Origin of the sequence: Amycolatopsis sp. cmx-4-61 (assembly GCF_046548775.1) — a bacterium.
Taxonomy (GTDB): Bacteria; Actinomycetota; Actinomycetes; order Mycobacteriales; family Pseudonocardiaceae; genus Amycolatopsis.
On record NZ_JAEBEI010000006.1, the window covers coordinates 1 to 56,208 of the forward strand.

Below are 56,208 nucleotides of genomic sequence, written 5' to 3' on the forward strand. Positions count from 1 at the left end.
TGCGGCGCAGTTCGCGTGAGATCGTTCCCGGGTCGCGGCTGATGCGGCGGGCGATCTCGCGCACGCCGATGTCCTGTGCGCGCAGCAGCGCGATCTCCTCACGCTCGGCGAACGACAGGTACCGGCCTGCGGGCTCGTCCAGACTGATCGGCGGCATGCCTCCAGCGTGACGGAACCAGCGGACCCCGACCGGCCACGACACCCCCACAGCCTCCGCCGCCTCAGCCGTCGTTGCTCCCGACGCGATCTCCCGCCAAAAGTCCCGCTGCACCGCCCGAGACGGCTCCGGCCGGCCCGGTGAACGCATCGGCGGCCGCAACGCCCGATCCGCCGCCCACTGCCGCCGCGCACCCACCGGCGCCTCCGGCAACTGCTTCCTACCGTGCCCCATCCCACACCTCCATGATCGAGGTGTTGCGACGACCAGTTGAATCCGCCCTGGACACCGCGGTCGGAATGGAACACCGCGTCGGGCTGGATGAGGCCGCGGGCGGTCGCGAGGTCGATGGCCTGGCAGACCAGGTCGGTGCGCATGTGGTCGGCCATGGCGTGGCCGACGACTTCGCGGGTGTGCAGGTCGATGACGGTGGCCAGGTAGAGCCAGCCGTCAAAGGTGGGCAGGCAGGTGATGTCCCCGACCATGCGCAGGCCCGGTGCCGATGCGGTGAAGTCGCGGCGGATCAGATCACCGACCGGGGTGACCGGGCCGGTCGCAGGGCGGGTCAACGCCCGGCGTTTGCGGCGGGTGATCCCGGCCAGCCCGTGCTCGCGCATCAGCCGCTCGACCCGCTTGTGATTCACGCTGTGGCCGCGGCGGTGCAGTTCCGCGGTCACCCGTGGGACCCCATAGGCGCCCCGGTGCTCGGCATGAATCGAGGCGATCAACGCGACCAGCTCAGCCTCGGCCTGACCTCGGGCCCTCCGGGCTGCTTCGGCGGCGACCCACTCGTGGAAGCCCTGCCGGCGCAAGCCCAGGACCTGGCACAACCGCTGCACACCGAACTCGGTGCGGTGTTCGGAGATGAACCGGTAGCGGTAGATCATCGATCCATCTCGCGCGCAAAATAGGCGGCCGCTTTCCGCAGGATCTCCTTCTCCTTCTGCAGCTCAGCGACCTGTTTCCGCAACCGCTGCACTTCGTCGGTCACGGCAGGGTCTTCTGCCGGCGGCCCGGCTTCGGCGGCCTGCTTGGCGACGTTGACCCAGGAGCGCAGGGTCTCGTGATTGACCCCTAGCTCCCGGGCGATCTGCCGCAACGGCCGGTCACTCGAGTTGACCAGCTCGATCGCATCTTGCCGGAACTGCTCCGGGTACTTCGACCTGCGAGACACCAGGACATCCTCCCTCCAGACCACCGTCTGGAATCAAGGTGTCCGGCCCCACGGGGCAACTCCACGTGTCGACCCTCTGATCACGCGTGCCGGCTCCCTGATCACGCGTGCCGGCTCTTCCCGCACGCTCAGCCGGACTCGGGCAGCGAATCCCCGGTGTCGCGGGCGGCGAGGTCGCCGACCTCGCCGTCCTTCGCCGCCCGGCGGCCGAGCGTGAACACGTAGACCAGGAACGCGATTTCCACCGCGACGCCGATGCCCACGCGCACCCACGTCGGCCAGCCCGACGGCGTCACGAACGCCTCGATGACTCCGGACACGAACAGCACGCACGTCAGCCCGAGCGCCATCACCACCACCGACCGGCCCTGCTCGGCGAGCGCCGCCGTGCGGGAGCGGCGGCCCGGGTCGATCACCGTCCAGCCGAGCTTCAGGCCGGTGCCCGCCGCGACGAACACCGCCGTCAGCTCCAGGAGGCCGTGGGGCAGCAGGAGACCGATCATCACGTCGCCGCGGCCGGCCGCGCTCATCGCGCCGATGATCAACCCGGCGTTGAGCGAGTTCAGCCAGAGCGCGGCGAGCACCGGCAGGCCCAGCGCGATCCCGAGGAACAGGCAGGTCGCCGTCACCCACGCGTTGTTCGTCCAGACGTGCGCCGCGAACGACGCCGCCGGCCCGGTCGAGTAGTAGCTCTCCGCCTCGCCGCCCGGCTCGGTCAGCCGGCGCAGCTCGTCCGGTGTCCCGACCGACGCGCGCACCACCGGGTCGCGCGCGACCCAGACGGCGATCACCACCATCACCGCGATCGACACCAGCGCGGCCGGGATCCACCACCGCCGCGCCAGGTAGACCGCGGCGGGGAACCGGCGCGTGAAGAACAGGGCGACCTCGCGCCAGGCCGGGTTGTGCGACCCGGAGACCGCCGACCGGCCGCGGGCGACCAGATCGGACAGCCGGCCGAGCAGCGCCGGGTCCGGCGCGACCGACCGGACGATCGACAGGTGCGTCGCGGTCCGCTGGTAGAGCGTCACCAGCTCGTCGGCTTCCGGCCCGGTCAGCTTGCCGCCGCGCCGGGTCAGCTCGCCGAGCCGGTTCCACTCCGCCGCGTGCGCAGCGACGAAGACGTCCACATCCACGCCGACCACCCTATCCGTCGATACGCTGGACCTCGTGCACGAGGAATCGGAGCTGGTCACCGGCGAAGCGGTCGTCCTGGACCTGCGCGTGGCCAAGCTCGCCAGCCGCGCGCTGGCGATGGCGCTGGACCTGCTGGTGCAGTTCGCGCTGCTGCTCGGAGCGTTCACGGTGCTCACGTTCGCGGTGCCGTTCGACGACCAGTCGCTGTTCGTGGCGCTGCTGCTCGTGTTCGTCGTGCTGGTCGTGGTCGGCTACCCCGTCCTGTCCGAGACGCTCTCGCGCGGCCGCTCGCTGGGCAAGATGGCGGTGGGGCTGCGGGTGGTCCGCGTCGACGGCGGCCCGATCCGGTTCCGGCACGCGCTGGTGCGCGGGCTCGCCGGGTTCGTCGTGGACTTCTGGGCGCTCGGGCTGTTCGGCGCGGTCGCGGTGATCGTGTCGCTGTGCTCGTCGAACGGCCGCCGCGTCGGCGACTTCCTGGCCGGGACGCTGGTGATCCGCGAGCGGGTCCCGGACGGAGCGGCGTTCGCGGCGGTCGCGATGCCGCCGGGCCTCGAGGGCTGGGCGGCCCAGCTCGACCTGACGCGGCTGCCGGACGACCTCGCGCTGGCGAGCCGCCAGTTCCTGAGCCGGTACCGCGAGCTGCGGCCGGAGGCGTCGCACGCGCTGGGCTGGGGACTCGCGCAGCAGGTGGGGAACGCGCTGGGCACGCCGGTGCCGCCGGGTGTCCCCCCGTGGGCGTTCCTGGCGGCGGTGCTGGCGGAACGGCGCAACCGCGACCACGCGCGGGCGTTCCAGGCCTACGCGGCCAGGGCGAATCGGCCGGCCCAGCCCTTCCCGGCCCAGACCCTCCCGGCCCAGGCGCTCCCGGCACAGCCCTTCCCGGTTCCGCAGGCCGCGTGGCCGGGGCCGTCGGCGAGCGTCCAGCCGAGTCAGCCCGTTCCGGCACCGCAGGGTGCCTGGCCCGGGCCGTCCGCGAGCGTCCAGCCGGAGCCGCCGACTCCGCCGTCCGGCACGCCGGTGCCCGCGGAGAACCCCTTCACCCCGCCGAGCTGACGTTCACAGGCGTCCGGCGGCCTTCAACGCCAGGTAGCGGTCCGCCAGGGCCGGGGGCAGTTCCTCCGGGACCGCGTCCACCACGCTCACCCCGTGCCGCGTCAGGCGCTCGGTCATCCGCGCGCGCTCGGCCGTCGTGCGGGCGGCCGAGGCCGCGTCGTAGACGGCTTCCGCGTCGCCGCGGGCCGACAGCATCTCCGCCACCCGGGGGTCCGCCACCGACGCCACCACCAGCTCGTGCCGCCCGGTCAGCGAGGTCAGCACCGGGAACAGGCCCTCCTCCAGCGGCGCCGCGTCCAGTCCGGTGAGCAGCACTACCAGCGCCCGGCGGCGGGTCCGCTGCAGCACCTGGGCGATCATGCCCCGCGCGTCCGTCTCGACCAGCGACGGCTCGAGCGGCGCCATCGCGTTCACCAGGGACGTCAGCAACGACGCCCCCGACGAGCCCTGCACCGCCGCCCGCAGCCGCCGGTCGTAGGCGAGCAGGTCGACGCGGTCGCCGGCCCGGGTGGCCAGCGCGGCCAGCAACAGTGCCGCGTCCATCGCCGCGTCGAGGCGGGGTGCGTCGCCCACCCGGCCCGCCGAAACGCGGCCCGTGTCGAGGACCAGCACCACGTGCCGGTCGCGCTCGGGCCGCCAGGTCCGCACCATCACGTCGGCGGCCCGCGCGGTCGCCCGCCAGTCGATGGACCGGACGTCGTCGCCGATGACGTACTCGCGCAGCGAGTCGAATTCCGTGCCCTGGCCCCGGATCAGCACCGCGTTGCGGCCGTCGAGCTGCTGCAGCCGCGCCAGCCGCGACGGCAGGTGCTTGCGGCTGTGGAACGGCGGCAGCACCCGGACCGTCCACGGCACGGCGTGCGACCCCTGCCGGGCGGCCAGCCCCAAGGGCCCCACCGAGCGGACCGTCACGCGCACCGCCGTCCGGTCGCCCCGCCGCGACGGCCGCAGCGGGGTCACGAACGCACGCCGCTCCCCCGGCGGGACGCGCACCGCGTGCCGGTCGAGAGCGCCCGCCGAAGGCGGCCACGCGTCGCGCAGCTGCCCGCGCACGGTCCGGCCGCCGGGATTGGCGACCACCAGCGTCACCTCGCACGGCTCGCCGAGCCGGACCGAAGTGTCGCCGGATCGCGAGAACCGCAGCCCCCGCACGCTGCCCGCCAGCACGACGTCGACGGCGGCGAGCACCAGCAGCACCGCGCCGACGGCCAGCAGCCCGGTGACCGACGGCAGGAGCAGCCCGACCACCAGTGCGCCGAACAGCGCCAGCAGCCCGAGCCTTCCGGTGACGGCCATGTCAGCGCGGCACGGGCACGGACGCGAGCACGCGGTCCAGCACGCCGTCCGCGGTGACGCCCTCGAGCTCGGCCTCCGGCCGGACGTCGAGGCGGTGCCGCAGCGCCGGCCGGGCGAGGGCCTTGACGTCGTCGGGGGTCGCGTAGTCGCGCCCGGCGAGCCAGGCCCAGGCCCGGGTCACCGCGAGCAACGCCGTGGCACCACGCGGGGAAACACCGATCCGCACCGAGGGCAGGGACCGCGTCGCCCGGCACAGGTCGACGACGTACCCGATCACCTCCGGCCCGACGGTCACGCGCGCCACGGCCTCGCGGGCCGCGGCGAGTTCCGGGGCGCCGGCGACGGCCTTCAACCCCGCCGCGGCGAGGTTGCGCGGGTCGAAGCCCTGCGCGTGCCGCCAGAGGATGCCGATCTCGTCCTCGCGCGAGGGCGACGGCATGGTCAGCTTGAGCAGGAACCGGTCCAGCTGCGCTTCCGGCAGCGGGTAGGTGCCCTCGTACTCCACCGGGTTCTGGGTGGCGATCACGATGAAGGGGTCCGGCAGCGGCCGCGACTTGCCGTCGATCGAGACCTGCCGCTCCTCCATCGCCTCCAGCAGCGACGACTGCGTCTTCGGCGGCGTCCGGTTGATCTCGTCGGCGAGCAGCAGGTTCGTGAACACCGGCCCCTCGCGGAAGGAGAACTCGCCGCTGTGCGCGTCGTAGACGATCGACCCGGTGACGTCGCCGGGCATCAGGTCCGGCGTGAACTGCACGCGCGTGGTCTCCAGGTCCAGCGCCGCGGCCAACGCACGCACCAGCAGCGTCTTCGCCACACCCGGGACGCCTTCGAGCAGCACGTGCCCCCGGCAGAGCAGCGCCAGGATCAGCCCGGTGACCGCGGCTTCGTTGCCGACGACGGCCTTGCCGACCTCGGCGCGCAGCGCGATCAGCGCGTCACGGGCCCCGGTCGCGTTCTCGCTGGTCAAGTTCGCCCTGCCTCTCGTTCCACCCTGTCCAGTTCGCCGGCCAGCCGGACCAGCGCGGGATCGTCCGGCACCGGCGGCCCGTAGAGGACCGCGCCGACGTCGTTCGCCGGGCGGCCGGTCCGCGTGCTCACCGAGGCCACCAGCGCCTGCGCGTCCGCGTCGCGCGGCAGGCCCAGCGCGGTCCGCAGCCGGCCGCGGGCCGCTTCGCGCAGCGTCTCACCCGCGTGCCCGGCGGCCTTCGCCCGCCGGTACAGCCGGGCGCGGCCCTCGGCCGTTTCGGCCGCGCGGACGACGATCGGCAGCGGCTCGGTGACCACCGGGCCGAGCCGGCGGGCCCGCCACAACGCCAGCAGCGCCACGGCGACGAACGCCTGCGCGGCCCCGTAGTACCAGCCGTCCGGGATGAGGGCGAAGATCGACCGGCGGGAGCCGTCCAGCGCCGGGTCGGTCTCCGACGGCAGGTACCAGACGAGCTTCGGGTGCGCGCCCAGCAGGCGCAGCGCCAGCGCCGCGTTGCCCTCGTCGGCGAGCCGCGCGTTCGTCAGCGGCGCCGGGGAGCCGAGCAGCGTCGTCGTGCCGCGCCCGCCGGCGAGCTGCAGCAGCGTGCCGCCACCGTCTTCGCCGGGGTAGCACGAGCGCGCGCCCGGGGAGGCGTAGCCGATCCCGCCGAGCGTGGCCTCGCCCGCCGCGACCGCCGCGGCGACCGTGCACTGTGGCGGCAATGTCCCGACGCCGCTGAGGCCGGCCTGCTGCACGAGCGGCAGGGAATCGTGCAGCGTCCGCTCCCCCGGCGTCACCAGGACGACGTCGGCCGCACGCTCCCGCAGCGCGTCGAACTGCTTCGCCGGGGCGAGGTCCGGGGCGGTGACGAGCAACGTCGTCTCTTCGCCGACCTCGCTGTCCGCTTCGGCGGCCGTGCGCGCGGTCCGGACGTCGACCCCTTGGTCCTTCAGCAGTTTCACCAGGGCGTGCGCGCCGGCGGGCTCGTAGGAGCCGGGTTCGAGGGCGCCGTGAGCCTGCTCGCCGCGGCCGAGCAGGAGCAGGGCAGCGGCGACGAAGATCAGCGCGAGGAGCGCGAGCGGGACGCGGGCTCCGCGCCAGATCCGGCGCAGGTCCGGGGAAACCGACGTGGTCACGGGGCCGCCACGGCGACCGGTCGCGCACGGCGGCAGCGTTCGTCGAGTTCGGTCAGCGCGCGGTACGCCGCTTCGGTGCCTTCGCGGCCGCCGTAGTGGACGTCGTCGAAGAGCCGCGCGCCCCGTCGCAGCTCCTCGGCGACGTCCGGCAGCAGCAGCCCCGCCTCGGCGGCGGCTTCGTCCGCGGTCCGGCCGGAGCGGGTGTCGAGCAGCGCGCGTTCCTCCAGCGCCCGTACGACGGCCCGGAACTGCTCGCGCACGGCGTCGTCGAACCGGCCCCCGGCGGCGGCTTCCGCGGCCGACCGGCGGTGGTCGGCCGCGCTGCGGCGCTGCCCGCCGAAGACGAGCCGATCGGCCTTCGCCGCGCGGGCGACCTTGCCCGTGCGCAGCCGGATCACCACGACGAGCACGATCAGCAGCGCGACGACGAGCAGTACGCCGAAGATCCCGCCGGGGACGTCCGACGAAACGCTGTTCAGCAGCTTTTCCAGGTGTTCCCCCAGCCACTGCCCGATCTGCTGCAGGAAACCCGGCCGCGCGTCCCGGTACTTCGGGTCGGCCAGCTCGTCGGCGGCCGCGCGGCGGGCCGAGTCCCGGTCGATGTCGACCGGGACGTCGGTGCCCCAGCGCTGTCGGGGGATCCAGGGGAGCTTGCCCCCCGGCTCAGGTCTGGGGCTTGGCCCCAGCAGACACCGGAACGTCACCATGCCTGCGGCGGCTGCACCCCGGCGGCGCGGGCCAGCTCGATGTCCATGCCTTCGCGGCGCATCCGCTGGTCGAGGTAGACGATCACGGTGACCAGCGCGACGAACGGGATGGCGATGGTGCCGGCGATGATCTGCCCGGCCGACTGCAGCAGCAGGTCACCGGTGCTCGGCACGACCACCTTGCCCGGGTTGAACATCTGGCTGAACGCGCCGGAGCCGACGGAGAACGGCAGCGAAATGATGTTCTCGAAGAACCCTTCGATGATCCGGGCCAGCAGCAGCACGCCCAGCACCCGCCAGAAGGCGCCGCCGACCAGCTTGACCGACCGCGCGAACGCCTCGCGGAACGTGCCGCGCTCGAGCACGAGCGCCGGGGCGGCCAGCGCCCAGAACACCCAGGCGAGCACGCCCGGGATGATGCAGAGCATGACGCCGATGGTGCTGAGCAGCGCGTAGACGAAAGCCACGCCGAGCAGCGGCAGCAGCCGCGGCTGCACCTCGCTCCAGGCGATGCCGAAGGTGACTTCGCGGCCCAGCGCCGCCCGGCCCATCACCGCCGCCATCAGGCCGGTGGTCACGGTCAGCAGCAAGGTCGAGACCAGCGTCGAAGAGATCAGCACGAGGAAGAAGTCGCCGAAGGTGCCGAAGACGGCGTTGCGCAGTTCCTCGTCGGTCGCGGCGGGGCCGAGCTGGACCGTCTTGGCGAGGCCCTGCAGCTCGCCGAACGCGAACTTCGAGACGGCGAAGCCGATCGCGGCGGTGAGCACCGCGGCCACCGCGCCGATGCCCAGGATGAGCAGCGGGTGCCGGCGGATCGCGGTGATCGCGCCGTCGAGGATGTCGCCGATGTTGAGCGGCCGCAGCGCGATCACGCCGGGCTTGCCGAGCCCGTGCGGGTTCCAGCGCGGCTGCTGGTGCGGCTGGTACTGGGGCTGGTACTGGGGCTGTTGCGCGGTGAACGGCGGCAGCGCGTCCGGCCGGTGGCCGGGCCCGTGCTGCCAGCCCGGCGGCGGGGCCGGGGTGTCCGGCGCCTGCCAGCCCCGCGGCGGCGTGGCCGGTGACGCCGCGTGATCTTCGGGCCGGTTCGGTTCACCCGATCCGGGGGCGGGAGCCCGGGGCACGCCCTGGCTCGGAGTCGGCGTGTCGGCGCCATCGCCGCCGGTGTCTGTCATCGAAGCCCCTCGCCTGCAGTACCTGCTTGCCGACATGTTCTCAGAGCCGGTTGCACCCGGCCAGACCTGGGGTGACGTCGGTGCGCCGTGACCGCACGCGCACGGATGGGTGCGGGACGGCCCGTTCCCCCGATATGCTGAATGGCGGGATCGGGTACCCCCGGTCCGTACCGAGACCCTTCGGGACTGCCCAGTGACGCAACCGCCCCCCGGCCAGGTACCGCCGCCCCGCGGAACCGTCCAGCCGCCGCCGGTGCCGGGTGCGCAACCGGATCTCCCGTGGCTCGGCCACCCGCACACCGTCTCCGCACCGAGGCGCCGCTCGCCGGCGGCGGTGATCGGCGTGTGCCTCGGCGCGGTCGCCGTGCTGGTGCTCGGGCTGGTCGCGATCGTGGCCCTGAACCGCGACAGCACGCCACTGGCGACCCCGAACCTCCGTGACGTCCCGACGTCCGAGGACGTCCCCTCGCAGCTGCCGCCCGGCGGCGCGGGTGCGCCGGCGTCGGCGTCGACCCCGTCGACCGAGCTGTCGACGCCCAGCCCGACCGGCCCGCAGAAGGTCCTCAAGCTGGCCGACCACCCGATCCTGCAGGACCCGAACGCCGGCCTGCAGAACCGCGTCTGCACCCTCCCGCCGTGGCAGAGCACGCAGGACGGCGCGGAGGCGTTCTTCACCGCCGCCAGCAAGTGCCTCGACGCGGCGTGGGGCCCGTTCCTCGAGGCCTACCACCTGCCGTTCACGCCGCCGGCGCTGCACTTCCCGACCGGCGCGAGCTTCGAAACCGAGTGCGGCACGATCCAGGTCGGCATCGCGACGGCCGCGTACTACTGCGAAAACAACCTGTACGTCCCGTTCCGCGGGTTGCAGACCGACCAGTACGGCAACAACCCCGGCGTCTACCTGGCCCTGTTCGCCCACGAGTACGGCCACCACGTCCAGGAGGTCGCCGGGCTGATGGACGCGGCCTGGCAGAAGATCTACGAGGCCGGCCAGAACAGCCCCGCCGGGCTGGAGATGTCGCGGCGCAAGGAACTGCAGGCCCAGTGCTTCTCCGGGATGTTCCTCGGCGCGCACGTCGACCAGGGCGGCACGGTCACCCGCGACATGTACAACAAGGCCTGGAACGACCAGGAGACCCGCGGCGACAACACCTCCCGCAGTCACGACCACGGAACGAACGCGCACTACGCGTCGTGGTGGCGGGCGGGCGCGACGAGCAACCGGATCGCCGACTGCAACACCTTCGCGGCGCCGTCGTCCGAGGTCAGCTAGCCGTTCCGGGTCTGGGGCGCAGCGGGATGCTCAGCCAGCGGTAGACGAACATCCCGCCCGAGAAGCAGGCGAACACCAGCAGCGCCATGCCGAGCGGGCGGCGGCCGTCGGAGGCGCCCATCGACGTGTCCGCCAGGGTGACGGCGACCGCGCCCTGGTCCGGTACCGCCTCGGGCACGGCGACCTCGACGCGTTCGCCCCGGCCGTGCCCGCAGCCGTCGAGCGTGCCTTCGTGGGCCTTGCCGGCGACGGTGAACTTCACGGTTTCCTTCGCGTCCGCCTGTCCGCACGGCGCCGGGTTGGTGACCTCCGCCTGCACCGGCGCGCCGAGGACGCCGTTGTCGATGCCCAGCAGCCCGGGCCCGGCCAGCCAGGCGAGCAGCACGACGAGCACGCCCGCCGCGGCGGGGATCGCCACCGTGGGCCACGTGAGGGCGAGGGATCGCGGGGGCACCCGGCCATGGTTCCAGATTCCGCGGCCGAAACCCAGGCGCCCCGGTTACCGCTCGATCTTCTCCGCCTGGGTGACCTTCCGGACGTAAAGCAGCTTGTCGCCCGGTTCGATGGCGTCGGCCTGCGGGGCGTCCACGCGGTACAGAACGCCGTCGCGGACCAGGCCGAGGACGAGGTCGGCCAGGTGCCGCGGCGACCCGCCCTCCTCCGACGGCTCGACCGCCCGCTCGGCGATCGCCAGCCCCGATTCCGGCGTCAGCAGGTCCTCCATGATGTCCACGACCAGCGGCGTCGACGTCGCCATGCCGAGCAGCCGCCCGGCCGTCTCGCTGGAGACGACGACCTGGTTCGCCCCCGACTGCTTGAGCAGGTGGACGTTCTCCGCCTCCCGCACCGACGCGACGATGTGCGCCTTGGGCGCCAGCTCGCGGGCGGTGAGGGTGACGAGCACGGCCGTGTCGTCCCGGTTCGGGGCGACCACGACCGCCCGCGCGTGCTGCACGGCGGCGACCCGCAGGACGTCGGACCGGGTGGCCGAGCCGTGCACGGCGACGAGGCCGAGCGCGCTCGCCGCGTCGAGGGCCTGCTGGTCGGTGTCGACGACGACGATCTGGCCCGGGGCGACGTTCTCGTCGCCGAGCAGCGCGTTGACGGCGGACCGGCCCTTGGTGCCGAACCCGACGACGACCACGTGGTCGCGCACCTTCGTCCTCCACTTCTGGATCTTGAACGCCTGGCGGGAGCGCTCGGTGAGCACCTCGAGGGTGGTCCCGACCAGGACGATGAGGAAGAGCACCCGCAGCGGGGTGATCACCAGGACGTTCACCAGCCGGGCGGACGACGTGGCCGGCGCGATGTCGCCGTACCCGGTCGTCGACAGCGAGACGGTGGCGTAGTACAGGCTGTCGAGCAGGGACAGGCCGTCGCCGTTCGCGTCCCGGTAGCCGTCCCGGTCGAGGTAGACGAGGACGACCGTGGCCAGCAGCGCGAGCAGCGCCCCGATGATCCGCTTGACGATCGAGCGGAGCGGGCTGACCGTGAGCTCCGGCATCCGCAGGACGCCGACGAGCTCGTGGTCGGGCCGATCGGTGAGACTGCCCAGCGGCAGCCGTTTGAGGGCTTTCATGCTGGCTCGTGTCGAGCGTCACTCACGCCCGGAGGATAGCCGAACCGGACACCGCGCCGCCGCATGGAACGATGAGTTCATGGCAACCTCGCAACGACCCGCGCACGCGCTGGCCGGCGTGCTGGGCTTCATGGGCGTCCTGCACTTCGCGGTCCCGAAGCCGTTCGACGGCCTCATCCCGCGTTCGCTGCCGGGCTCGCGGCGCGCCTGGACGTACGGATCGGGAGTGGCGGAGCTGGCGGTCGCGGCCGCGGTGGCCGCCCCGCGCACCCGCCGTCTCGGTGGCCTGGCGGCGGCGCTGTTGTTCCTGGGGGTGTTCCCGGGGAACGTGAAGATGGCGCTGGACGCCGCTTCGGCCCCGGCCCCCCGCCGCGCGATCGCCTGGGCGCGGCTGCCGCTGCAGTGGCCGCTGATCGCGTGGGCGTTGAAGGTCCGCGACAACGCGTAACTCACGTGATCAGACGGTCAACTCGCGTGATTGGAGCGCCAACTCACGTGATTGAAGGGTCGACACGACGCTGAGCCCCGAGTTCCGCCGTGTCGTCCCTTCAATCACGCGTGTCGACTTCCCGATCACGCGTGCCGACCCTTCGATCACGCCTCGGGGATGTCTCGCAGCAGGCGGCGGAGGGCTTCCGGGTCCAGGAGGTCCGCCGGCCGGACCGTCCGGTTCGCGCGGACGTAGTGGAACGCCGCCCGGACCTGCTCCACCGGGACGTTCTTCAGCGCCGCCCACGCCATCCGGTACGCCGCCAGCTGGACCGACAACGCCGGGATGCGCGACTCCGGCGGGACCGCGCCCGTCTTCCAGTCCACCACCGTCCAGCCGCCGTCGGGGTCGGCGAAGACGGCGTCCATGCGGCCGCGCAACGTGATGCCCTCGACGTCCGCCGAGAACGTCACCTCCACCGCCACCGGGACGCGCGTGGCCCACTCGCTCTTCTCGAACTCCGTCTGCAGCTCCTCGAAGTCCGCGTCGGGGGCCTCGCCGAAGTCGGCCGCGCCCGGGAGGTCGTCGATCTCGATCAGCTGGTCGCCCGCGAACCGGCGCTCCAGCCAGCCGTGGAACTCGGTGCCGCGGCGGGCGAAGCTGTTGGGCTCCACCGGGAGCGGGCGGCGCAGGTCGCCGGCGAGCCGGGCGGCGTCGTCGGCCAGCGCGACCAGCTGGCTCACCGAAAGCCGCGAAGGCAGCGGGACCCGGTGCACGCGGTCGTCCTTGCGCGCCCACTCCTCCAGCAGGACGTCGGTGTCGGTCACCCAGCCGTCGGGATCGTCGTCCTCTTCTTCCGGAGAATCCGAAGTGGCCAGCGCCTCGGACACGAGCTCGACGCCGGTCTGCACGCCGGTCCGGCGGTCGCCCAGCGGGTCGACCGGCCAGCGCGCCGCGCGCGAATCCGAGACCAGCGGGTTTTCGTCGTCCTCGGTGGGCTCCGGCGCCCACTCCGCGAGCTGTCCGACACCGCTCTCGCGCAGGACGCCGGCGATCTCGGTGAGGAACTCCGACGGCCCCTTCGCCCGGCTGCTGCTTTCGTTCCACCAGTGCCCGGACACGATCAGCGCGTGCTCCGACCGCGTCAGCGCGACGTAGCAGAGCCGCCGTTCCTCCGCCTGTTCCCGTTCGACGAACCCGGCTTCGTGCAGCTCCAGTCCTTCTTGGACCTCCTTGCGGTCGTACCCCTCGGCGATGTTCAGCGACGGCAGGTCCTCGGCGTCACCGCGCAACACGGCCGGCAGCGAAGTCGCCGTCCGGAGCCACGACGACGACCGCCGCCGTCCGGGGAACACCTCGTGCACCAGGTGCGGCACCGCGACGACTTCCCACTCGAGGCCCTTCGCCGAGTGGACGGTCAGCACCTGCACCCGGTCCGGGACCACCTCCACCTCGCCCGGGGTGAGCCCGTCCTCGGCGTGCGCGGCGGTGTTCAGGTAGTCCACAAAGGACAACAGGGTTGCCGTGGGAGCCGTTTCGGCGTAGTCGGTGACGACTTCGGCGAACGCGTCCAGGTGCGCCCGGCCCGCGGAACCCGGCCGGGCCAGGGATTCGACGTCCAGCAGCATCGTGCGTTCGACGTCGGCGACGAGCTCCGGCAGCGACTGGTCGAGCCGGCGCCGCAGGGCGGCCAGTTCCCAGCCGATCCGCCGGATGCGTTTGTACCCCTCCTCGGAGTACCACTCCGGCGTGCCGGGCTCGTCGATGGCGTCGATCAGCCCGGCCTGCTCGACGCGCTCGACGACCAGCTCCGGCGCGTCCGCCTTCTCCGGGCTGGACAGTTCCCCGGCGCGGCGCCACAGCGCGGCGACGTCGGCAGCGGAGAGCCGCCAGCGGGCGCCGGTCAGCAGCCGGGCCGCCGCGCTGCCGGACAGCGGGTCGGCCAGGACCTTCAACGTCGACACGAGGTCCGCGACCTCGGGCTCGTCGAGCAGGCCGCCGAGCCCGACGACCTCGACCGGCAGCCCGCGCGCCCGCAGTTCGGCGGCGATCGGGGCCATGTCGGCGCGGCGCCGCACGAGCACCGCGGCGGTCGGCGGCTTGCCCGTCCGTTCCTGGTGGGCGTACCAGCGCCGGGCGAGGGCGTCGGCAACCCACGCGCGCTCGGCACGGATGTCCGGCAGCAGCGCGCACGCGATGTCCGCGGAGCCGGCGCCTTCGCGCGCCCGCAGGCGTTCGACACCGAGGCCGCGGGCGCGCAGCGGCTCGGCGATGGCGTTCGCGAGGTCCAGGATCTCCGGCGGGTTGCGGAAACTGGTCAGCAGCCCGGATTCGTGCGCGGGGACGAGCCGTTCGCCGTCGAAGCGCGGGAAGTCCGTGGTGAACCGGGGCAGGTTGGCCGCGCTGGCGCCGCGCCAGCCGTAGATGGCCTGCGCGGGGTCGCCGACCGCGGTGACCGGCATCGGCGGGTTCTCCACGCCGCCGAACAGCGCGCGCAGCAGCACGCGCTGGGCGTGCCCGGTGTCCTGGTACTCGTCGAGCAGCACGGCGCCGTAGCGCTCCCGCTCGCCGCGCACGACGGACGGGTACCCGCCGGCCAGCTGGGCGGCGAGGGACATCTGGTCGGCGAAGTCCAGCGCGCCTTCGTTGCGCTTGCGGCGGTGGTAGTCGTCGACGAGCGGCAGCAGCGCGAGCCGGAAGTGCTGCGCCGCCATGATTTCGGTGAGTTTCTGCGGCAGCGCGGCCCGCTGTCCCTTGGCGCGCGGGGCGTTCTCGATCACCCGGCACAGCCAGGTCGTGTACTCCGCGAGCTGTTCGGTCGAGACGAGGTGCTCGCCCAGCTCGCCGGCCAGCGCCAGGAGGTCGGCCGTCACGGTCGGCGGGACGCGGTCGGTGTCCAGTTCGTTGTCCCATGTGGACACCACGCGGTGGGCGATCTGCCACGACGACGTCTCGGACAGCAGCCGGACACCGGGCTGGACCGGCAGGCGCAGGCCGTGTTCGGACAGCAGGCGCCCGGCGTAGGCGTGGTAGGTGAGGACGGTGGGCTCACCGGCGACCACAGTGGACCGCAGGCCGCCGGTCGGGTCGAGGCGGTCGAGGAGGCCGGACCCGGCGAGGCGCCGGAGCCGGGCGCGGACGCGTTCGCCGAGCTGGCGCGCGGCTTTGCGGGTGAAGGTGAGGCCGAGGACGCGGTCGGGGCTGACGATCCCGTTGGCGACGAGCCAGACGACCCGCGCGGCCATGGTCTCGGTCTTCCCCGCCCCGGCCCCGGCGACGACGAGCGAAGGCTCGACGGGCGCGGCGATGACGGTGGCCTGCTCCGGCGTGGGCCGGTGCAGCCCGAGCGCGTCGGCGAGTTCGGCGGGCTCGACCGGGTTGGCGATGACGAGCGGGCTCACGCGCGCCCCCCGACGCGGCTCTGGGCGCGGCGCAGGGGGGTCATGGGCCCGGCACCTGACGGCCTTCGGGGCGCAGGGGGCAGCACCCCCGCGCCGGGCAGCGGTCGCAGTCCGGGTTCTCCTGCGCCTGGTAGTCCGGCCCGGCCGCCGAAGCCGCCGCCTTCTGGACCAGCTCCAGCCACTGCTTGCCGCCCACCTCGTCCATCGGCGGCTGCGACCGCTCGGTCGATCCCGTCTTGGTGTTCGCCTTCGCCACGTACACCAGCCGCGCGCCGCCGGCCTCGGTCCGGCCTTCGATCGCCCCCAGCAGCACCGCCAGCTGGTACGCCGCCAGCTGCGGGTGCGCCTCGGCCTCCGCCCCCGACACCGGGACCTTGCCGGTCTTGATGTCGACGATCACCGGCCGTCCCTCGGAATCGAGCTCCACCCGGTCGACCCGCCCGCGCAGCAGCACCCGGACCTCGTCGTCGCTCCCGGCCGGCAGCTCGACCTCGATGTCCTGCTCGACGCCCGCTTCCTTGAGCTCCGCCCGGCTCCGCTCCAGCCACGTCGTGAAGTTCCGCAGCATCTGCTCGACGCGGCGGCGCTCCCGCCGCGAGAACCACGGCGCCCCCGCGTCGACGCGCACCCAGGCCTCGTCCAGCGCCGCCTGCAGTTCGGCGTCCGTGCTGCCGGACGCCACCGCCTGCGCGAGCCCGTGCACCAGCGTCCCGGTGACCGCCGCCAGCTGGGCCGGGTCGCTGCCGCCGTGGCGCTCGATCATCCAGCGCAGCGGGCACTTCGTCAGGATTTCCACGGTGGACGGCGAAATCCGGATGAGGTCGCCCGGCGGGTGCACCGGCTCGTCGCTGGACGCCGGGAGCAGGCCGTACCACGTCGACGGGTGCGCGCCCGGCACCTTCGCCTCGGCCAGGCGGGCCAGCTGCTTCGCCGCCCGGCGCCGCCGCGCCGGGTCCGCCTTGTCGTCGCAGACGACCTCACGCAGCTCGCCCACCAGCTCGGCGAGCACCAGCGACCGGCCCGGCGGCTTCATCCGCGAGTCGAGGCCGCCGTCGTCGGCGCCGTTCTCCTCCAGGTCGTCGAGGAACCGGGACGGCTGCTCATCCTCGCCCGAAACCGCCGTGACCAGCAGCGTCTGCCTCGCCCGGCTCATCGCGAGGTAGAACAGGCGCCGCTCCTCGGCGAGGATCGGCGCGGTCTGGGAGACGGCGTCGTCGTCGACCCCGGCCATCAGGTCCTTGAGCCGTTCCACGCCCAGCACGGATCCCCGCAGCCGCAGGTCCGGCCACGCGCCCTCCTGGACGCCCGCGACGGCGACGACCGTCCACTCGCGACCGGCGGCGGCGTGCGCGGTCAGCAGCGAGACGCCGTCGGACGGGACGGCCGCCGGCGCCAGCGTGTCACCCGCGATCCGTTGCGCCCCCAGGTAATCCGCGAAGGAAGCCACGCTCGCGCGGGGCAGCCGGTCGACGTACCGGCCCGCGGCGTCGAACAGCGCGACGACGGCGTCGAGGTCGCGATCGGCCTGCGCGCCCAGCGATCCACCGCGTTCGACCTGCTTCAGCAGCTTGTCCTGCAGCCCGCTCTCCCGCCACAGCTGCCACAGCACCTGCTCGACACCTTCGCCGCGCGCCACCGCCTGGTGCGTGACGCGCAGCAGCCCGCCGACGCGCCGCACCGGTTCGGCTTCGGCGTCGGCCAGCCCGGCGAGGATGTCCCCGCCGCGCAACGCTTCCACCAGCAGCTCGTCGCTCGACCGCTGGCCGCCGCCGGCCAGTTCGAGCCGGCGCAGGCCGCGCCGCAACCGCCGCAGCGCCAGCGGATCGGCGCCGCCCAGCGAGGACGAAAGCAGCATTTCGGCGAGGTCGACGTCGAGCAGCTCGGGCGACGGCGCGAGCTTCAGCACGGCCAGCAGCGGCCGCACCGCGGGCTGCTTGGCCAGCGGGAGCTCCTCGGTCGCCGAGCCGATCGGGACGCCGGCCGCGCGCAACGCGCGTTGCAGCACCAGGAAGGTCCGCGCGGGCGAGCGGACGAGCACCGCGATCTCCGACCACGGCACGCCGTCGACGAGGTGCGCGCGGCGGAGCTGGTCGGCGATCCAGCTGGCCTCGGCGGCCGGGGTCGGCATCACGCGGACGCGGACGTTGCCGCCCGTCGCTCCGGCGGGCGGGACGATCTTGCGGTGCGGTGACGCGCCGGGCAGCGTCGCGCCGATCTTGGCCACGGCGAGCCGCACGGCCGGGGCGAGCCGGTGGGCCGTGGTGAGCGTGACGGTCCGGCTGCCGTCCGGGTCGGCGTCGGCGAACAGGCGCGCGTCGGCGCCCCGGAAGGAGAACACGTTCTGGTCGGGGTCGCCGGCCACGACGAACTCGGCGGCGGTGTGCCCGATCATCCGGACCAGGCTGGTCTGCAGTGGGTCGAGGTGGTGGGCGTCGTCGACGAACAGGTGCCGGACGCGGGTGCGCTCGCGGTCGCGCAGCTCTTCGTCGTCCTCCAGGGCGAGCAGCGCGGAGGTGACCAGCTCGGCGGCGTCCAGCGCGGGGGCGCTCGCCACGCCGAGGGCGTTGCCGCCGGCGCCCTGCAGCTGCGTGACCTCCTCGTACTGGGCCCAGAACTGCCCGGCGGCGATCCACTCTTCGCGCCCGCGGCGGCGGCCCAGCTCGGCGAGGTCCCCCGGCCCGAGCCCGCGCTCGGCGGCGCGCATCAGCAGGTCACGCAGCTCCTCGGCGAACCCGGGCACCACCAGGGCGGGCCGCAGCTGCTCCGGCCAGTGTTCGGCGCCTTCGTCGAGGTCACCGGCCAGGAGTTCGCGGACGACGACGTCCTGTTCGGCGCCGGCGAGCAGCCGCGGCGGCGGGAGCTCTTCGGCCATCGCCTCCAGCCGCAGCAGCGAGTAGGCGTAGGAGTGCACGGTCCGGACGAGCGGCTCGCGGACGGTCCGGGGCAGCGGCCGCTCGAGGTCGGGGTCCGCGGTGAGCCGCCGCGTGATGTCGGCACGCAGGGCGTCGGCGGACCGGCGCGAGGTGGTGAGCACGAGCACGCTCTCCGGGTCGGCGCCCTCGGCGATGCGGCGCGTGGCGGCCGAGGCCAGCAGCGCGGTCTTGCCGGTGCCGGGGCCGCCGAGCACGCGGAGGAACCCCCCGGGTGCGGAGAGCACGCGGCGGGCCCCTTCGTCCCAGGTGAACGAGGGTGTGGCGGTGTTCGGCGTGCGCACCAGCCGCGCGTCCGCCTGCGCCGTTCGCCTCCCGTTCACCCCGCGATGGAATCACGACCGGTCCCCCGGGTGGTGCACCGGCACGCTTGACAACGGCGAAGCACGCCCTCGGTGCGGCGGACGGCTGCGGAAAGTGTCGGTGGGGTGCGGCTCGGTGGGGTGCGGCACAGTAGGGGCATGGACGACGTTCTGCACGAGCGCGTGCGGGAAATCATCGAGTCGGTCCCGCCCGGCACGGTGGCGACGTACGGCGACATCGCGGCCCTCTCCGGGGCGCCCTCCCCCCGGATGGTGGGCGCGATCCTCGCCGAGGACGGGCACGACCTGCCGTGGCACCGCATCCTGCGCGCGAACGGCACCCCGGCGCCCCACCTGGCCCACGACCAGCTGGAGCGGCTGCGCGCAGAGGGCGTGTTGGCCGATGGCCAGCGCGTCGACCTGCGGAAGTACCGGTGGCGGCCGGAGGGGGAGGAGGAACCCGAAGGGTTGTTCTAGGGCTTGCCCAGCTTCGTGACCAGCAGCTTCACCAGCGCGCCCAGGCGCTGGCGGTCCGGCTGCAGCGTCTCGATGCCCGCTTCCTCCAGCGGCGCGGCCGTCACCGGGCCGACGCACGCCACCACCAGCCGGTCCCGCAAGGCGGCCAAGAGCTCGGCGAACCGGCCCGATGACCGGGCCAAGGCGAGGAAGTTCGCCGCGGCCGGGGCGCTCGTGAAGGCCAGTGCGTCCAGCTCGCCCGCCAGGATCGCGTCGATCAGGTCGTGCACCGGCGTCACGTCCGGCGGGGAGTGCCAGCGGTACGGCTGCACCTCGACCAGGGACGCCCCCGCCTGCACCAGCGGATCCGTGAGTTCCGGCAGCCGCGTCCCGTGCAGCTGGACGGCCACCCGCTCGCCGCCCACCCCGGCCGCCGCCAGCGCCGCGAACAGTTCCGCGTTGCTCTCCGACGCGGCCGAAAAGGCCTCGCGCAGGCCCGCTCCCCGGACCGCGCCGACCGCCTTCGGGCCGCGGGCGTAGATCCGGGACTGCCCCAGCGCCGTCACGAGCCGGTCGCGCAGGCCCCAGCCCCCGGCCGCCTCGAGCCAGCCGCGGAAGCCCGCTCCCGTCGTGACGACCGTGAAGCCGACCGGCTCCGCCAACACCGCTTCGGTGCCCGCGCGCAGCGCAGGGTCCGAGGCCAGTGGCACGATCGTGATCGTCGGCGCGTGCCGGACCTCGGCGCCGGCGCGTTCGAGGGCCGCGATGAATTCGCCGGCCCGCCGTTCGGCCGTGACGCCGATGGCGACACCGCTCAGTTCACCCATAGAACGCGCCCATCTCCTCGATCGCCGCCGCCAGTTCCGCCCGCAGGTCCGCGGGTTCGAGGACCTCCAGGTGCGGCCCGAAGCGCAGCAGCTCGCCGATGGCCGGTTCGCCCGGCTCCACCGGCAGCTCCACGGTGAGCCAGCCGTCCGCGTCGGGCTCGTTCGGGCAGTTGCGCAACGCGCGGGCGCCGACGGAACCTGCGTAGAACGGTACGAGAGCCTGCGCCCGCGGCGAAAGCCGCACCACCGCCACCCGCGGGTACATCCGGCGTTCGAACTGCTCCGACCACTCCTGCCAGTACCGCGCGAGGTCGAACCCGGCCGGGCGCTCGAACACCTCGCCGAGGTCGGTCAGCTCCAGCACCCGCGAAACCCGGTACGTCCGGTCGGTGCCGTCGCAGCGGCCCGCGAGGTACCAGTTGCCCGCCTTGAGGATCAGCCCCAGCGGCTCCAGTTCCCGCTCGACGACCCGCTGCCCCCACCGTTCGTAGCGGATCCGGATCCGGTGCGACGACCACACGGCGTCGGCGATCGCGGACAACGTCGGCAGGCTTTCGATGCCCCGGTGCCAGCCGGGGACGTCCAGGTAGAACCGCTCGGCGACGCGCCCGGCGCGGTCGCGCAGCTCCGCCGGCAGCGCGGCGTACAGCTTGAGCTGCGCCGCCGCCAGCACCGTGCCGAGGCCGAGTTCGGCGGCGGCCACCGGCAGCCCGGCCAGCGACAGCGACTGGGCCTCTTCCTCGGTCATCCCGGTGAGCCGGGTGCGGTAGCCGTCCACCAGCCGGTAGCCGCCGGTCCGGCCGCGGTCGGCGTACACCGGGACGCCGGACGCCGAGAGCGCGTCGATGTCCCGGTAGACCGTCCGGACCGACACCTCGAGCTCTTCGGCCAGCTCCTCGGCCGTCATCCGGCCGCGGTTCTGCAGCAGCAGGAGGACGGAGAGGAGCCGGCTCGCGCGCATGGTCCGATTTTGGCAGAAATACCTGACACGAGCTGACAGGTTTGCCCGGCAGAGTGACCCTCATGAACGGATTCACCACGAAGAGCTGGGAAGAGAAGATCGTCAGCGGCACCGAAAGCGGGCCGCGGGTGGCGTACGCGCACGCCACCTTCGCGTACGAAGGGGCCCTCGAAGGCGAGTCGGTCTGCGATCTTCTGCTGTACTACGCGGGCGAAGGCTACGAAAGCGGCGAGACGACGTCGCCGTGCTTCGAGCGCTTCGAGGGCAAGGTCGACGGTCGCGAAGGGACGTTCGTCGTGCGCCACGAGTACACGTTCGACGCCAAGGGCATCGCGTCGACGTTCACCGTCGTCCCCGGCTCGGGGACGGGCGAGCTGGCCGGGCTGACCGGCAGCGGCACCGCCGGGGGCGCCCTCGGCGAGGACAAGGTCGCCTACACCTTCGAGTACGCGTTCTAGGAGCAGCAAGTGGACCGCCGTCAGGTACTCGCCTACCGCATCGCCGAGCACGGCCTGCACCGCTCGGCGCGGGACGTCGCCGACCTCGCCGTGGTCCGGGCCGGGCTGCAGGACAGCATGCGCGACACCGCGCGGCTCGCCCTCGCCGCCCGGCTCGACGGCCCGGTGTCCCCCGAGGACGACGAGCGGCTCGTCCTGGCCTGGACGCTGCGCGGGGCGCCGCACTACCACCTGCGCGCGGACCTGCCCGAGACGATCCGGGCGCTGATCCCGCTCGACGACGCGGACGCGCTGGCCCGGATGCTCTGGCAGCGCAAGGAAGTGGCGGCGGCGGGGCTGGCCGCGTCCGAAGTGGTGTTCACGGCGGCCGCCGCACTGCGCGAGGTCGTCACGAAACCGATGACGAAGGGCGCGGTGTCGACGGCGGTGACCAAGCGCCTGCCACCGGCGTTCTCCCGGTGGTGCCGGGGCTGCAACGCGACCCACATCCAGGAGCAGCTGATGCGCGTCGCGGCCCCGCTCGGCGGCGTCCGCCTGGTGGCGGGGGCGTCCCCGGCGACACTGGCCCCGCTGGAGGGCCGCGGCCGGCTGCGCAAGACACCGGACCCGGCCGCGGCGACGGCGGTGATCGAGGGCTACCTGCGGCTCAACGGCCCGGCCGCTCCCGGCGAGGCGGCGGAGTTCGCGGGCACGGCCCGGGCGGTGGTCGACCGGACGTGGCCGGCGGACCTGGCGCCAGTGCAGGTCGAGGGCAAGAAGCGGTACCTGCCCGCGGACCGGCTGCCGGCGTTGGAGAATCCCCCGGAGCCGGACGTGGTGCGGCTGCTGCCCCCGCTGGACCCGTTCATCCAGGCCCGCGACAAGGCCCTGCTGGTGCCGGACCCGTTGCGCCGCAAGGAGGTCTGGAAGATGCTGGGCAACCCGGGCGTACTGCTCGCGGACGGCGACATCGCGGGAACGTGGCGCACGAAGGCCACCGGCGCGAAGCTGACGGTGACGCTGACGGCGTTCGACCCGCTGCGCCCGGCGGTCCGCGAGGAGGCAGAGGCCGAGGCGGCCCGGGTGGCGGCGGCACGCGGGTTCGAAAAGCACGCGGTCACCTGGGTGGGCTGACCCCGGCCCGCGGGGGCGCCCCCCGTTTTCCACGCTACCGGAAGCCACCGACAATTCCGGATTTCCCGAAGCGCCCCAAGGCGGCCTTGGTTGCGTCTCACGCACCCAAGGCGGCCTTCGGTGCGTCTCACGCACCGAAGGCCACATTGGGGCGCTCGGGACCGGCCTCACAGGCTGCGAGCCTCGATGTCGCCGTAGGACGTGGTCGCGCGGATCGCCAACCCCACCGTCCCCTCGTTCCGCAGCGCGTTGTGGACCCGGCCGTACGTCGTCCCCGCGTCCAGCGATGCGGACACCCCCGCCGCCGCGCCGACCGTGATGTTGCCCGCCTGGGTGCTCAGCACCAGGTCGCCGCTCGACGCCTCGGTGATGCGGATGTCGCCCTTGCCCGTGGTGATCTCCGCCGGGCCCGTCAGGCGGCCCACCGAGACGTCGCCCGCGTGGGCCGTCAACCGCACGCTCGCCGCCTCGTCGAAGACCACCTCGCCGTGCGCTCCCGAGATCGCCACGTCGCCGAGGCGGCCGACCCCTCGCAGCGAGACGCTGGCCGCCTCCGCCTCGACCGAAGACCCGGCGGGCAGCAAGACCGTCACGTCCACGGCCCCGGACGGGCCGAAGTACTGGTTCTTCGCCGCGATCGAAATCCGCAGGACGCCGTCGGCGAAGGACACCTCGGCCTGCGAAGCCGCCTTCACGTCGCGGCTCTTCGCCGGGTCGGCGGGAAGCACCTCGACCACCGTGTCCGAGCGGGGAGAGGCGGCGAACCGGACCTGCCCGGCGGGGATCGAGAGGACGGTGGCGATCGGGGCGGGGGTGGTGAAGTTCTGCATCGGGATCTCCTCGGTAGCTGGTGTGAAGCCACCTTCGCCGGGCCCGCTGACACCGGGAGGCCACCGCGCTGACACGGCCGCTGACACCCTCAGGCGTCCACCGCCAGCCGGTACCCGCGCTTCACCACCGTCTGGACGACCTTCCCGCCCCCGAGGGAGGTCCGCAGCCGCCCGATCGCCGTCTCCACCGCGTGCTCCTCGCCGCCTCCCGGCAACGCCGAGATCAGCTCGCGCCGCGACACCACCCGGCCCGGTGACGCCGCCAACGCCCGCAGCAACGCCATCGGCGCCGGGGCCACCTCACGCCACTCGCCGTCCACGATGGCCGCCTGGCCGCGGAGCTCGATCGAATGCCCGCCCGCCCGCAGCCGCGGGGAGCGATCCACGAGGGTTTCCGCCACCGTGCGGGCCAGCGCGCCGATGCGCGCGCGGTGCGGCTGGACCGTCGGCACCCCGAGCGCCGCCAACGGTCCAGCCGTTATGGGTCCGACGCAGGCCGCCACCACCGGGCCGGACAGCGCCGTGACGAGCCCCGGCAGCCGGCCCGTGCGCCGGGCCAGGGCGATGAGCGACGCCGCCGCCGGGGCGCTCGTGAACGGCAGGGCGTGGACCGAGCCGTCCAGGACGCCGTCCAGGAGCCGGTCCACCGGGCCGGGGTCGGCGGGGCCGACCCAGCGGTACACCGGGATCTCGATCACCTCCGCGCCGGACGCGCGCAGCGTGTCCACGAAGTACGGCAGCGGCTCGCCGTGCAGCTGGACCGCGATCCGCAGCCCGTCGACCCCCGACGAGAGCAGGTGCTGCAGCAGCTCGGCGTTGCTCTCCGACGCCGGCGAGTACGACTCCGAGAGCCCGGCCGCCCGCAGGGCCCCGGTCACCTTCGGCCCCCGGGCCAGCAACGACGCCGACGAGAGCCGCGCCAAAAGCGGATCCCCCAGTCCCCAGCCCTCGGCCGCCTCCAGCCAGCCGCGGAAACCGATGCCGGTGGTCGCGACGACCACGTCCACCGGCGCGGAAAGCAACGCGGTGGTCGCCGCGCGCAGCTCGGTGTCGTCCGTCAGCGGCACGATCCGGATCGCCGGGCCGTAGCGGACGCTCGCCCCCTTGCGCACCAGCAGCGCGCCGAGCTCGTCGGCCCGGCGCGCCGCGGTGATGCCGATGACGAAACCGGCCAGCGGGAGCACATCGCTCACGCGCTCTCCACTTCGACGACGCCTTCCCGCACGCGCACCTCGTACACCGGCACCGAAACGTCCGGGGCGTCCAGGCACCGCCCGGTCTCGAGGACGAACCGTTCCTTGTAGACCGGCGAGGCGACCACCGGCACGCCGTCCGCGTCACCGACGATGCCGCGCGAAAGCACCGCCGCGCCGCTGCACGGGTCCCAGTTGGACAGTGCGTACAGCCGGTCGCCGGGCAGCCGGAAGATCGCCACCTGCACGCCGCCGTCGAGCAGCGCCGCCACCCCGGCGTGCTCGGGCACCGCGCCGACGGGGCAGACCGCCGTCCAGGTCCGCTGGATCGAAGTAGTCATCGCCGCACCTCGCTGTTCGAAAAGCCCGGCACGCCGAGCATCACGGGCACTTTCTGTTCCCGCTCCGAGCGGAAGGAGATCGCCGGGTCGGGCGTGCCCGGCGCGTTGACGAAGGAGGTGAACCGGGCCAGCTTCTCCGGGTCCTCCAGGACGCCCTTCCACTCGTCGGCGTAGTTGTCGACGTGCTTGGCCATCGCCGCGTCGAGGTCCTCGCAGATGCCGAGGGAGTCGTCGACGATCACCGCGCGCAGGTGGTCGAGCCCGCCGTCCATCTCCTCGATCCACGGCGCGGTCCGCTGCAGCCGGTCGGCGGTGCGCACGTAGAACATCAGGAACCGGTCGATGGTCCGGATCAGCGTCTCGCTGTCCACGTCGGACACCAGTAGGTCGGCGTGCCGCGGGGTGGTGCCGCCGTTGCCGCCGACGTAGAGGTTCCAGCCGTTCTCCGTGGCGATGATGCCGAAGTCCTTGCTCCGCGCCTCGGCGCACTCGCGGGCGCACCCGGACACCGCCGACTTGAGCTTGTGCGGCGAGCGCAGGCCGCGGTAGCGCAGCTCCAGCTCGATCGCCAGCCCGACGCTGTCCTGGACGCCGTAGCGGCACCACGTCGAGCCGACGCACGACTTGACCGTCCGCAGCGCCTTGCCGTAGGCGTGCCCGGACTCGAAGCCCGCGTCGACGAGCCGCCGCCAGATCAGCGGCAGCTGGTCCACCGTGGCCCCGAACAGGTCGATCCGCTGGCCGCCGGTGATCTTGGTGTACAGCCCGAAGTCGCGCGCCACCTCGCCGATCACGATCAGCTTGTCGGGCGTGATCTCGCCGCCGGGGATCCGCGGGACCACCGAGTACGTGCCGTTGCGCTGCAGGTTCGCGAGGTACCGGTCGTTGGTGTCCTGCAGCGTCATCTGCTCGCCGCCGAGCACGTGCCCGTTGCCGAGGGTGGCCAGGATGGACGCCACCGCCGGCTTGCAGATGGCGCAGCCGCTGCCCGAGCCGTAGCGGGCGATCAGCTCGCTGAACGTCGTGATCCGGGTGGCCTGGACGATCTCGAACAGCTCCGCGCGCGACTGCGGGAAGTGCTCGCAGACGGCCTTCGACTGTTCGACGCCGGCGGCGCTGAGCAGCTTGCCGAGCAGCGGGACGCACGAACCGCAGGCCGTACCCGCCCGGGTGCACGCCTTCAGCTTCGGGACCGTGTCACAGCCGTCCTCGTGGATGGCCTGGGTGATCGCGCCCTTCGAGACGGCGTTGCACGAGCAGATCTGCGCCGCGTCGGGCAGCGCGTCGACGCCGACCGCGGCGCCGCCGCCCGCCGGGGCGAGGATCGCGCCCGGCTCGGCCGGCAGCGGCCGCCCGACCAGCGCACGCAGGGTGTTGTACTCCGTGGCGTCGCCGACTAGCACGCCGCCGAGCAGCGTCTTGCCGTCGTCGGTGACGACGAGCTTCTTGTACGTCCCGGCCACGGCGTCGTTGACGGCGACCTCGAGGGCGCCCTCGGTCCGGGCGTGGGCGTCCCCGAAGGAGGCGACGTCGACGCCCATCAGCTTCAGCTTGGTGGACGTGTCCGGTTCGGGGAACGTCCCGCCCCCGCCGGTGAGCTGCGCGGCGACGATCTCCGCCATCGCGTACCCGGGCGCCACGATCCCGTACACCTTGCCCTCGACCGCGGCGCACTCGCCGATCGCGTAGATCGCCGGGTCGCTGGTGCGGCACGAGCTGTCGGTGAGGACACCGCCGCGCGGGCCGAGCTCCAGGCCGGACTGCCGGGCGAGGTCGTCGCGCGGCCGGACACCGGCGGAGAACACGACGAGGTCGACGTCCAGTTCGGTGCCGTTGCCCAGCTTGGCCAGCAGCCGGGAGCCGTCGGCCTCGATGGCGTCGGTCGACGTTCCCGTGTGGACGGTGACGTCGAGGTTGGTGATCAGGCGCCGCAGCAGCGAGCCGCCGCCCTCGTCGACCTGCAGCGGCATCAGCCGCGGCGCCATCTCGACGACGTGCGGGGACAGGCCCATGTCCCGCAGCGCCTTCGCGGCCTCCAGCCCGAGCAGGCCACCGCCGATGACGACGGCCGAGCGCCGTCCCCGGCCCGGCTTGTCGAGCGCGGCCGCGCGGATCGCGTCCAGGTCCTCGATGGTCCGGTAGACGAAACAGCCGTCCAGGTCGTGCCCGGGCACCGGCGGCACGAACGGCCGCGAGCCGGTGGCCAGCACCAGTGCGTCGTAGGAAACGACATCTCCGGACGCCGTGGTGACCGTCTTCGCGTCCCGGTCCACCGACACCGCCAGCTCGCCGAGCCGGAGATCCACGGAGGAGTCGCCCGCGTAGTCCGAGCCGGGCAGGGCCAGTGTGGCCGGGTCCCAGGTGTCCACGTAGGACGTGAGCGCCACCCGGTCGTACGCCGGGCGCGGCTCCTCGGACAGGACGACGATGTGCCAGTTCCCCGACGGGTCTTCCGCGCGCACCGCCTCCACGAGCCGGTGGGCGACCATGCCGTGTCCGGCGACGACCAAGGTGGGCATCTCAGACCTCCGCTCCCGCGAGCGCCAGACCGCGCTCACTCGTGGGCTGTTCGGCGGGCTTGCGCAGGTAGACCGCCCAGGTGACGGCGAAGCACAGCCCGTAGAAGACGAGGAATCCGATGAAGGCGGGCACTCCGCTCTTCGCGTCGGCGAAGGACTGCCGGAACGCCAGGTTGATGAACAGGCCGCCTTCGGCACCGATCGCACCGGCCAGGCCGATCAGCGCGCCCGACAGCCGCCGTGCCTTGAGCAGCTCGGCCGTCTCCTCGGCGCCGTTGGCGATGGCGACCTTCGCCTTGGCGCGGAAGATGGCCGGGATCATCTTGTACGTCGAGCCGTTGCCGATGCCGGTGAGCACGAACAGCACGATGAAGGCGATCGTGAACAGCGTCAGGGACTTCGACGTCGAGGCGAGGATGAGCACCACCGTGGCCAGCGCCATCCCGGTGAAGGTGGCGAAGGTGACCTTGCCGCCGCCGATGCGGTCGGCCAGCCAGCCGCCGGTCGGCCGGGAGAACGAGCCGAGCAGCGGGCCGAGGAAGGTCACCGCGGCCGCCTGCAGCGGGGTGCGGCCGAACTGGTTCTGCAGCACCAGGCCGAAGGCGAAGCTGTAGCCGATGAACGAGCCGAACGTGCCGACGTAGAGGAACGACATCACCCAGGTGTGCGGGTCCTTGACGACCTCGCGCATCGCCTTGGTGTCGCCCTTCATGGTGGCGAGGTTGTCCATGTAGAAGTACGCGCACAGCGCGGCGACCACGATCAGCGGCAGGTAGACGAACAGCACCAGCCGCGGCGCGGTCGCGCCCGCCGTGCCGATGACCAGCAGGCCGACCAGCTGGATCGCCGCGACGCCGAGGTTGCCGCCACCGGCGTTGAGGCCCAGCGCCCAGCCCTTGTGCTTCTCCGGGTAGAAGGCGTTGATGTTCGTCATCGACGACGCGAAGTTGCCGCCGCCGACGCCGCCGAGGGCCGCGACCACCAGGAACGTGCCGAGTGACGTGCCGGGGTGCAGCACGATCGCCGCCAGCGCGGTCGGGATCAGCAGGAGCAGCGCGGACACGACCGTCCAGTTGCGGCCGCCGAACTTCGCCACGGCGAAGGTGTAGGGCAGCCGCATCAGGCCGCCGATCAGCGTCGGCGTCGAGACGAGGAGGAACTTGTCCGCGGCGGAGAAGCCGTAGTCCTTGCCCATGAACAGGACGATGACCGACCACAGGGTCCAGACCGAGAAGCCGATGTGCTCGGCGAAGACCGAGAACCACAGGTTGCGGCGGGCGATCTTCTTGCCCGTGGACTCCCAGAACTCGTCGTTCTCCGGTTCCCAGTGTTCGATCCAGTGCTTGCCTTGGTGTGCCACGAAATTCTCCTTGCGACGGGTCGGGTCGGTCATTGCGCGGCGAGCCAGTTCGCGATGCCGCCGACGGCGTTGGTGCACCCGCCGCATCCCGTCGTGGCTCGCGTGGCCCGCGCCAGTGCGGGGGTGTCGGTGGCCCCGGCCTTCCAGGCTTCGATCAGCCGGCCCTTGGTGACGTTGTTGCAGCGGCAGATCACCGCGGCGGCCGGCAGGTCGGCCGGGCTGGCCGCCGGGGTGGCCCCGGTGGGCAGCGCACGGCCGAGGAGCACCGCGAGCCGGTCGTCGGGCAGCAGCGTGCCGCGGTCGTGGAACTGCGTGATCGTCGCGGCGGCGTCGGGCAGGCCGAGCAGGATCGCGCCGGCGACGCGGTTTTCGCGGACGACGAGCTTGCCGTACCGGCCGCCGGCCGGGTCGTTGAAGGTGAGCACCTCGGCGCCGTTGTCGGATGCTTCGAGCTGGGTTTCGCCGAGCGCGGCGAGGTCGATGCCGCGGGCCTTGAGCCGGGTGACGGCCGTGGTGCCGCGGTAGCGGGCCGCCGCGTTCGTCCCGGTCAGGACGTCGGCGAGGACTTCGGCCTGCTCCCAGGCGGGCTGGATCAGCCCGGGCGGGGCGCCGGGGTGGCGGGCGCAGTCGCCGAGGGCGTGGATGCGGCCGTCGCTGGTGCGCAGCACGTCGTCCACGAGCACAGCTCCGTCGACGTCGAGTCCGGCTTCGGCGGCCAAGCGCGTCTCCGCGCGGACGCCGGCGGCGACCACGACCAGGTCGGCCGGGACGAGGCTGCCGTCGTCGAGCTTGAGCCCGTCGCCGGGCAGGTAGCGGGCCGCGGTGGCGCCGAACCTGAAGGTGACGCCCATGTCGGTGAGCCGGCGGGCCAGCACGTGCCCGGCCGCCGGGTCCAGCTGGCGTTCCATGACGTGCCCCAGCGGGTGCACGACGGTCACCTGGTTGCCGCGCCCGGCCAGGCCGCGGGCGGCTTCGAGGCCGAGCAGGCCGCCCCCGAGCACCGCGACCGGCGCGCCGAAGCGGGCCGCGTCGAGGATCTTGGCGCAGTCGTCGAGACTGCGGAAGGCGACCACGCCCGGCCCCGCCTCCAGGCCCTCGACCGGCGGGATCCACGGGTTCGCGCCGGTGGCGAGGACCAGGGCGTCGTAGTCGACGGAGGAGCCGTCGGCCAGCTCGACACAGCGCTTCTCGCGGTCGATGCGTTCGACGTCGACCCCGAGCCGCAGGTCGATGTTGTGGCGGACGGCCCATTCGTCGTCGTGCAGGCGGACGCTCTCGGCGCTCATCCCGCCCGCGACGACGGCGGACAGCAGCACCCGGTTGTAGGCGGCGTGCTTTTCGGCGCCGAGGACGGTCAGCCGGACCCGCTCGGCGATCGGGTCGCGACGGCGGATCTCGTCGGCCAGCCGGGCGCCGGCCATGCCGTACCCGACGATGACGACTTCACGAGGGCTCACGCGGCACCATCCACAGTAGACAAGGACACGGCACACACCTTGAACTCCGGCATCCGGGAAACCGGGTCGAGCGCCGGGTTGGTGAACAAGTTGGCGCGTTGCTCACCCGGAAAGTGGAACGGCAGGAAGATCAGGTCCGGCTTGAGGTTCTGGACGAACCGCACCTTCGCCACGGTTTCGCCGCGCCGCGACCGGACCAGCGCCCGGTCGCCTTCTTCGAGTCCGGCTCGTTTGGCGGTGTCCGGGTGCACTTCGACGAACGCTTCCGGCACGACCTCGTTGAGCTCTCCGATCAGCCGCGTCTGCGCGCCCGACTGGTAGTGCTGCAGCACGCGGCCGGTGGTGGCCTGCAACGGGAACTCGTCGTCCGGCAGTTCGGCCGGACCGGTGTGCTCGACCGGCACGAACCGCGCGCGGCCGTCCGGGTGGGCGAAGGCGTCGAGGAACATCCGCGGGGTCCCGGGGTGGTCGTCTTCCGGGACCGGCCAGTGCAGGGCCTCGCCGGCGCGGAGCCGGTCGTAGCTGACGCCGGAGTAGTCGGCGACGCCGCCTTTCGACGCGATCCGCAGCTCCTCGAACACCGTCTCGGCGTCGGCCGGGAACCGCCCCTCGGGCTGGCCCAGCCGGAGCGCGATCCCGTGGAGGACGTCGAGGTCGGACCGGACGCCCGGCGGCGGGGTCAACGCCTTGCGGCGCAGCAGGATCCGGCCTTCGAGGTTGGTCAGCGTGCCGTCCTCTTCGGCCCACTGGGTCACCGGCAGGACGACGTCGGCGAGCGCCGCGGTCTCCGACAGCACGAAGTCGGCGACGACCAGGAAGTCCAGCGCGGCCAGCCGGTCCTGGACGCGCTGTGAGCGCGGCGCCGAGACGACCACGTTGCTGCCGAACACCATCAGCGCCTTCGGGCCGTCCTCCTGACCGAGCGCGTCGAGCAGTTCGGTGGCCGAGCGGCCGGGGCCGGGCAGGGTTTCGGCGGCCACGCCCCAGACGCCGGCGACGTACTCGCGGGCGGCCGGGTCGTCGAGCTTGCGGTAGCCGGGCAGCTGGTCGGCCTTCTGGCCGTGCTCGCGCCCGCCCTGGCCGTTGCCCTGGCCGGTGAGGCAGCCGTAGCCGGACCCTTCGCGACCCGGCAGGCCGAGGCTCAGCGCCAGATTGATCCAGGCGCCGACGGTCGCGGTGCCGGTGGCGTGCTGCTCGGTACCGCGTGCGGTGAGAACGTAGGCGTTGCGGGCGTTGGCGAGCTTCTCGGCGGCGTCGCGCATGTCGGCGGCCGAAACGCCGGTGACGCGTTCGGCGCGCTCCGGCCACCAGCTCGCGGCGATCCGCCACATCTCGGCGAACCCGCTCGTCCGGTCGTCCACATAGGACTGGTCGAGGTAGCCGCCTTCGACGACGGCGTGCAGGATGCCCAGGGCCAGTGCGAGGTCCGTGCCCGGCGCGGGGGCGAGGTGCAGGCTCGCCAGCTCGGCGGTCGGGGTGCGCCGCGGGTCGACGACGATCAGGTCCGTCCCGCGCAGGTGCTGGATGAACGGCGGCATGGTCTCGGCCGGGTTCGCCCCGGCGAGCAGCACGACGTCGGCGTTCGGCAGATCGGTGACGGGGAACGGCATCCCGCGGTCGGCCCCGAAGGCCTTGATCCCCGCGGCGGCGGCCGAGGACATGCAGAACCGGCCGTTGTAGTCGATCTGCGAGGTACCGAGCGCGACGCGGGCGAACTTGCCGAGCAGGTAGGCCTTCTCGTTGGTCAGGCCACCGCCGCCGAAGATCGCGACACCGTCCGCGCCATGGGTTTCCTGCGTTTCCCGCAGTTTCCGGGCGACGTGGTCGAGGGCGAAGTCCCAGCCGACCGGCTCGAGCACGCCGTTCACCCGCAGCAGCGGCGTGGTCAGCCGCTTCGGGCTCGTGAGGAGCGCGCCGGAGGTCCAGCCCTTCTGGCACAGCCCACCGGCGTTGACCGGGAAGTCCCGCGGCGTCACGCGAGCGCCGTCGAGGCTCATCCCGCACTGCAGCGCGCAGTACGGGCAGTGGGTGTCGACCTGCGGCATCGGGCACCTCCTCGGCGTTTCGGGCGTGCCCTGACGCTAAGGAGGCCGTGTTAACCGGATTCGACCGAATGTTTCAGGCAGTTGACATTACGGCGGTGGGCCCGCCGCCCGTCCGGTGAGATCCGCGTCCACGGGCCGGGAGTCCGGAGGTCAGCCGGGCTGCCGCGGAAATGACCGGCGATCCTGCGACCTCGGTCACAAGGGTCCCCAGCCGTACTGGTCGGCGAGCCGTCGTTCGAACCACCAGGGCGATGCGGCGAACGGGTCGGGCAGCGTCCGCGCCAGGAAGCGGCGGTCGGCTTTGGCGAGCTCGGCCCCGATCAGGGCGCGCTCCCGGCGCGGAAGTGCGCTCAGCAGCTCGGCGAGCTCGATCCGATCCTCGAGCGGATCGCAGCCGGGGCAGGGGCAGTCCGGCATCCAATGGCGGAAGGGCGGCCGGGTCCGGTGCTGCCAGCCCCGAAGGGCGCCGGCGACGGCACCGGGCGGCAGCCCGGCGTCCACTTCGGCGAAGGCGAGCCGGCGCTGCTCGCCACGGGACAGGTACGGGATCTTGGCCGGCGGCGGTCCCGCGACGTCGAGTCGGCGGGTGCGGCGCAGGCTTCCGGGGCGCCTACGCGGCATGGCCCTTTCGGTAGCTGATCACCCGGTCATCGTCCCAGCCGCGTCAACAGCTAAAGGACCCCGGAGACCTCGCGCGCCGCCGCGCGCAGGCCGTCCAGGGACGCCTGCGTCGACCGCGGGTTCAGCGCGTTCGCCGCCAGCCGGAACAGCACCGCGCGCAACAGCAGCTGCGGCCACTCCGGCAGGTGCGCCCAGCGTTCGAGCAGGTCACGTCCCGCACCACCCCACGCCAGCGCGTCCACCGCGACGATCGCCGCGCCGTATTCGCCCGGGCGGTAGTACGGGACGAAGTCGACGACCCCCGGGACGTCGTCGCCGTCGAACAGCAGGCCGGCCAGCAGCTCGCCGTGGGCCACCTGGTGCGGGAGGTCGATCGGGCGGCGGGCGCCGGCGAGGACCTCGAACCAGCGGCCCCCCTTCGTCTCCTCGAGGGGGACTTCGAGCTCTTCCCAGGCGACGCGGTCGGCGACCGCGTCGATGTCGGTGCGCGCGTCGAGGAAGTCCGGCCGGGGCAGGCCGAGCGTGGCCCGGTGCAGCTTCACCGCGGCCAGCACCGACGCGTCACCGCGGTGTTCCGGCGTGCCGGGGACGAACCGCGACGCCGTCCAGCCGCCGACGATCCAGCGGCCGTCGGTGGAGCGGACCGGCTTCCCGACCCGCAGGCCCGGCTCGCGGACGTAGTCGAGCGCGTGAGCGGTCCACAGCGCCCGGACCTTGTCGGTGACCGGCTTGACCACGAGGTCGCCGCAGCGCCACGCCGTCGAGTCCGGCAGGCGTTCGGCGCCGTCCGCGGAGCCGCCGAAGGCCGCGCAGACGTGCGCCGGAGGACGTTCGAGGGGTGACCGCACGAGAGCTGACGTTACCCGGCCGGGTGGGCCACGAATGAGAAGACGCGCTGCTCACACGGGTTTCCCCGGCCGGGCAAACACCCACGGTCAGTAGGTCGGCAGGCTCGGATCGATCTGCTTGGCCCAGGCCAGCACGCCGCCGCCGAGGTGCGTCGCGTCCTTGAAGCCGGCCGCGTGCAGGGCGGCGAGGGCCTCGGCGGAGCGGGCACCGGACTTGCAGTGCAGGACGATCGGCTTGTCCTGCGGCAGCTCCGCGAGCGCCTCGCCCGAGAGGATCCGGTCCTTCGGGATCAGCGTCGCGCCCTTGATGTTGACGATCTCGTACTCGTGCGGCTCGCGGACGTCGATCAGCGCGAAGTTCTCGCCGCTGTCGAACTTGGCCTTGAGCTCGGCCGGGGTGATGGTGCTCCCCGACGCCGCTGAGGCCGCCTCGTCCGAAACGACACCGCAGAACGCCTCGTAGTCGATCAGCTCGGTGATCTTCGGGGTGTCCGGGTCCTTGCGGATCTTGACCTCGCGGTACTTCATCTCCAGCGCGTCGTAGCTGATCAGGCGGCCGAGCAGCGGCTCGCCGATGCCGGTGATGAGCTTGATCGCCTCGGTGACCATGATCGAGCCGATGGACGCGCAGAGCACGCCCAGCACGCCACCCTCGGCGCAGGAGGGGACCATGCCCGGGGGCGGCGGCTCCGGGTAGAGGTCGCGGTAGTTGAGGCCCTTGCCGTTCGGCGCGTCCTCCCAAAAGACGCTGACCTGGCCCTCGAACCGGAAGATCGAGCCCCAGACGTACGGCTTGCCCAGCAGCACCGCGGCGTCGTTGACCAGGTAGCGGGTGGCGAAGTTGTCGGTGCCGTCGACGATCAGGTCGTACTGCCCGAAGATCTCCAGCGCGTTCGAGGAGTCCAGCCGGTCGGTGTGCAGGTGCACCTTCACCAGCGGGTTGATCTCCGCGATCGACTCCTGCGCGGACGCGGCCTTGAGCTTGCCGACGTCGGACTGGCCGTGGATGACCTGACGCTGCAGGTTCGACTCGTCCACGACGTCGAAGTCGACGATGCCGAGCGTGCCGACCCCGGCGGCGGCCAGGTACAGCAGCGCGGGGCTGCCGAGGCCGCCGGCCCCGATCACCAGGACCTTGGCGTTCTTCAGCCGCTTCTGCCCGTTCACCCCGACGTCCGGGATGATCAGGTGACGGCTGTACCGGGCCACCTCTTCCTTGGTGAGCTCGGCAGCCGGCTCGACGAGCGGCGGCAGTGCTGACATGGGTCCTCCATCTCGCGCGCGTATCGCGTCCATCCCACTATGCACAACGCGCGCGGGCAAATATGCTTTCCCGCGTCCACATGCTGGGAGAACTCAGGCGGCGGGCTTGGGGTTCGGCCACGCGTTGGGCACGCAGGTGCGGCCGTCCTTGGCCACCTTGCCCTTGTCGCCGCCGGGGATGTCGTTGAGCATCGAGACGTAGTCGTCGGAGACCCCGAAGGACTGCTGCATCATCACCGGCGCGGGCTGGCCTTCGCCGAGGCAGCCGACGTGCTGGTTGCCCAGGGCGTGCCCGACCTCGTGGTTGATGGCGTACTGCCGGTACCCGGTCATGTCGGCGTTGAACGCCTTGGCGCCGCGCACCCAGCGCGCCAGGTTGATCAGCACGCGGCCGAGGCTCTTGCGGTAGCAGGACGCCTCGAACTTGATCTGGAAGCCGCAGGCGTCCGGCCGGTGGGTCGTCTCCGGCGTGGTGAGGCTCACTCTGAAGGACGGGTTGGGGAAGTTGCCGTCCACCCGCTGGAACGCGATCTTGCCGTCCCAGGTCCAGCCCTGCGCCGGATTGGACAGGGTGCCCTGGACGGCCGCGGCGAAGGCGTCGTCGCCGGCGTAGCTCGACGGGTCGATCCCGTCCTCGACCTCGACGGTGTACGTGTACAGCTTCCCGTTGCCGATCTTCGGGCCGCTGCCCGGGACGACGTGCCACTTCCCGGCGCCGGCCTGCGTGAACGGGATGCCCTCCGGCAGGTCGGCGGTGGGCACCTTGAGGTCGACCGGGGTGGCCGGGTTCTCCGGGATGGGCTGCTCGCCGTTGCCGTCGATGGCGCCGCTGCCCGCCGCGTCGCCGCCCGCCGACTCGGCGCCGGGCGCGGCGGCGCCCTGCTCGGCGATCGGCTGGGCCGGGCTGTTGGCCGTGTTGACCACGACGAGCACGGTCAGCACGACCAGGATCGGCAGGGCGTAGACGCGCCAGCCGTAGGTCTTCGTGAGCTTCGCGATGCCGGACTTCGGCGCCGGGTCCGCTTCCTCCCGCGCGACCGGCACCTCCGGTTTCCAGGAGGCGCTCAGGGGCTCGGCGGTGGTCCGCCGCCCGCCGGGGCGGTAGCGGTCTTCGCCGACGCGCTGGGCCGGCGCCTTCGACGGGCGGTACTGCCCGGTGCGGGGGTGGTCCTCGGAATCCGGCGTCCGGCGGGCCGAGGCGCGGTGGGGCGTCCGCCGATCTTCGCCTCGCGCGTCCTGCTTCACCCGGTCCACCGCACCAGGGTGCCACAGCGGCGAGGCGCCGCTCTCGCCGACTGGCGGATCATCGAGTGTCACCCGATCGGCCTACCAGGTGCCCGCTTCCACGTGCTCCCACATGCCGAGGACGGCCTTCGCCACGACGACCGGGCGTTCCATCTGCGCCACGTGCCCCGTGCGCGGGAGCACGAGCAGCCGGGCGCGCGGGATCGCCCGGGCCGTCCGCACCGCGCGCTTCACGGAGATGACGCGGTCCTCCCGGCCCCACACGACGAGCGTCGGCGCCTTGACGCGCGGCGCGACCGACCAGAGCGACGCCTTCCCCCGCGTCGACCAGGCCCGGAAGATGGCGAACGTGCTGCGCGCCATCGCCGGCGCGGCCCAGGCGAACCCGGCGCGGGCGCTGTGCTCCTCGGTCAGCTCGTCGAGGCGGCTCTCGGGGAACCGCGAAGGGTCGGCGAAGCACAGCTTGATGACCTGCGCGGCGCGCTCCCGCGGCCCGAGCGCGGCCAGCTGGGCCCGCACGCGCGCGCCGACCAGGGGCAGATAGGCGAGCGCCATCCGCGGGTCCGACAGCCGCCGCGGGTCGAGGCGCAGGTCCGGCACGGCCGGGGAGATGAGGGTCAGCGTCTTGACCAGTTCCGGCTTCTGGGCCGCGACGAGCAGGGCGATCGCGCCGCCCATGGAGTTGCCGAACAGGTGGACCGGCCCCCCGATGCCCTCGATGTGCTTCACCACCACGTCTGCATGCGCTTGAAGCGTGAAGTCGAAGCCCTTCTCGGGCTCGGAAGAGCCGAAGCCGGGCAGGTCGATCGCCGTGCCGCCGGCGACCGGTGCGAGCAGCGCGGCCAGGTCGGTCCAGTTCGTCGACGAACCGCCGAGGCCGTGGACGTAGACGGCCGGCACGCCGTCGGGGCCCGGCGTGCGGCGGACGTGGAGCCGCGCGGTGCCGACCTCTTCGAACGCCGCCGGCCAGGGCGGCGGAAGCGGGTCGAGCGAAGGCAATGCCCTGGTCGAAAGGGGCACGTGGGTCAGCGGCGCCCGCGCCGTCACGGGGGTGGTCACCGGTCCAGAATGCCCGACCCGTGGCACGGGCTACATACCGGCGAGTAATCTTCAGGGCGACTTCACGCGGTGGCGACCCCGCCCGTCGAAGAAGCGATGACGGGAGGACGAGCATGACGGAGATGACGCGGGTGCAGCAACGTGGGGTGCGGCTGCCCCGGACCGAGCGCCGGGCTCAGCTCCTCGCCGCGGCGCAGCGGGTTTTCGCCGAAAACGGCTACCACGCCGCCGCGATGGACGAGATCGCCGAGGTCGCGGGCGTTTCCAAGCCCGTGCTGTACCAGCACTTCCCCGGCAAGCTCGACCTGTACATCGCGCTGCTGGAGAGCCACGTCGACGAGCTGGTCAAGCGCGTGCAGAACGCCCTGGACTCGACGACGGAGAACAAGCAGCGCGTCCCGGCCACGGTCGGCGCGTTCTTCGACTTCGTCAGCGAGGACGCGGGCGCGTTCCGGATGGTGTTCGAGTCCGATCTGCGCGGCGAGCCGGCGGTCCAGGAAGCGGTCGACCGGGCGACGTCGGCGAGCGTGGACGCGATCACCGAGACGATCACCGCGGACGCGGGCCTCGACGAGGACAAGGCGCGGCTGCTGGCGGTCGGGCTGGTGGGGATGAGCCAGGTCAGCGCCCGCTTCTGGCTGGCCCACCACCAGTCGATGAGCCGCGAGGAAGCGGTGGCCCTGACGGCCAACCTGGCCTGGCGCGGCATCGGCGGCGGCTTCCCCCTCAAGGACTCCTGACCCCAAGCGCCCCAATGTGGCCTTCGGTGCGTCTGACGCACCCAAGGCGGCCTTCGGTGCGTCTGACGCAACCAAGGCCACATTGGGGCGCTTGTCAGCGGGTGGCCGTGCGGACCAGGGCCGAGATGCGGCGGGCCACCTCGAAGGGACGTTCCTGCGGGAGCATGTGGCCGGCGCCCGGGTAGCGGACGAACTCCGCGTGCGGCAGCTCGTCCGCGATCACCTTCGCGTGCGGCAGCGGGCACAGCCGGTCCCGCTCCCCCGCCAGCACCACCGACGGCACGTCGCACAGCGCGCCGAGCCCGCCCACCCCGCGGTGGGCCGCGATCGCGTCCAGGAACAACCCCGCGCTCGCCGGGTGCGCGCGCAGCAGCTGCTCGACGACGCTGTCCACCTGCTCGCGCCCCGGCCGGACACCGAAGACCAGCCGCCGGGCCCCGGACCGGACCAGTCCGGGCCGCAGCCGCAGGGTGTCCGACTTCAGCCCGGCCAGGAGTTTCGCCACCCGCGGCTCGAACCGCGTGACGCTCCGGCCGACCAGCCCCGGGAACCCCAGGGTCAGCTTGTCCATGTCGCCCGACGACGTCGCGACGAACGCCGCACCCGCCAACCGTGACGACACCAGCTGCGGGTGCCGCTCCGCGAGGACCATCAGCGTCATGCCGCCCATCGAATGCCCCGCCAGGACCAACGGCCCGGCAGGAACGCGGCCGGCAATCAGCTCGGCCAGGTCGTCGGCGAGCCGGGCGATCGTCGCGCCGCCGGGCCGGGCGGGCGCCGAGCCGCCGTGGCCGCGCAGGTCGTAGCGCAGCACGCGCAGCCCCGGGTCGAGGTGCGGCAGCACGAAGTCCCACGTCCGGTGGTCCTGCGTCCAGCCGTGCACGAGCACCAGCGTCACGGCGGAGTCCGCGGGCCCCGAGGTCACGACGTTCAGCTCGGCGCCGTCGCTCGCCACGAACCGCTGCCCGGGCGAGAGGACGGCGGTCATCGGCCCGCCGGGAGCAGGAACGACTTGCGCCAGAAGTACTTGCCCGGCAGCCCGACCAGGCCGGACTCCTGCAGGAACGGCATGATCTTTTCCCCGGCCCACGCGATCGTCCCCTGCCAGTGCGGGTTGTTCAGCGCCGCCTCGACGCCGTCGCGCGGCCGGATGCCGACCGCCTTGTAGACGTCCGGGTTGATGAACGCCCGCGTCACGAAGTACGAAATGAGCGCGATGACGAACTGCTGGTAGGCGATTTCGGCTTTCGACAGCTTCGCCATCCCGCGCGTGACCTCTTCGCGGGCGAAGGTGACGTGCCGGGCTTCCTCGAGGACGTGGATCCGGTTGACCATCCGGACCAGCGGCTGGACGCCTTCGTCGTTCATCTGCTCGCGCTGCAGCCGGTCCAGGACCTCCTCGGCGACGAGGATCGCGCCGTAGCGCGCCGGGCCGTAGGAGATCGTCGGCATGAGCTTCGCGAGGCGCCGCAGCCACGGCACCGGGCCGTAGGCGGGGCAGCCGATGCGCGACGCCATCCGCGCGAACATCGTCGAGTGCCGGCATTCGTCGGCGATTTCGGTGAGCGCGAACTGGGCGTGCGCGGACGTCGGGTCCTCTTCGTAGACCTCCTTGAGCAGCATCTGCATCAGGAGGATCTCGAACCACAGCCCGGTGGTCGCGACGCTCGCGACCTCGTGTTTGCCCAGCTCGATGCGCTGTTCGGGGGTCAGCTTTTCCCAGAGTTCGGTGCCGTAGAGCGAGGAGCGCTCGTCGAGGATGAACCGTTTGCCCTCGACCAGGGGCGCGGTCCAGTCGATGTCGACGTCGGGGTCGTAGAACTTGTTCGCCGACGACTTCAGCAGGCGGTCCGCGGTCTTTTCGCGGTCCGGTTCCTTCAGCGTCCGCGTCATTGCCGACACCCCTTCCGGATGTGTAACTTGAGGTAACAGTTACCTGTGCGTAGCATGACTCTCGTGATCGAACGTGTCAAGCGCCCCAAGCAGGCCGGCAAGTCCTCCCGCGGCGAGGAGGCGACCGGCGACGCCCGGCGCGACCGGTGGCGCAAGCACCGGATCGCCCGGCGCAAGGAATTCGTCGAGGCGGCGCTGCGGGCGCTCGACACGCACGGCCCGGACCTCGGCATGGAGGACGTCGCCGCGGAAGCCGGCGTGACGAAACCGGTGCTGTACCGGCACTTCGACGACAAGGCCGACCTGTACGTGGCCCTCGGCCAGCGCGGCACCGAAATCCTCTTCGAGCGGCTGATCCCGGCGATCAACGCCGAGCTGGCGCCGGTGCCGCGGATCCGGATGGCCCTCGACGCGTTCTTCACCGTGATCGAGGAGCACCCGAACCTCTACCGGCTGCTGGCGCACGGGCGGCCGGAGAAGCCGGTGTCGTCGGACGTCGTGGCCGAGGACAAGGAACTGATCGCCACGGCGCTGACCGCGCTGCTCGGCGACTACATGCGGATGTTCAACATGGACTCCGGCGCGGCCGAGCCGTGGGCGCACGGCATCGTCGGCATGGTCCAGAACACCGGCGAGTGGTGGCTGGACCGCCGGTCGATGAGCCGCGACGCGGTGGTCGAGTACCTGACGCAGATCATCTGGGCGGCGATCGACGGCCTGACCCGCCAGAACGGCGTGGTCATCGACCCGAACCTGCCCCTGGACGTCAACAAGGTGGTCCAGCTGGGCCGCACCCCGGAGTCATCGGAGTCATCGGAGTCGTTGGAGGAAACCTCATGAGCGAGCACGACGAAGACGGCTACAGCGGCCCGGCGACACTGGAGGTCGACGGCGTTCCGCTGTCGGCGACGGTCGAGCTGCGCGGCTACTTCCAGCCGATCGACGGCTATTACCGCTGGTACGGCCGGGTGGCGGTGAACGAGGAGCTGACGCGCCTGGCGGGCGGCAAGAAGAAGGCGGTCACCATCCGCGCGGGTGCGTACTCGGCGACGGGCGAGCTTTCGGACCCGGACCCGTGGGGCCGCTACCGCATCACGGGCACGAGCACCCCGCCGTTCCACGTCCCCACGACACTGGAAGAGCTCAACGCCTGACCCAAGCGCCCCAATGTGGCCTTCGGTGCTCCATCCATGCCCCCGCCACCACCCTCAACGGAGGCGCTTCGCGCCACGGTGCCGATTCAAACGCACCCAAGGCGGCCTTCGGTGCGTCTCACGCACCGAAGGCCGCCTTGGGGCGCTTGCCTGGAGCCGTCAGTCGCCGACGCCGAAGCCGACCTTGCGGACGTCGGAGGGGGCGATCTCGACGTACGCGATGCGGTCGGACGGGACGATGTACTTGCGCCCCTTCTCGTCGTTGATGCGGAAGAGCCCGTCACCGGCCGTCAGGGCCTCGGCGACCAGCTTCTCCACCTCATCGGGAGACTGGCCACTGGACACCACCAGCTCGCGCGGCGTGTCCTTGATGCCGATCTTGACCTCCACGTGGGACCTCCGCTGGAAATTCGTAAGGGATGTGCCGGCCAAGGCTAACCGAACCGGCTCGTTCCGGTGGCGCATGTCCGCGCCCGACCGCGTCGTCACTTCCGGGTACTCCATCGGGTTCAGCCCAGGCCGAGCGCCTGCATGCGCTTGGTGTGCCCCTGTTGCAACCGCCGGAACAGCGCCGCAATTCCGGAGAGGTCGCCCGAGCCGCTGACGATGAGCTCGGCCAGCCCGTCGCGCTCGGCCACGACGTACTGGGCCTGGGTCAGGGCCTCCCCCAGCAGGCGGCGGCCCCACAGGGCGAGCTTGTCACGCGACTTCGGGTCGGCCTCGATGCCGGCCGCGACCTCGCGTTCGGCGAAGGCCGAGTGGCCGGTGTCGGCCAGCACGGTCAGCACCAGGTCCTTGGTCTCCGGGTCGAGCCAGCTGGCGATCTCCCGGTAGAGGTCCGCGGCCAGCCCGTCGCCGACGTAGGCCTTGACCAGCGACTCCAGCCACGACTTCGGGGGCGTCGAAGCGTGCCAGGCGTCGACCTGGGCCACGAACGGCGTCATCGCGTCTTCGATCTTGACGCCGTGGGCGGCCAGGTGCTGGGCCAGCAGGCCGTAGTGACCGATCTCGGCGGCCGCCATGGTCGCCAGCGCGGCCCGCCCGGCCAGCGTGGGGGCGCTGCGCGCGTCCTCCGCCAGCCGGTCGAACGCGGACAGTTCGAGGTAGGCGATCACACCCAGAAGGTCGACTACGCCTTCGGAGATCTCTTTCGGCTCGGTCACGGGGGCAGGGTATCGCCGAAGCACCCGGACGTGTCGCGACGAGACCGATCACACGGGTTCCGGCGCGCCGGGTACTGCCGAAAAACTGCTGACCAGGTACACTGGCACACGACAACGAGCTTCCGTACGCCATACCGGCGTCGGGAAACAGGCAGGTCACGTGGCTTGCCGACGTACTGCAATGTGCGTGCACGCCTCTTCCGGCATTCCCGGGACGGACCGGTTCCGCGCTCCAGAACAGCGCCAGGGACCAGGGTTTACTCCCGGTCGAGTGTCGAGCGGACCAACGGCGGTGCGCGCTGGTCACGAGAGAGGCGATCACCCTGACCGCAGAAATTCCCACAACCGAACAGACCCCCGCCGTCGCGCTGGAACACAGCGAGACCGGCACGGCCGTGCTCGACACCTCCCACCCGCTGCAGGCGGGCGTCGAGGTCGAGCCCGAGGCCCCGACCTTCGCGTCCTTCGGCGTCAAGCCGGAGATCGTCAAGGCCCTCGGCGAGGCCGGCATCGAGCGGACGTTCGCCATCCAGGCGCTCACGCTGCCCCTGGCCATGGCCGGCGACGACCTCATCGGCCAGGCCCGCACCGGCATGGGCAAGACCCTCGGCTTCGGCGTCCCGCTGCTGCACCGCGTCCAGGTCCCCGGCGACGGCACCCCGCAGGTGCTGGTCGTGGTCCCGACCCGCGAGCTGTGCATCCAGGTCGCGAACGACCTCAAGGGCGCCGGCAAGCACCTCGGCATCCGCACCCTGGCCATCTACGGCGGCCGCCCGTACGAGCCGCAGATCGAGGCGCTGCGCAAGGGCGTCGACGTCGTGATCGGCACCCCCGGCCGCCTGCTCGACCTGGCGGAGCAGCAGCACCTGGTGCTCGGCAAGGTCCGCGGCCTGGTGCTCGACGAGGCCGACGAGATGCTCGACCTGGGCTTCCTGCCCGACATCGAGCGGATCCTGCGGATGGTGCCGGACGAGCGGCAGACCATGCTGTTCTCGGCCACCATGCCCGGCCCGATCATCACGCTGGCCCGCACGTTCCTGAAGCAGCCGACGCACATCCGCGCCGAGGAGAACGACGCCGGCGCGGTCCACGAGCGCACCACCCAGTTCGTCTACCGGGCGCACTCGATGGACAAGGCCGAGGTCGTCGCCCGGATCCTGCAGGCCGAGGGCCGCGGGCTCACGATGATCTTCAGCCGCACCAAGCGCACCGCGCAGAAGGTGGCCGACGACCTGGTCGAGCGCGGCTTCGCGGCCGCCGCCGTGCACGGTGACCTGGGCCAGGGCGCCCGCGAGCAGGCGCTGCGCGCGTTCCGCTCCGGCAAGGTCGACGTGCTGGTCGCGACCGACGTCGCCGCCCGCGGCATCGACATCGACGACGTCACGCACGTGATCAACTACCAGTGCCCGGAGGACGAGAAGACCTACGTCCACCGGATCGGCCGCACCGGCCGCGCCGGGCGCACCGGCGTCGCGGTCACCCTCGTCGACTGGGACGAGGAGGCGCGCTGGAAGCTGATCTCCGACGCGCTCGGCCTCGACATGCCGGAGCCGGTGGAGACGTACTCGTCGTCCAAGCACCTGTTCGAGGACCTGGGCATCCCGGAGGGCACCACCGGGCGGCTGCCGCTGGCGAAGCGGACCCGCGCGGGGCTGGCCGCCGAGGAGGAAGAGGACCTGGGCGGCAAGAAGCGCGGCCGTGGCCGTGGCCGTGCCTCGGACGAGTCTTCGGAGGAGGCGCCGCGCAAGCGCACCCGGACCCCGCGCAAGCGGACCCGCGGTGGCGCGCGGGCGGCCGAGGCGATCGAAGCCGCCGACAACGCGGACAGCACGGACGGCACGGCCACCCCGGCCGCGGAAGACGCGCCCGCCGCCTCGGAAGGACGCACCCGGACGCGCCGGCGCACCCGCACCGGCAACGCCCCGGAGGCGACCGGCCCGGCCGTCGAGAAGGAGGCCGGCGAGAACGCCGAGCGTCCGGCTCGCCGACGCCGCCGTCGCCGTCCGGCCGCGACGTCTGATACACCTGCGTCGGCAGACTGAGGCTTCTCCATCGGGGGGTTCGGGTACGTGAGCGACGTCGAGACGCCTGACTACGGGTCCGAGAACGTCCTCGAGGACGCTCCCGAGAGCACCCCGCCCGCCCCGCGGGTCAAGGCGCGCCGGTCGCCGTGGAACCGCGGGCGGGACCGGGTGATCGCCGCGCTGATCGCGGTCGCCGTGGTCGCCGTCGCGCTGGTCATCGGCGTGACGAGCGACAGCGCGGCCACCGACCGGACGGAAGCGGCGGCGCCGCCCCCGGCGTTGCCCGCGGCCCCGGACAAGGTGCCGGGGTCGCTGGCGGAGATCTGGAGCGCCCCCAGCGGCGCGACCCCGGTCCCGGTGGTGGCCGGCGACTCGGTGGCCACCGCGGACGGCGGCGAGGTCGCCGCCCGCGACCCGCTGACCGGGCAGGTCCGCTGGCACTACTCGCGTGACCTGCCGTTGTGCACGCTGGACTCGGTGTGGGGGCGGCTGAACGCCGTCTACCACAAGACCCGCAACTGCAGTGAGGTCACGCAGCTGGACCCGGCGACGGGCCGGATCACCGCGCAGCGCAACGGCAACGCGGAGCTGGGCACCCGGCTGGTCGACGACGGCTCCCACGTGACGGCGACGGGCAAGAACCTCCTGACGACCTGGCGCGACGACCTGGTGCAGAGCGCCGAGTACGGCCAGGTCCCGGCACTGGTCAACGCGGGCAAGCAGCCGCGGACGGGCTGCACGTACGGCACGGTCGCGGCGGCGTCGGGCAAGGTCGGCGTGATCGAGCGCTGCCCGGCCGACCCGGCCGACCGCCTGACGGTGTACAAGGCGGCGCCGGAAAAGGACGACGAGCCGCAGGTCGCGTTCAGTTCGGTGCTGGCGGGCAAGCGGGCCCGCGTGATCGCGATGTCGGGCGACCTGACGGCCGTGGTGCTGCCGGACCAGAAGCTCCTGGTGGTCTACAACGGCGACGGCACCCAGCGCGCGGCGTACCCGCTGGACGTCCCGCCGGCCGACCTGGCGGCCGACCCGCCGTCCGGTGTCGAGGCCACGACCCAGACGGCGGCGAACATGTACTGGTTCAGCGGGTCGAAGGTGGTGGCCCTCTCCCGCGACGACCTGTCTCCCCGCTGGACGCTGAGCAGCGCCGTGGGCCCGGGAGCGACGTTCGCCCAGCAGCTGGTGATCCCGATCAAGGGCGGCTTGGCGGTGCTGAACGAAAACGACGGGTCGACGATCCGCACGGTGGGCGTCGAGCGCCGGGGCTACTCGGGAGTGGTCCGGCTGGGCACGGCAGGCCCGGTCCTGCTCGAACAGCGCGGCCCCACCCTCACGGCCCTGAAGTAACGCGATGCCTCCCCAGTCACGCGAGATGCCCCTTGGATCACGCGAGACGCCCGCCTGATCACAGGTGGTGCCCCGCGGAGCACACGAAATGGCCGCCTGATCACGCGAGTTCCGTCCCGGATCACGCCGGTTCCGTCTCAACCACGCGAATCCGGTCTGCGGTCACGCGAGGTGCGGTCCCCGATCGCGCGGGTGCGAGGCCGGATTCGGCAGTCGCGAGGCATCTCGCGTGACGGGGACGTCAGATGAGCCAGAAGAGGCTGATTGCCGAGACCGTGAACAGGACGACCGCCAGGCCCGCACCCACGGCCGCGGGCCCGTTGCGGCGGTCGGCGACTCGCTGAGCCAGCAGGGCCAGCACCGCCGCGACCGGGTGGCCGATCAGGAGGGTCGCCCCGGGGCCGGGCGCGCCGGTGAACAGGCAGATCCCGCCGACGACCAGCACCCCGACCGCCAGGACGGTGAGCCCCGCCGCTAGTGAGCCGGTGAACCCCCGCCACCAGCGGCCGCCCGGGCGGGGAGGTGCCGCCGCCTCCGGGGCGGTGCTGTCCGGCTCGATCCGCTCGGGCTCGACGCGCTCCTGCTCGACGGTCACCGCATCGGCCGCGCTCGGCGCCGCGGGCCGGGCGGCCGCACGGCCCGGCACCTCGGCCTCGCGCGATGCAGCCACGACCCGCTCTTGCGTCTCGGTCTCAGCCGGCGCCCGGTCGGAACCCGGCTCGGCTCGGGCCTGGGGCACGTCCGTCCCGTCGGGCTCGGCCCGCGCTCCTTCGCCCTTCGGTGCTCCGGCGGGCAGCGGGGCCGTTGCCAATTCGTCTGCCAGTTCGTCTGCGAGTTCGTCGGTGTCCGGTGAAGCCACGTTCCCCTCCCGTTCAGGGCGCGAGCAGGTCCCACGGCTGCGCCGGCGGGGCCGCCTCCTGGCCCGCCGGGCAGCTCGGCCTGAAGTCGCACCAGGCGCACCGCCGGTCCGGGCGGGGCGGGAACAGCACGTCCCCGTCGCCGCCCGCCTCCAGGGTATCCGTGGCCAACCTCAAGTCCCCGGCGGTCTCGCCCGCGCGTTGCAGGTGCCGCTGCAGGCTCTCCGGACTGTGCTCGGCCGCCGCGATCGTGCCCGTCGGGAGGTGGTGCAGCTCCACCGTCGTGCACGGCATCCGCAACGTCCGCGCCGCCGCCACCGCGTACAGCGCCAGCGCTTGCGACGCACGGGCCTCGTACTCGTCCGGCGGACGGCGGCCCGTCTTGTAGTCCACGATCACCAGCGAACCGTCGCGCGCGTCGATCCGGTCCGCGCGGCCTTCGATGATCATCGACGGCCGCTCCCCCGGCGACGGGCTCACCGGCGCCGACACCCAGCGCTCCAGGCCCACGGGATCATGCGAGACGTCGTTGTCCTCGACGTACTCCGCCACCCACCCCTTGGCGCGCGCCCGGTACCGCGCCGCCTGCTCCTCGCTCTCGAACCCCGCGTCCTTCCAGAACTCCGCGACCAGCGCGACCGCCCGCTGCGGCACGCGCTTGAGCACCGGCAGGTCGAACAGCGCCCGCAAGGCGTTGTGCACCACCGCACCCAGCGTGCTGTGCGCCCACGGCCCGGTGCGCTGCGGGGTCGGCCGCTGCAGGTACGCGAGCCGGTACCGGCGCGGGCAGTCGTCGAAGGTCGCCAGCCGCGCCGGCGAGACCTTCGTGAGCCGCACCGGTTGCGCGACGCCGAAGTCGAAGCCCATCTGCTCCTTCACGACGCCCACGCTACGCACCACCACCGACAGTTTTTTCGGGGGTTCGGGTGGCGAAGCCCCCGACCTGGGGCGAAGCCCCAGATGTCGCTGACAAGTTTTTCGGGGGTTCGGGTGGCGAAGCCCCCGACCTGGGGCGAAGCCCCAGATGTCGCCGACAAGTTTTTCGGGGGTTCGGGTGGCGGAGCCCCCGACCTGGGGCGAAGCCCCAGATGTCACCGATACTTCCCGCGCGGGGCGAGCCGCCCCGCGCGGAAAGCCGGTTCACCGCACGACGAGCACGGTGTGCGTGCCACCCGAGACCGTCAGCGGCCCCGCCGCACGCAGCGGCCGCCCGTCCAGCAGCACCAGCCGCCCACCGGGCACCACCAGCGACCCGGACGTTCCCCGCGGCGCGGAAACCGTCAGCGAGAACACCGAACCCTGCTGAGACCACGAAGCCGACAACGCGCCCTTCGGCGTCGGCACCGCTCCCCGCGCCCACGAAACCGAGCCCGGGTGCGGCGAAACCGTCCAGGTCCCGAAGCCGGGCGACGTCGGCGAGACGCCCAGCAGCTCGTTCGTCAGCGCCGGCACGACCCCGGTCGACCAGCCGTGCGCGGCCGACGTGTACCCCTGCTCGTAGTGCGAGCCGCCCTCGCCGATGCCTTCCCACGCCGTGATGCCCGGGTCGTGCGTGGCCATCCAGCCGTACATCCGCTTGATCTGGTCGATCGCCGACGCCGCCTGCCCGCTCCGGAACCGCGCCTGCAGCTCCGGGAACGACGTGAACGCGTACACGCGCTTCGTGCCGTCGCCCACCAAAGTGTCGTTGTCCATGAACGGGTTCCCGTACGGCAACGCGCCCGCCGCGAGCCGCGCCAGCGCCGAAGTGGCCTGCGCCGGCGAAGCGATGCCGGCCAGGATCGCGTGGCTGTTGCCGTCCTGGCCGTGGCGCACCGCGCCGGTCGCGGAGTCGAGGTACGCCCCCGCCGCGGGATCCCACAAGTACTGGTTCACCGCCGCGGCAACGCCCGAAGCACGCGAGAGCCACCGCTCCGCGTCGGCCGCGTGTCCGGTCGCCCGCGCGAGACCCGCCGCACCCTGAAGCGCGCGGACGTACAACGCGTTGTAGTACGTCACTTCGCCCGTGCGCGGCAGGAACGCGTAGTCGCCGTAACCGCCGGTGCCGTTGAGCCCCTTCGCGAGCAACCCGCGCGAGTCGGTGACCGACGGATACCAGCTGTCGAGCGTCTTCACGAGGTGCGAGTAGTACGAAGACGCGTACGCGGTGTCGCCCGTGTAGAGGACGTAGTCCCAGCTCGACGTCACCCACCAGAGCGGATAGTCGAACAGGGGCAGCGTGTAGCCGTTGATCGACGCGGGCGGGATCCAGCCGTCCGCGCGCTGGTGGTCGGCCAGGTCGGCGAGGACGTTCTTCGCCGCCGTGCCGTCCTGGTGGGTCAGGTACTGCGTCAGACCGGAGACGGCGACGTCGCCGACGTACGGGTCCCGGTCGCGCTTCGCGCCGTCGTGCAGCACCAGCTTCCCGGCCAGGGACGGCGAGAACGCGCCGCGCGGGTCCACATCGGACTCCCGGAAGGTGTCCAGGCCCAGCTCGTTCGTGTAGGACGCCGCGTACCAGTAGCGATTCAGGTCTTCGTCGGCCGACTCGAACCAGCCGCGGTAGGTCGACGGCGTGCCGAGGAACGGCGTGAAGTCGAGCGAGACGCCGCTGATGCGCACCTCACCGGACGGCTGGGTCAACGGCGCGTCCGACGCCAGGGCGTCGAGGCTGATCCGCAGGTAGCGGAAGCCGTGCAGGCCGTCCGCGCACACCTGGGTCCCCGACGCGCAGCCCTTCGTGTCGCGCCACACCGTGGGTGTCGCGGGAACGGCGTACTGGTCGGTGCCCGGTCCGCCGGAGAAGTCCGAGCGGGTGAAGTCGGAGCGTTCGCCCAGGTACTGGCGGGTTTCGGAGAACGCCACCCGGACGCCGGGCCGGTTCGCCGACGCGCCCGCGAAGGCGATCTTCGGGTAGCCGGCGACGACTTGGCCGAAGTCGACGACGGCGGTGGGCACCGGCGGGTCGGCGACCACCCCGGGCCACACCTCGGCGACCCGGCTGAACTCGCCGGACGGGGTGTTCTGGTCCTTGGTCACGGTGATCCGGACCTGCGCGGTGGTCACCGGCCGGTCGAAGGTCACCGCGCGCTGCACGGCCGTGTTCCCGCTCACGGAAGCGGCCACCCGCCAGGTGCCCGCGTCCAGCACCTCGACCGTGAAGTCCTGCGGCACGCCGTCCACATTGGACAGAACGGTGACCCCGGGCAGCGCGACCGGCGCGCCCGCCGTGATCGTCAGGACGTCGGGGTAGGCGCCGAGCGTGTCGTCGTTCCAGAACGTCTCGGGGTTGCCGTCGACGGCGTTGCCGGGGTCGTAGGTCCGCGGCTGCCCGTTCCCGCCGCTGTTGGGCGCGTGGAACGACGACGCGGCCGCCGTCGTCCCCACCGGCCACGCCGGCTTCGGCGGCGGCGCCTGCCGCCTGAACGTCGCCACCCCGTGCCCGAGCAGGCCGTCCGGGTTCGTGACGTCCCCGGTGGTGGACAGGACCTTCACCGGCCGGACGTCCCGGCTCGCCGGGGCGACTACGTACTTCTCCCAGCCCGGCGCCGCGTCGGCGGGCGCGGCGACCACGCCGCTCGCCACCAGCACCGTGACCGGCAGGACTGCTCTGAGCCACTTCATCGAGGCCTCCGCAGGAAGTTGAATCGTTTCAAGCGCTGAGCTGAGATTCAGGCTGCGGGAGCGGTGCCAACGATGTCAACGAGCCGGGCGCATCCTGTCCGGCAGGACAACCCGGGTGGCGGCGTCAGCCGGCGCCGGAGATGAACCCGCGCACGGAGTTCGCGACGAGCTCCACGGCGATGGCCGCGAGCAGCAGGCCGGCCACCTTCGCCAGCAGCGTGATGCCGCTTTCCTTGATCAGCCGGATGACGACGCCGGAGTACCGCATGCAGAGGTAGAGCACGACGTGGACGGTGACGATCGCCAGCGCCAGGGCGATGTACGCGCCGACGTGCCCGTCGGCCTGCCGGACGAACACGATGGTCGCGGCGATCGCGCCGGGCCCGGCCAGCAGCGGCGTGCCGAGCGGCACGAGCGCGACGTTGACGTCCTCGGCCGCCGCCTCGGTCTCGTGGCCGTTGCTGGTGAGCAGCTGCAGCGCGATGAGCAGGAGCAGGAGCCCGCCCGCGCCCTGCAGCGCGGGGATGCCGATGCCGAGGTAGGCCAGGATCGCCTGGCCGGCCACCGCGAACAGGCTGATGACCAGCAGCGACACCAGGACGGCCTGCCGGGCGGCGCGCGCCCGGGTCGCCATCGGCTTGCGGCCGACGAGGCTGAGGAACACCGGCACGGTGCCGGGGGGGTCCATGATGACGATCAGGGTGATCGTCGCACTCATGAACAGTTTCGCGTCGAAGAGCGCCATGTCAGCCCTTCACGACCTGGAACCCCGTCGCCCGCGAGACGAGTTCCTCGAGCTGCCCGGGGTCGGTGGTGCACTCGCCGAGCGCGATCGTCTTGTTCGTGCCGTGGTAGTCGCTGGACCCGGTGAAGACGAGCCCGAGCTCGGCGGCCAGCTCGCGCACGCGGGCCCGCGTCGGCTCGTCGTGGTTCGGGTGGTCGGCCTCGACGCCGGTGAGCCCGCGCGCGGCGAGCTCGGCGAGGGTGTCCTCGCTGATGGTGGCGCCGCGGCTGAAGGCGAAGGGGTGCGCGATGACCGTGACACCGCCGGCCGCGGCGATCATGTCGATGGCTTCTTCGACGGGCGTGTCCCGGCGGGCGACGTAATAGCCGCGGCGCGGGCTGAGGTAGTCGGCGAAGGCCTCGTCGACCGACTTGACCAGGCCGGCCCGGACCAGCGCCTGCGCGAGGTGGGGGCGACCCGGCGGGGAGTCTTCCGGCAGCAGGCCGAAGATCTCGTCGATGTCGATGGGGAGGCCGTCGGCGGCCATCCGCTCGGCCATCCGGCGCAGCCGCGTGCGGCGCTCGACGCGCAGCCGGGTCTGCTCGGTGACGACCGGCTCGGACGTCGGGTCGAAGAGGTAGGCGAGCAGGTGGACGCTGATCTGGCGGCCGGTGTCCGGGTCGATCGACACCGTGGAGAGCTCGGCGCCGGGGACCAGGGTCAGGCCGGGTGACACCGCTTCGGAGGCGGGCGCCCAGCCCGCGGTGGTGTCGTGGTCGGTGATCGCGACGACGTCGAGCCCGGCTTTGGCGGCCGCGGCGACGAGCCCGGCCGGCGTGTCGGTGCCGTCGGAAGCGGTGGAGTGGGCGTGCAGGTCGATGCGCATCGTGTCCATTGTCGACGATGCGCTGCGTCACACGCGAACTGGGACTCTCAGCCGACCGGCTTCTTGCCCCGCGCGGCCCGCTGGGCCTTGATCATGGAGAAGCGTTCGGCCTGCTTCTGCTTGTCGCCGAAGACCAGCTCCGAGATCGTGTCGTAGAACTCCTCGGGCCGCGGCAGGAAGTCGATCTTGTTGAGCGCCTGGATCTGCCCCGCGGACTCGACCACCATCGTGCCGTAGCCCATCATGCGGCCGGTCGCCGTGCGGACGTAGCTGAGGTCGGTGACCTTGCTGATCGGCATCATCAGGACCTTGGTGGTGAACACCCCGGTGGTCATGACGAACCGCTTGTCGGTGACCACCAGGCGTTCGACCCACCACTCCATGACCACGTAGGCGAACCGCAGGACGACGAGCAGCGCGACGTACCAGAGGATGTTCTGGCCGATGTACAGCGCCGGCGGCAGCAGGTAGGACACCAGGACGCAGACGGCCAGCAGCGCGGCCGCCTCGAAGGTGTCCCACAGGAGCACCGCCCAGTGGCGGCGGATCCGGATGACCCGCCGCTCGGTGTCGAGGAGGTACTCGTCGGGGTCGCGTGGCGCGAACATGGTTCGAGGGTAACCCCGCGATCAGCCCTTGAACACGTTGCTGACGAAGGTGATCACCGATTCGGCCGAGCTGCGCAGGAAGTCGATGATGTTGCCGACGAGGCCGGCGGCCTGCCCAGGCTGGGCGATGACGAAGAACAGCACCAACGCGATACCGGCGAGGCCCGCAATCTTCTTCACGTTCACCGCGATCAAATCCCGTCTCTTACGGTGACACCGGACAACAGCTGTTTTTACGTTGTACCGCACTGAACAGGCACACGGGAGGAAAGTCCCGCGCTTGGGTCAGCACGCGGTCCGAAGTGTACCGCACGGCTACTCTCCGTGTACAGGACATCGGTTTTCAAGTCGCGTGCGTCTACCCTTCGGGACATGGACGGCCTCGCTACCACCACAATCCGCTGCGTCGGCGGGATCGCGCACGACGCACAGGGCCGTTTGCTGCTCATCCGGCGCCGGAACAACCCCGGTTCGGGGCAGTGGTCGCTGCCGGGTGGCCGAGTCGAACCGGGCGAAACGGACAAAGAGGCAGTGATCCGGGAACTGGCGGAGGAAACGGGCCTCGACGTGATTCCCGGCACACTGATCGGCTCGGTACGGCGGGGACCGTACGAGATCTTCGACTACGCCTGCGAGGTCGAGGGCGGGATTCTCACGGCTGGTGATGATGCGACGGACGTTCGTTGGTCCGATGCGGCAGACCTTGCGGAGCTGGAGGCCTGCGGAGAGCTGGTGGACCTGCTCTTCGTGACGCTGCGTGAGTGGGGCGCTTTGTCGAGGGCCTGAGACCACCGAAAATGCCCCCGCCCTTCCCTGGGGGGCGTCCCCTGGTCCAGTCTATCGGCGGCCACCGACAACCCCGGTCTCGCGCAGCAGGTTGTCCACAGCCCGGCCCGACTGTGGACAACCGGCGATTACGGCGCCGGCCAGGGCATCGGCACGAGGCGATCGGCCGCCATCCAGCCGACATCCGGCCAGCCGACTGCAGGCCTGACGACAGCCGACAGCCAGCCGACCGCGGGCCTGACTACAGCGGCAACCAGGTCATCCGCTGCCCGTGCGGGGCGGTCCGCGCCAGGGCGTGCGCCTCGGCCTTCCCGTTCTCCCACCGGACCACGCCCAGCGTCGCCAGCCCGTCGGCGCTCGCCAGGTCCGACCGGCCCGGCAGGACGGGTTCCAGCCCCACTCCGTAGAACTCCTCCGAGACCCACCAGACCGGCCGCGAAGACGCCAGCGACGCCAACGCCGCCACGAACGCCGACCGCTTCGGAGCCGGGAAGTACGCTAGGACGTGGCTGGTCAGCACGACCAGCGGTCCCTCCAGCGTCGCTGCCGCCGGCTCCAGGTCGTCGACCCCGTCGCCGGTGATCAGCCGGGGGCGGTGCTTGGCCTGCTCGGCCGCCGCCGTGCGCAGCAGCCGGATGCGGTCCGGCTGGTCCGCCCAGACGCACGCCTCCAGCCACGCCAGCTCGTCCTCGTCCGACAGGTCCACCGGGGCCCGGTCCAGGCCCGCCCGGTCGAGCAGGGCCAGCTTCTTCGGCAGCTTCGGCACCGCCGCCCCCGGGGCCAGGTCCAGCGCGCAGTGCAGGCCGACCGCCGCCTTCGCCGGGCCCGCCGTCAGCTGGTCGCCGCCGTCGCACTGGTAGCGGTAGCCGAAGCGGTCCAGGCCCAGCAGCAGGCCCGCGCTGCAGCCCACCTCCAGCAGCGACACCTTGCCGCCCGCTTCGCGCGCCGCCCGCGCGACACCCGGGTACAGCAGCGCCGCCCGGCGGACCTCGTTCGTCTGCGTGTAGCGCGAGGCGATCAGCTCCCGCGCCTTCGACGCCCGCTCCAGCAGGAACGACCGGAACAGCGGCCAGGTGTCGGAGTCCACGCCGTCGAACCCGCCCAGCGACGGGTAGTACCGCGAAAGCGGGTGGATCGGGTCGGCCTGCACGAGCCGGTGCGCGACCGCGAACAGCAGCGTGCCCCGGACCTCGCCGTCGCGGGCCGACGCCAGCAGCCCGGCGACGTCGTCGTCCGAAGCCGCCTGCAGCGCCAGGTGTTCGTACAACGGCGAGACCCCGCGGGCCTCGACTTCCGCGAACGTGCGGAGTATCCCCTTGATCCCGTCCAGGTCCATCAGAGCCTCATTCGTGCGGCACCGGCCGGCCCGGCTGCTCCCCGCCCCGAGTCTCCCCGTAGGAGCGCTTGGGCACCATCACCTTGCGCCGGAAGATGCACACGATCGTGCCGTCCTGCTTGTAGCCGCGCGTCTCGACGTACACCACGCCGCGGTCGTCCTTGGACTTCGACGGCGTCTTGTCGAGCACTTCGGTCTCGCCGTAGATCGTGTCGCCGTGGAAGGTCGGCTTGACGTGCTTCAGCGACTCGACCTCGAGGTTCGCGATGGCCTTGCCGGAAACGTCGGGCACCGACATGCCCAGCAGCAGCGAGTAGACGTAGTTGCCGACGACGACGTTCTTGCCGAAGTCGGTCGTCTCCCCGGCGTAGTGCGCGTCCAGGTGCAGCGGGTGGTGGTTCATGGTGAGCAGGCAGAACAGGTGGTCGTCGTATTCGGTGACCGTTTTGCCCGGCCAGTGCTTGTAGACCGCACCGACCTCGAACTCCTCGTAGTACCGGCCGAACTGCACTCGTCTCTCCCGTTCCGCGTAACACCGCGTGAGCCTGGTCCGACACGCATCCGTGGTGAGGAGTACCCTCAACCATCGGTGTTCGCGCGTCAACGCGAGCCCCACCACTCTGGACCGGCTCGAAGGAGGTGAGGAACTCGATGAGTAGTGGCGATAGTCCGCTCCCTAGTAGTCCCAGCGTTCCCACCTCACCGGCCGGCCGGCTCATCTTCCGGTAGGCCTCCTCCCCACGGGGAACGCTGGTGCGTCGCCGGGCGGACAGTTTCCGCCCCTGGTCAGTCGTCTCGCTCGACCACGCACGACACCAGGAGATCCCATGCCTGCCATTCCCTCGCTCGGCGGCCTCCGCGGCCGCGGCAACAAGGCCGCCGCCGTCCCGGTGCGCCCGGTTCCGGTGCCGCTGTCCGCGTACGTCGTCGACTGCGCGGTGTACGTCGGCGGTGAACGCCTGCCCGGCCGCTGGACCCACTCCGAGGCGATCAAGGAAGTCCGGAAGCGGCACGAGGGGTTCGTCTGGATCGGGCTGCACGAGCCCGACGCGCAGCAGATCCAGGGCGTCGCGGACACGTTCGGGCTGCACGAGCTGGCGGTCGAGGACGCGCTCGAAGCGCACCAGCGGCCGAAGCTGGAGCGCTACGACGACACGCTGTTCCTGGTGGTCAAGACCGTGCGGTACGTCGAGCACGAGTCGCCGACGACGGCCAACGAGATCGTCGAGACCGGCGAGCTCATGGTGTTCCTCGGCCGCGACTTCGTCATCACGGTCCGGCACGGCAACCACTCCGGGCTGGCGCGGCTGCGCCGCGAGCTCGACGAGGACCCCGAGCGGCTGCAGCTGGGCCCGTCCGCGGTCGTGCACGCCATCGCCGACCACGTCGTCGACCACTACCTCGACGTCACGGGCCGGATCGAGAACGACATCGACGAGATGGAGGCGCAGGTCTTCGCGCCCCGCTCGCAGGTCAGCGCCGAGCAGATCTACCTGATGAAGCGGGAGGTCCTCGAGCTGCGCCGCGCGGTGATGCCGCTGGCCACGCCGATCCAGCGGCTGGCCGAGGGCTACACGCGGCTGGTGCCGGACGACGTCCGCTCGTACTTCCGCGACGTCGCCGACCACCTCACGACCGTGTCCGAACGCGTGGCGGCGTTCGACGAACTGCTGTCCACGCTGGTCGACGCGACCGTGGCGAAGATTTCCCTGCAGCAGAACACCGACATGCGCAAGATCACGTCGTGGGCGGCGATCATCACCGTGCCGACGATGAT

At 72.4% G+C, this 56,208-nt stretch carries 52 protein-coding genes and 1 pseudogene (1 of these 53 only partly in view); 13 read left to right on the forward strand and 40 right to left on the reverse strand.

Translation table 11 applies throughout. The features are described from left to right. The 4 genes and pseudogenes from ACLJOU_RS18920 to ACLJOU_RS18935 form a co-directional block, all read right to left on the reverse strand. Window positions 1–307, reverse strand: a 307-nt coding sequence (locus ACLJOU_RS18920; RefSeq protein WP_410569316.1) for a helix-turn-helix domain-containing protein, incomplete at its 3' end; no start/stop codon positions are given. 140 nt (window positions 308–447) lie between these two features. Next, window positions 448–1,044 (reverse strand): annotated as a pseudogene (locus ACLJOU_RS18925) (IS3 family transposase); the annotation flags it as partial. Beyond that, the gene (locus tag ACLJOU_RS18930; RefSeq protein ID WP_410568966.1) at window positions 1,041–1,331 is read right to left on the reverse strand and encodes a transposase; all 291 of its coding nucleotides are present in this window, start codon (window positions 1,329–1,331) and stop codon (window positions 1,041–1,043) included. The pseudogene ACLJOU_RS18925 and the gene ACLJOU_RS18930, both read right to left, overlap by 4 nt. A 128-nt stretch (window positions 1,332–1,459) precedes the next feature. Further along, entirely contained in the window at window positions 1,460–2,467 is a 1,008-nt protein-coding gene (locus ACLJOU_RS18935; protein ID WP_410568967.1) for a stage II sporulation protein M, read from the reverse strand. A 34-nt stretch (window positions 2,468–2,501) separates the two neighbouring features. Here ACLJOU_RS18935 and ACLJOU_RS18940 point away from each other — a divergent pair, with 34 nt between their 5' ends. After that, complete coding sequence (locus ACLJOU_RS18940) at window positions 2,502–3,521, forward strand: RDD family protein (protein WP_410568968.1); 1,020 nt, start codon at window positions 2,502–2,504, stop codon at window positions 3,519–3,521. A 3-nt stretch (window positions 3,522–3,524) separates the two neighbouring features. Here the strand turns inward: ACLJOU_RS18940 and ACLJOU_RS18945 are convergent, their stop codons facing one another. From ACLJOU_RS18945 to ACLJOU_RS18965, 5 genes are read right to left on the reverse strand one after another with little or no spacing between them, the layout of a single operon-like run. Then, on the reverse strand, window positions 3,525–4,817 hold the full coding sequence (locus ACLJOU_RS18945; protein ID WP_410568969.1) for a DUF58 domain-containing protein: 1,293 nt from the start codon (window positions 4,815–4,817) through the stop codon (window positions 3,525–3,527). 1 nt (window position 4,818) lies between these two features. Then, window positions 4,819–5,784, reverse strand: coding sequence for an AAA family ATPase (locus ACLJOU_RS18950; RefSeq protein ID WP_410568970.1), 966 nt, complete (start codon window positions 5,782–5,784; stop codon window positions 4,819–4,821). Then, window positions 5,781–6,920, reverse strand: coding sequence for a DUF4350 domain-containing protein (locus ACLJOU_RS18955; protein ID WP_410568971.1), 1,140 nt, complete (start codon window positions 6,918–6,920; stop codon window positions 5,781–5,783). Before ACLJOU_RS18955 ends, ACLJOU_RS18950 begins: the two co-directional genes overlap by 4 nt. Further along, on the reverse strand, window positions 6,917–7,627 hold the full coding sequence (locus ACLJOU_RS18960) for a DUF4129 domain-containing protein (protein ID WP_410568972.1): 711 nt from the start codon (window positions 7,625–7,627) through the stop codon (window positions 6,917–6,919). The genes ACLJOU_RS18955 and ACLJOU_RS18960 overlap by 4 nt, the downstream gene beginning before the upstream one ends. Continuing rightward, complete coding sequence (locus ACLJOU_RS18965) at window positions 7,621–8,799, reverse strand: hypothetical protein (protein WP_410568973.1); 1,179 nt, start codon at window positions 8,797–8,799, stop codon at window positions 7,621–7,623. Before ACLJOU_RS18965 ends, ACLJOU_RS18960 begins: the two co-directional genes overlap by 7 nt. 253 nt (window positions 8,800–9,052) lie before the next feature. Between ACLJOU_RS18965 and ACLJOU_RS18970 the strand changes: the two genes are divergently transcribed. After that, entirely contained in the window at window positions 9,053–10,072 is a 1,020-nt protein-coding gene (locus tag ACLJOU_RS18970) for a neutral zinc metallopeptidase (protein ID WP_410569317.1), read from the forward strand. Here the strand turns inward: ACLJOU_RS18970 and ACLJOU_RS18975 are convergent. After that, complete coding sequence (locus ACLJOU_RS18975; RefSeq protein ID WP_410569318.1) at window positions 10,065–10,490, reverse strand: hypothetical protein; 426 nt, start codon at window positions 10,488–10,490, stop codon at window positions 10,065–10,067. The two genes, ACLJOU_RS18970 and ACLJOU_RS18975, sit on opposite strands and share 8 nt — an antisense overlap. Window positions 10,491–10,571: 81 nt before the next feature. Next, complete coding sequence (locus ACLJOU_RS18980; protein WP_410568974.1) at window positions 10,572–11,651, reverse strand: potassium channel family protein; 1,080 nt, start codon at window positions 11,649–11,651, stop codon at window positions 10,572–10,574. A gap of 79 nt (window positions 11,652–11,730) precedes the next feature. Here ACLJOU_RS18980 and ACLJOU_RS18985 point away from each other — a divergent pair, with 79 nt between their 5' ends. Next, a complete protein-coding gene (locus ACLJOU_RS18985) occupies window positions 11,731–12,099 on the forward strand; it encodes a hypothetical protein (protein WP_410568975.1) in 369 nt (122 codons plus the stop codon). A gap of 146 nt (window positions 12,100–12,245) precedes the next feature. On the opposite strand, the gene ACLJOU_RS18990 is transcribed toward ACLJOU_RS18985, so the two are convergent. Both ACLJOU_RS18990 and ACLJOU_RS18995 read right to left on the reverse strand, forming a co-directional pair. Then, window positions 12,246–15,482 carry an ATP-dependent helicase gene (locus ACLJOU_RS18990; protein ID WP_410568976.1) on the reverse strand — a complete coding sequence of 1,079 codons (3,237 nt, stop codon included), beginning with the start codon at window positions 15,480–15,482 and terminating at the stop codon, window positions 12,246–12,248. 40 nt (window positions 15,483–15,522) lie between these two features. Next, window positions 15,523–18,696 carry an ATP-dependent helicase gene (locus ACLJOU_RS18995; protein ID WP_410569319.1) on the reverse strand — a complete coding sequence of 1,058 codons (3,174 nt, stop codon included), beginning with the start codon at window positions 18,694–18,696 and terminating at the stop codon, window positions 15,523–15,525. A gap of 177 nt (window positions 18,697–18,873) precedes the next feature. On the opposite strand from ACLJOU_RS18995, the gene ACLJOU_RS19000 reads away from it, so the two are divergent. Continuing rightward, entirely contained in the window at window positions 18,874–19,191 is a 318-nt protein-coding gene (locus ACLJOU_RS19000; RefSeq protein ID WP_410568977.1) for an MGMT family protein, read from the forward strand. Here ACLJOU_RS19000 and ACLJOU_RS19005 read toward each other — a convergent pair. Together ACLJOU_RS19005 and ACLJOU_RS19010 are read right to left on the reverse strand one after the other, a co-directional pair. Beyond that, window positions 19,188–19,997: a uroporphyrinogen-III synthase gene (locus ACLJOU_RS19005; RefSeq protein WP_410568978.1), complete on the reverse strand. Its 810-nt coding sequence runs from the start codon at window positions 19,995–19,997 to the stop codon at window positions 19,188–19,190. The genes ACLJOU_RS19000 and ACLJOU_RS19005 overlap by 4 nt on opposite strands. Beyond that, window positions 19,990–20,958, reverse strand: coding sequence for a helix-turn-helix transcriptional regulator (locus ACLJOU_RS19010; RefSeq protein WP_410568979.1), 969 nt, complete (start codon window positions 20,956–20,958; stop codon window positions 19,990–19,992). Before ACLJOU_RS19010 ends, ACLJOU_RS19005 begins: the two co-directional genes overlap by 8 nt. A 62-nt stretch (window positions 20,959–21,020) precedes the next feature. Here ACLJOU_RS19010 and ACLJOU_RS19015 point away from each other — a divergent pair, with 62 nt between their 5' ends. Together ACLJOU_RS19015 and ACLJOU_RS19020 are read left to right on the forward strand one after the other, a co-directional pair. Beyond that, the gene (locus tag ACLJOU_RS19015) at window positions 21,021–21,416 is read left to right on the forward strand and encodes a DUF3224 domain-containing protein (protein ID WP_410568980.1); all 396 of its coding nucleotides are present in this window, start codon (window positions 21,021–21,023) and stop codon (window positions 21,414–21,416) included. Window positions 21,417–21,425: 9 nt separating this feature from the next. Continuing rightward, on the forward strand, window positions 21,426–22,529 hold the full coding sequence (locus tag ACLJOU_RS19020; protein ID WP_410568981.1) for a DNA glycosylase AlkZ-like family protein: 1,104 nt from the start codon (window positions 21,426–21,428) through the stop codon (window positions 22,527–22,529). Window positions 22,530–22,696: 167 nt separating this feature from the next. Here ACLJOU_RS19020 and ACLJOU_RS19025 read toward each other — a convergent pair whose 3' ends face one another. The 12 genes from ACLJOU_RS19025 to ACLJOU_RS19080 form a co-directional block, all read right to left on the reverse strand. Continuing rightward, the gene (locus tag ACLJOU_RS19025; RefSeq protein WP_410568982.1) at window positions 22,697–23,359 is read right to left on the reverse strand and encodes a DUF4097 family beta strand repeat-containing protein; all 663 of its coding nucleotides are present in this window, start codon (window positions 23,357–23,359) and stop codon (window positions 22,697–22,699) included. An 89-nt stretch (window positions 23,360–23,448) separates the two neighbouring features. Then, on the reverse strand, window positions 23,449–24,552 hold the full coding sequence (locus ACLJOU_RS19030; protein WP_410568983.1) for a uroporphyrinogen-III synthase: 1,104 nt from the start codon (window positions 24,550–24,552) through the stop codon (window positions 23,449–23,451). Then, a complete protein-coding gene (nirD, locus tag ACLJOU_RS19035; protein ID WP_410568984.1) occupies window positions 24,549–24,893 on the reverse strand; it encodes a nitrite reductase small subunit NirD in 345 nt (114 codons plus the stop codon). Before nirD ends, ACLJOU_RS19030 begins: the two co-directional genes overlap by 4 nt. After that, a complete protein-coding gene (gene nirB, locus ACLJOU_RS19040) occupies window positions 24,890–27,412 on the reverse strand; it encodes a nitrite reductase large subunit NirB (RefSeq protein WP_410568985.1) in 2,523 nt (840 codons plus the stop codon). Before nirB ends, nirD begins: the two co-directional genes overlap by 4 nt. A gap of 1 nt (window position 27,413) precedes the next feature. Further along, the gene (locus ACLJOU_RS19045; RefSeq protein WP_410568986.1) at window positions 27,414–28,805 is read right to left on the reverse strand and encodes a nitrate/nitrite transporter; all 1,392 of its coding nucleotides are present in this window, start codon (window positions 28,803–28,805) and stop codon (window positions 27,414–27,416) included. Then, window positions 28,802–30,229, reverse strand: coding sequence for an FAD-dependent oxidoreductase (locus tag ACLJOU_RS19050; RefSeq protein WP_410568987.1), 1,428 nt, complete (start codon window positions 30,227–30,229; stop codon window positions 28,802–28,804). Before ACLJOU_RS19050 ends, ACLJOU_RS19045 begins: the two co-directional genes overlap by 4 nt. Then, entirely contained in the window at window positions 30,226–32,274 is a 2,049-nt protein-coding gene (locus ACLJOU_RS19055) for a molybdopterin oxidoreductase family protein (protein ID WP_410568988.1), read from the reverse strand. The genes ACLJOU_RS19050 and ACLJOU_RS19055 overlap by 4 nt, the downstream gene beginning before the upstream one ends. 195 nt (window positions 32,275–32,469) lie before the next feature. Continuing rightward, on the reverse strand, window positions 32,470–32,895 hold the full coding sequence (locus ACLJOU_RS19060; RefSeq protein ID WP_410568989.1) for a hypothetical protein: 426 nt from the start codon (window positions 32,893–32,895) through the stop codon (window positions 32,470–32,472). A gap of 50 nt (window positions 32,896–32,945) precedes the next feature. Further along, window positions 32,946–33,743 (reverse strand): TIGR02569 family protein, encoded by a 798-nt coding sequence (locus ACLJOU_RS19065; protein WP_410568990.1) that lies wholly within the window; start codon window positions 33,741–33,743, stop codon window positions 32,946–32,948. A gap of 87 nt (window positions 33,744–33,830) precedes the next feature. Beyond that, window positions 33,831–35,006: an adenylyltransferase/sulfurtransferase MoeZ gene (moeZ, locus tag ACLJOU_RS19070; RefSeq protein ID WP_410568991.1), complete on the reverse strand. Its 1,176-nt coding sequence runs from the start codon at window positions 35,004–35,006 to the stop codon at window positions 33,831–33,833. Between the two features lie 93 nt (window positions 35,007–35,099). Then, window positions 35,100–36,260, reverse strand: a complete 1,161-nt coding sequence (locus tag ACLJOU_RS19075; protein ID WP_410568992.1) for a DUF3152 domain-containing protein — start codon at window positions 36,258–36,260, stop codon at window positions 35,100–35,102. Window positions 36,261–36,332: 72 nt separating this feature from the next. Further along, a complete protein-coding gene (locus ACLJOU_RS19080; RefSeq protein WP_410568993.1) occupies window positions 36,333–37,310 on the reverse strand; it encodes an alpha/beta fold hydrolase in 978 nt (325 codons plus the stop codon). Window positions 37,311–37,423: 113 nt separating this feature from the next. Here ACLJOU_RS19080 and ACLJOU_RS19085 point away from each other — a divergent pair, with 113 nt between their 5' ends. Then, window positions 37,424–38,050, forward strand: a complete 627-nt coding sequence (locus tag ACLJOU_RS19085) for a TetR/AcrR family transcriptional regulator (RefSeq protein ID WP_410568994.1) — start codon at window positions 37,424–37,426, stop codon at window positions 38,048–38,050. Between the two features lie 94 nt (window positions 38,051–38,144). On the opposite strand, the gene ACLJOU_RS19090 is transcribed toward ACLJOU_RS19085, so the two are convergent. Beyond that, window positions 38,145–39,038 carry an alpha/beta fold hydrolase gene (locus ACLJOU_RS19090; protein WP_410568995.1) on the reverse strand — a complete coding sequence of 298 codons (894 nt, stop codon included), beginning with the start codon at window positions 39,036–39,038 and terminating at the stop codon, window positions 38,145–38,147. Further along, window positions 39,035–39,943, reverse strand: a complete 909-nt coding sequence (locus tag ACLJOU_RS19095) for an AurF N-oxygenase family protein (RefSeq protein WP_410568996.1) — start codon at window positions 39,941–39,943, stop codon at window positions 39,035–39,037. Before ACLJOU_RS19095 ends, ACLJOU_RS19090 begins: the two co-directional genes overlap by 4 nt. Window positions 39,944–39,997: 54 nt before the next feature. Here ACLJOU_RS19095 and ACLJOU_RS19100 point away from each other — a divergent pair, with 54 nt between their 5' ends. Then, a complete protein-coding gene (locus ACLJOU_RS19100; protein WP_410568997.1) occupies window positions 39,998–40,783 on the forward strand; it encodes a TetR/AcrR family transcriptional regulator in 786 nt (261 codons plus the stop codon). Further along, window positions 40,780–41,097, forward strand: a complete 318-nt coding sequence (locus tag ACLJOU_RS19105) for a DUF4873 domain-containing protein (RefSeq protein WP_410568998.1) — start codon at window positions 40,780–40,782, stop codon at window positions 41,095–41,097. The genes ACLJOU_RS19100 and ACLJOU_RS19105 overlap by 4 nt, the downstream gene beginning before the upstream one ends. A gap of 159 nt (window positions 41,098–41,256) precedes the next feature. On the opposite strand, the gene ACLJOU_RS19110 is transcribed toward ACLJOU_RS19105, so the two are convergent. Both ACLJOU_RS19110 and ACLJOU_RS19115 read right to left on the reverse strand, forming a co-directional pair. Further along, window positions 41,257–41,487, reverse strand: a complete 231-nt coding sequence (locus tag ACLJOU_RS19110) for a DUF3107 domain-containing protein (RefSeq protein WP_043784361.1) — start codon at window positions 41,485–41,487, stop codon at window positions 41,257–41,259. Window positions 41,488–41,606: 119 nt separating this feature from the next. Continuing rightward, entirely contained in the window at window positions 41,607–42,260 is a 654-nt protein-coding gene (locus ACLJOU_RS19115) for a ferritin-like fold-containing protein (protein ID WP_410568999.1), read from the reverse strand. Window positions 42,261–42,655: 395 nt separating this feature from the next. Between ACLJOU_RS19115 and ACLJOU_RS19120 the strand changes: the two genes are divergently transcribed. Beyond that, window positions 42,656–44,302, forward strand: coding sequence for a DEAD/DEAH box helicase (locus tag ACLJOU_RS19120; RefSeq protein WP_410569000.1), 1,647 nt, complete (start codon window positions 42,656–42,658; stop codon window positions 44,300–44,302). Between the two features lie 27 nt (window positions 44,303–44,329). Continuing rightward, window positions 44,330–45,631, forward strand: a complete 1,302-nt coding sequence (locus tag ACLJOU_RS19125) for a hypothetical protein (RefSeq protein ID WP_410569001.1) — start codon at window positions 44,330–44,332, stop codon at window positions 45,629–45,631. A 241-nt stretch (window positions 45,632–45,872) separates the two neighbouring features. On the opposite strand, the gene ACLJOU_RS19130 is transcribed toward ACLJOU_RS19125, so the two are convergent. The 7 genes from ACLJOU_RS19130 to ACLJOU_RS19160 all read right to left on the reverse strand — a co-directional run bounded on the left by ACLJOU_RS19130 (window position 45,873) and on the right by ACLJOU_RS19160 (window position 52,495). After that, window positions 45,873–46,301 (reverse strand): hypothetical protein, encoded by a 429-nt coding sequence (locus ACLJOU_RS19130; protein WP_410569002.1) that lies wholly within the window; start codon window positions 46,299–46,301, stop codon window positions 45,873–45,875. 202 nt (window positions 46,302–46,503) lie between these two features. After that, a complete protein-coding gene (locus ACLJOU_RS19135) occupies window positions 46,504–47,355 on the reverse strand; it encodes a RecB family exonuclease (RefSeq protein WP_410569320.1) in 852 nt (283 codons plus the stop codon). A 273-nt stretch (window positions 47,356–47,628) separates the two neighbouring features. Then, window positions 47,629–50,091, reverse strand: coding sequence for an alpha-L-rhamnosidase C-terminal domain-containing protein (locus ACLJOU_RS19140; protein ID WP_410569003.1), 2,463 nt, complete (start codon window positions 50,089–50,091; stop codon window positions 47,629–47,631). Between the two features lie 124 nt (window positions 50,092–50,215). Next, entirely contained in the window at window positions 50,216–50,836 is a 621-nt protein-coding gene (locus tag ACLJOU_RS19145) for a MarC family protein (protein ID WP_410569004.1), read from the reverse strand. A gap of 1 nt (window position 50,837) precedes the next feature. Beyond that, window positions 50,838–51,710 carry a PHP domain-containing protein gene (locus ACLJOU_RS19150; RefSeq protein ID WP_410569005.1) on the reverse strand — a complete coding sequence of 291 codons (873 nt, stop codon included), beginning with the start codon at window positions 51,708–51,710 and terminating at the stop codon, window positions 50,838–50,840. Between the two features lie 38 nt (window positions 51,711–51,748). Further along, complete coding sequence (locus ACLJOU_RS19155) at window positions 51,749–52,309, reverse strand: PH domain-containing protein (protein ID WP_003095467.1); 561 nt, start codon at window positions 52,307–52,309, stop codon at window positions 51,749–51,751. 21 nt (window positions 52,310–52,330) lie between these two features. Then, a complete protein-coding gene (locus ACLJOU_RS19160; protein ID WP_162146229.1) occupies window positions 52,331–52,495 on the reverse strand; it encodes a hypothetical protein in 165 nt (54 codons plus the stop codon). A 186-nt stretch (window positions 52,496–52,681) separates the two neighbouring features. Between ACLJOU_RS19160 and ACLJOU_RS19165 the strand changes: the two genes are divergently transcribed. Next, on the forward strand, window positions 52,682–53,095 hold the full coding sequence (locus ACLJOU_RS19165; protein ID WP_410569006.1) for an NUDIX hydrolase: 414 nt from the start codon (window positions 52,682–52,684) through the stop codon (window positions 53,093–53,095). A 241-nt stretch (window positions 53,096–53,336) separates the two neighbouring features. Here ACLJOU_RS19165 and ACLJOU_RS19170 read toward each other — a convergent pair whose 3' ends face one another. Continuing rightward, a complete protein-coding gene (locus ACLJOU_RS19170; protein ID WP_410569007.1) occupies window positions 53,337–54,431 on the reverse strand; it encodes a DUF2332 domain-containing protein in 1,095 nt (364 codons plus the stop codon). Window positions 54,432–54,438: 7 nt separating this feature from the next. Next, window positions 54,439–54,942 carry a MaoC family dehydratase gene (locus tag ACLJOU_RS19175; protein WP_410569008.1) on the reverse strand — a complete coding sequence of 168 codons (504 nt, stop codon included), beginning with the start codon at window positions 54,940–54,942 and terminating at the stop codon, window positions 54,439–54,441. A gap of 316 nt (window positions 54,943–55,258) precedes the next feature. On the opposite strand from ACLJOU_RS19175, the gene corA reads away from it, so the two are divergent. Beyond that, window positions 55,259–56,208: the 5' portion of a magnesium/cobalt transporter CorA gene (gene corA / locus ACLJOU_RS19180; RefSeq protein WP_410569009.1), read on the forward strand. It continues 136 nt past the right edge of the window; 950 of the gene's 1,086 nt are visible here — the first part of the coding sequence; the start codon lies at window positions 55,259–55,261; its stop codon lies off the right edge, out of view.

Excerpts from the sequence above, each read along its gene's own strand:
- ACLJOU_RS19085 (WP_410568994.1), top strand. The coding sequence starts at position 37,424 with ATGACGGAGATGACGCGGGTGCAGCAACGTGGGGTGCGGCTGCCCCGG.
- ACLJOU_RS19000 (WP_410568977.1), top strand. The coding sequence starts at position 18,874 with ATGGACGACGTTCTGCACGAGCGCGTGCGGGAAATCATCGAGTCGGTC.
- ACLJOU_RS19095 (WP_410568996.1), bottom strand. The coding sequence starts at position 39,943 with ATGACGCGGACGCTGAAGGAACCGGACCGCGAAAAGACCGCGGACCGC.
- ACLJOU_RS19055 (WP_410568988.1), bottom strand. The coding sequence starts at position 32,274 with ATGCCGCAGGTCGACACCCACTGCCCGTACTGCGCGCTGCAGTGCGGG.
- ACLJOU_RS18960 (WP_410568972.1), bottom strand. The coding sequence starts at position 7,627 with ATGGTGACGTTCCGGTGTCTGCTGGGGCCAAGCCCCAGACCTGAGCCG.
- ACLJOU_RS19145 (WP_410569004.1), bottom strand. The coding sequence starts at position 50,836 with ATGGCGCTCTTCGACGCGAAACTGTTCATGAGTGCGACGATCACCCTG.
- ACLJOU_RS18965 (WP_410568973.1), bottom strand. The coding sequence starts at position 8,799 with ATGACAGACACCGGCGGCGATGGCGCCGACACGCCGACTCCGAGCCAG.
- ACLJOU_RS19025 (WP_410568982.1), bottom strand. The coding sequence starts at position 23,359 with ATGCAGAACTTCACCACCCCCGCCCCGATCGCCACCGTCCTCTCGATC.
- ACLJOU_RS19045 (WP_410568986.1), bottom strand. The coding sequence starts at position 28,805 with ATGACCGACCCGACCCGTCGCAAGGAGAATTTCGTGGCACACCAAGGC.
- ACLJOU_RS19105 (WP_410568998.1), top strand. The coding sequence starts at position 40,780 with ATGAGCGAGCACGACGAAGACGGCTACAGCGGCCCGGCGACACTGGAG.
- ACLJOU_RS18980 (WP_410568974.1), bottom strand. The coding sequence starts at position 11,651 with ATGAAAGCCCTCAAACGGCTGCCGCTGGGCAGTCTCACCGATCGGCCC.
- nirD (WP_410568984.1), bottom strand. The coding sequence starts at position 24,893 with ATGACTACTTCGATCCAGCGGACCTGGACGGCGGTCTGCCCCGTCGGC.
- ACLJOU_RS19090 (WP_410568995.1), bottom strand. The coding sequence starts at position 39,038 with ATGACCGCCGTCCTCTCGCCCGGGCAGCGGTTCGTGGCGAGCGACGGC.
- ACLJOU_RS19155 (WP_003095467.1), bottom strand. The coding sequence starts at position 52,309 with ATGTTCGCGCCACGCGACCCCGACGAGTACCTCCTCGACACCGAGCGG.
- ACLJOU_RS19140 (WP_410569003.1), bottom strand. The coding sequence starts at position 50,091 with ATGAAGTGGCTCAGAGCAGTCCTGCCGGTCACGGTGCTGGTGGCGAGC.
- ACLJOU_RS19100 (WP_410568997.1), top strand. The coding sequence starts at position 39,998 with ATGACTCTCGTGATCGAACGTGTCAAGCGCCCCAAGCAGGCCGGCAAG.
- ACLJOU_RS18945 (WP_410568969.1), bottom strand. The coding sequence starts at position 4,817 with ATGGCCGTCACCGGAAGGCTCGGGCTGCTGGCGCTGTTCGGCGCACTG.
- moeZ (WP_410568991.1), bottom strand. The coding sequence starts at position 35,006 with ATGTCAGCACTGCCGCCGCTCGTCGAGCCGGCTGCCGAGCTCACCAAG.
- nirB (WP_410568985.1), bottom strand. The coding sequence starts at position 27,412 with ATGCCCACCTTGGTCGTCGCCGGACACGGCATGGTCGCCCACCGGCTC.
- ACLJOU_RS19005 (WP_410568978.1), bottom strand. The coding sequence starts at position 19,997 with ATGGGTGAACTGAGCGGTGTCGCCATCGGCGTCACGGCCGAACGGCGG.
- ACLJOU_RS19170 (WP_410569007.1), bottom strand. The coding sequence starts at position 54,431 with ATGGACCTGGACGGGATCAAGGGGATACTCCGCACGTTCGCGGAAGTC.
- ACLJOU_RS19165 (WP_410569006.1), top strand. The coding sequence starts at position 52,682 with ATGGACGGCCTCGCTACCACCACAATCCGCTGCGTCGGCGGGATCGCG.
- ACLJOU_RS19060 (WP_410568989.1), bottom strand. The coding sequence starts at position 32,895 with ATGCCGCGTAGGCGCCCCGGAAGCCTGCGCCGCACCCGCCGACTCGAC.
- ACLJOU_RS19010 (WP_410568979.1), bottom strand. The coding sequence starts at position 20,958 with ATGCGCGCGAGCCGGCTCCTCTCCGTCCTCCTGCTGCTGCAGAACCGC.
- ACLJOU_RS18985 (WP_410568975.1), top strand. The coding sequence starts at position 11,731 with ATGGCAACCTCGCAACGACCCGCGCACGCGCTGGCCGGCGTGCTGGGC.
- ACLJOU_RS19150 (WP_410569005.1), bottom strand. The coding sequence starts at position 51,710 with ATGGACACGATGCGCATCGACCTGCACGCCCACTCCACCGCTTCCGAC.
- ACLJOU_RS19135 (WP_410569320.1), bottom strand. The coding sequence starts at position 47,355 with ATGGGCTTCGACTTCGGCGTCGCGCAACCGGTGCGGCTCACGAAGGTC.
- ACLJOU_RS19015 (WP_410568980.1), top strand. The coding sequence starts at position 21,021 with ATGAACGGATTCACCACGAAGAGCTGGGAAGAGAAGATCGTCAGCGGC.